This window comes from Providencia sp. PROV_01 (assembly GCF_053098325.1).
In genome coordinates this window covers 1653222-1710892 of record NZ_JBRFKD010000002.1, presented here as the reverse complement: position 1 = coordinate 1710892, position 57671 = coordinate 1653222, and the positions used below count along the sequence as shown (strand labels likewise).

Here is a 57671-nt window from a genome sequence, read left to right as displayed (position 1 = left end):
GGTGCAACAACAATCAATATTCCAGATACTGTAGGTTATACAACACCTTACCAGTTTGGCGGAATTATCACTGATTTGTATAACCGTGTGCCAAATATCGATAAGGCTGTTATTTCTGTGCATTGCCATGATGATTTAGGGATGTCAGTTGCTAACTCAATCAGTGCTGTGCAAGCCGGTGCCCGCCAAGTTGAAGGTACCATCAATGGCTTAGGCGAACGCGCTGGCAACACGGCATTGGAAGAAGTGATTATGGCCATTAAACTGCGCGAACAAATGTTGAATGTGCATACCAATATTAATCACAAAGAAATTTACCGTACCAGCCAATTAGTTAGCCAATTATGTAATACACCAATTCCAGCTAATAAAGCCGTTGTAGGTAGTAACGCATTTGCTCACTCATCAGGTATTCACCAAGACGGTGTGTTGAAAAATCGTGAAACCTACGAAATCATGACACCAGAGTCTATCGGCTTAAAAGAACAACAATTAAATTTAACCTCACGTTCAGGCCGTGCCGCTGTTAAACACCGTATGGAGGAAATGGGGTATCACGAAGGTAAAGACTTCAAATTGGATGAATTGTATACTGCATTTTTGAATTTAGCTGATAAAAAAGGTCAAGTCTTTGACTATGACTTAGAAGCCTTAGCTTTCTTTACGAAACAACAAGATGAAACTGACCACTTCGTGATGGACTATTTCAGTACACAATCAGGCTCTAGTATTGTTGCAACAGCAACAGTCAAAATGCAGTGTGGCGATGAAGTGAAGTCTGAAGCGGCGACCGGTAATGGCCCCGTTGATGCCATCTACCAAGCCATCAGCAACATCACACAATTCCCTATGAAATTAGTCTCGTACCAGTTATCTGCTAAGGGCCATGGTGAAAATGCGTTAGGCCAAGTGGATATCGTGGTTGAATGCCATAACCGTAAGTTCCACGGGATGGGATTAGCAACAGATATCGTCGAATCTTCAGCGAAAGCCATGGTGCATGTATTAAATAGCATTTGGCGCTCTGAACAAGTTGAAAAAGAAAAACAAAAAATAAATCAAGAATCACAATCAAACACAAAGGAAGCAGTTTAACAATGTCTAACTATAAAATTGCCGTATTACCGGGAGATGGCATCGGTCCAGAAGTGATGGCGCAAGCTCACAAGGTTTTAGCCGCTATCAGTAAACGTTTTGCAATAACAATTAACACCACTGAATACGATGTTGGCGGCGCGGCAATCGACAAACACGGTGAACCGTTACCGCAGGCTACAGTAACAGGTTGTGAGGAAGCTGATGCGGTATTATTTGGCTCTGTCGGTGGGCCTAAATGGGAACACTTACCACCTGATAGCCAGCCTGAACGCGGTGCATTATTACCTTTACGTAAGCATTTTAAATTATTCAGTAATTTACGCCCTGCTCGCTTATATCAAGCATTAGAAGCATTTTGCCCATTACGTGCAGACATCGCAGCTCAAGGTTTCGATATTCTTTGTGTCCGTGAATTAACCGGTGGAATTTACTTCGGTCAACCGAAAGGCCGCAAAGGTGAAGGCCAAGAAGAATATGCATTTGATACTGAAGTTTATCACCGCTATGAAATCGAGCGTATCGCGCGTATTGCTTTTGAATCGGCTCGCAAACGTAATAACAAAGTCGCATCAATCGATAAAGCAAACGTGTTGCAAAGTTCAGTATTATGGCGTGAAGTGGTCAACCAAATTGCTCAAGAATATCCAGATGTTGAAGTCAGCCATATGTATATCGATAACGCAGCAATGCAAATGATCAAAGCCCCATCTCAATTTGATGTGGTGTTATGTTCTAACTTGTTCGGCGATATCATTTCTGATGAATGTGCGATGATCACCGGTTCTATGGGCATGTTACCTTCTGCAAGCTTGAATGAAGCTGGATTTGGTTTATATGAACCTGCAGGCGGCTCTGCACCAGATATTGCAGGAAAAAATATTGCCAACCCAATTGCACAAATTTTATCTGCTTCCATGCTGTTAAGATTTAGCTTAGACCAAACGGATGCGGCAGATGCCATCGAGCGTGCAGTCAATAAAGCCTTAGAAGAAGGTTATAGAACATCAGACTTAGCAGGTGCAGGTCAGTCAATAAGTACCAGTGAAATGGGCGATATTATTGCTCGTTATATTGCAGAAGGGGTTTAACATGGCCAAGACTTTATATCAAAAATTGTATGATGCCCACGTTGTCCGTGAGGTCGAAAATGAAATCCCTTTGATTTATATCGATCGTCACTTGGTACATGAAGTTACATCACCTCAAGCATTTGATGGTTTGAGAACTAAAAAACGCCCATTGCATCAACCAAGTAAAACATTTGCCACCATGGATCACAACGTATCGACGCAAACCAAAGATATTAATGCTTGTGGCGATATGGCTCGTATTCAAATGCAAGAGTTAATGAAAAACTGTAAAGAGTTTGGCGTAACTTTATATGATTTGAATCACCCATACCAAGGTATTGTCCATGTGATGGGGCCTGAGCAAGGTATCACTTTACCCGGTATGACCATTGTATGTGGAGACTCCCACACCGCAACACACGGTGCATTTGGCTCATTAGCCTTTGGTATCGGGACGTCAGAAGTTGAGCACGTGATGGCGACTCAAACACTGAAACAAGCACGCGCTAAAACAATGAAAATTGAAGTCGTCGGCAAAGCTCCTGCTGGCATTACCGCAAAAGATATCGTTTTAGCGATTATCGGTACAACTGGTAGCGCAGGCGGTACTGGCTATATTGTTGAGTTTTGCGGTGAAGCCATCGAAAACTTGAGCATGGAAGGCCGTATGACGGTATGCAACATGGCTATTGAATTAGGTGCGAAAGCGGGGATTATCGCACCAGATGAAACCACCTTTGCCTATATGAAAGGTCGCCAATTTGCACCTAAAGGCCAACAGTGGGACGACGCGGTTGCGTATTGGAAAACGTTAAAAACTGATGATGATGCACAATTTGATAAAGTCATTACTATTCAAGCAAGTGGCATCGCACCACAAGTCACATGGGGAACTAACCCGGGGCAAGTAATTGCCATTAACCAACCGATACCTGCCCCAGAATCATTTGCAGACCCTGTTGAGCGTGCTTCTGCGGAGAAAGCATTAGCTTACATGGGGTTAGAGTCCGGTATTAAATTATCTGATGTAAAAATTGATAAAGTATTTATTGGTTCATGTACTAATTCGCGTATTGAAGATTTACGTGCAGCAGCTGCAATTGCTAAAGGAAAAAAAGTTGCCAATGGCGTGCAAGCCATCGTTGTTCCGGGATCTGGCCCTGTTAAAGCCCAAGCGGAACAAGAAGGTTTAGATAAAATTTTCATTGAAGCGGGCTTTGAATGGCGTTTGCCAGGATGCTCTATGTGCTTAGCGATGAATAACGACCGTTTAAACCCTGGCGAACGCTGTGCATCAACCAGTAACCGTAACTTTGAAGGTCGCCAAGGTCGAGCAGGCCGTACTCACTTAGTTAGCCCAGCAATGGCGGCTGCAGCAGCGATTAATGGCCATTTTGCTGATGTACGTGATATTCAAATCTAAGGAGAAAATGATGGAAAAGTTTATTACACACGTCGGGATTGTTGCTCCTTTAGATGCAGCCAATGTGGATACTGATGCCATTATCCCTAAACAATTTTTGCAAAAAGTGACTCGCACTGGTTTTGGCCAACACTTGTTTAATGACTGGCGTTTTTTAGATGAGAACGGGCAACAACCTAACCCTGATTTCGTCTTAAATAAGCCAGTTTTCAAAGGGGCAAGTATTTTATTAGCTCGTGAAAACTTTGGTTGCGGTTCATCCCGTGAGCACGCACCTTGGGCATTGACTGACTTTGGTATTCAAGTGGTTATCGCCCCAAGTTTTGCTGATATTTTTTATGGCAACTCGTTCAACAACCAATTATTACCAATTAAATTAAGTGAAACCGAAGTAGATGAGCTATTTAACTATGTTAATGGCCATGAAGGTTGCCAGTTTACGGTAGACTTAGAAGCTCAAACAGTTACTGCGGGTGATAAAACCTATCATTTTGAAATTGATAGCTTCCGTCGCCACTGCATGATGAATGGTTTGGATAGTATTGGTTTGACGTTGCAACATGTCGACCAGATCACCGATTTTGAAAGCAAGATTCCATCCTTTATGCAGTAAATCCTTTTCTACGCCTACTTTGGTGGGCGTAGTTCCTCTTTTAGCTCTAATTATCCAACTAAACCGCCTACTTCGCACCAAAAATGCGGAATTCATCCATCATTAAAAATTTACAATCCAAAATCACTTCCCCGTTAATATCTTCCTGTATAATTAACCTAAATATTTTGCCCATCACAAAATTTACTTTTACTTTTACTTTTACTTTTACTTTTACTTTTACTTTTACTTAACGATTTTTTCTAAATAGTTTGTGTTGTGGCAAGGCGGAAAAATGAAGATATCCCTAGGAGCATACACCGGTATGTGACTAGGGTAGCGGAGTGAAGCCAACACAGCCACGGCGCAAAATATGACGAAAAAAATAAAAAAAAGCCGGTAAAAACCGGCTCGGTGAGAAACACCATTACTCTAAATGGGGGAGTCGGCCTGCAACTGCAGACCAAACGAGCTACTTACTACCTTCTATTATCGTGAGAATTTAGGAAATTAAAATTGATGTATTTTTTGCCGGAGTTCCTCTTTTATGTCTAATTCGCGATTACAAACCCAATTCATTCGTCTCTGGCAACATTTTCAGGGTCAAGACAGTGAAACAACACTACAAGACATCGCTGATACGCTGTTTTGCTCTCGCCGTCATGTCCGTACTCTGCTTAATAATATGCAGTCACAAGGTTGGCTTAGTTGGCAAGCAGAGTCTGGTCGAGGAAAACGCTCTACCCTTATTTTTCATGTTAATGGCTTGGAGCTACAGCAGGCACAGGCTGAACAACTACTCAAAGAAGAAAGTATTGAAAAACTTGTCGCCCTAGTGGGTGATAAGGAAACCATTCGTCAAATGGTATTGTCTGAACTGGAACGCAGTTATCGACAAGGTAAGAATTTATTACGAATTATTTATTATCGAGATTTCCCGACATTGCTTCCTGGTGCGCCAATGCGCCGCTCAGAAATTCACTTGATGAGCCAAATATTTAATGGCCTTACCCATATAAATGAGGAAAAAGGGGAAGTAGAAGATGGCCTTGCCCACCATTGGCAATCCACCAGCGATACCCAATGGCGTTTTTATTTACGCCCCGCTATTTATTTCCATCATGGGCGAGAAATGGTTACCGACGATATTATTTATTCCCTTTTACGCTTAAAAACCTGTTGGCCGCTATTCTCACATATTCAATCCGTTAGCTCACCGCAGCCTTATGTCATTGATATCACGTTAAGTGAGCCTGATAAACAACTACCTTGGTTATTAGGTAGCCACCATGCCGCCATTTTACCGAAAGAGTGGGAGAGCCTCGAAAACTTTAGCCGTTGCCCAATCGGCACTGGCCCTTATCAAGTAGAAAAAAACTTGCCACAAAAGCTGACCATTACGGCTTTCGACCGCTATTTTGGCTATCGTGCGCTACTCGATGAAGTGACCATTTGGGTGGTTCCTGAACTCTCTGAGCAAATGGTCTGTACAACATTAAAAATGGATGGTGATAAGCACCATAATGGCTCGCTCGAAAGTCGTATGGAAGAAGGCTGTTATTTCCTGTTAATGGATCAGCGTTCACCGATAGCTCAGCGTGAAGATGTTCGTAAGTGGTTATGTAGCTTTTTAACCCCTGTCAACCTACTTGCACATTGCGAACCTTTTTATCAGCGCCATTGGGCACCTGCTTATGGCCTGTTACTCCATTGGCATCACAGTAAAATGCTAACCTTGTTTCCCAAGCCTGAAGATTTAACTGAGCTTACTGTCACTTTTTATCGCCACCACCATGAGTTCTACGCAATTAGCCAAATTATGAAACGGGTTTTACAGATGCAAGGTGTGGAACTTAAGATCAATATCATTGATTACGATGATTGGTTTAATGGCAATGGAGAAAGTGATATTTGGTTAGCAACAGCTAACTTTTTTAAACCTCTCGAATTTTCCATCTTTGCAACCTTGTACGAAATGCCATTGCTACGACAATGCCTTAATAACCCTCTCAGCAATGAACTTAATCTGTGGCGTAATAACCAATTAGATGTCGAAGCTTGGTGTGAAAGCTTAGTTGACTCACAAATCTTTCACCCCGTTTTTCATCATTGGCTTGAATTGCAAGGCCAAAAAACCATGCGCGGTGTACGAATGAATACCTTTGGCTGGTTTGATTTTAAATCTGCGTGGTTTAAACCGTCTGAGGATAACCTAGAAAAATATTGATAGTTATAAACAGATGAAATGAATAATAAGGATGTTATTCACTTTTTCTGTGGATATCCATGTGAACAACCTCATGGTAATCAGGGTATATCCCCAAGTCGCTTTTTTATCAAAAAAAAGCACAGTTGAATAATCACTGATAAATCAAACAAATAAATAGCAAAATAGCCTTTCATCCACTGACTACTTTTTTAACTAACATGCTTAGGACTTTAACTGAGCAAAGATCAAACAACATTGTATTTATCCACAAGATATGTGCTTAACTTACTCATATTTTGTGATTTGCGTCATAAAAACCGTTTCGTCAAGGCTGTAAATACACACAGTAATCTCTATTTTTCACAGTTATCCAGAAATCCTGTGGATAACCTAGTGCATGATCCTGTGATTATCTTGGGATGAACTTGAATAACCTCTGTAATAATTTATAACTTGGATGAATAAATGATATTATACCCCTATATATCAGATAGTTAAAAATACCAAAGAAAAAGTGTTATACTTCTTGAGTTATATGTATTTTCACTGGCTACTTTTTATACATTACTATTCAAACCATGACCCCATTTATTGCACCACCACCACCTGATAACGAAGCGACCTTAATGAGCCGAGCGCAAGCTCTTGCTGGCTACACGCTTGGTGAGCTCGCCCAACACGCAGCTATCCCTATTCCTCAGGATCTCAAGCGCGATAAAGGCTGGGTTGGTATGCTATTGGAATATTATTTAGGCGCGAATGCGGGAAGTAAGGCAGAGCAAGATTTCGCCCATATTGGAATTGAATTAAAAACCATTCCGATTGACCGGTATGGTGTTCCACTTGAAACCACTTTTGTTTCTGTTGCACCGTTAACAGGAAACAGTGGTTTAACATGGGAAAATAGCCATGTTCGCCGCAAGCTGTCCCGTATTTTATGGTTTCCTATTGAAGGGGAAAGGCAAATCCCACTCTCACAACGTAGAGTTGCAAACCCATTAATTTGGAGCCCGTCCCCGTTTGAAGAACAGTTGCTACGGCAAGATTGGGAAGAGTTAATGGACCTCATTGTGTTAGGCAAAGTGGAAAGTATTACTGCACGTCATGGGCAGGTATTACAAATTCGCCCTAAGGCCGCAAACAATAAAGCACTAACGGAAGCTATTGGTGAGTTTGGTCAGCCTATTATGACGCTACCACGTGGTTTTTATCTTAAAAAAGATTTTACCGCGCCCTTACTAGCACGGCATTTTAGTTTAAGTTAGTCGCTAACCATCGCCTGTACCAAAGCAGACGATAAATTATTATCACTGTTTAATTCGTTAATTAGAAGGTACCAAGATGTTTGAGTGGATACTGGATCCCAATGCCTGGATGGCACTCGCTACATTAACCATATTAGAAATTGTCCTAGGCATCGATAATATTATTTTCCTCAGTATTGTGGTGAGCAAACTTCCTAGTCACCAACAAAATAGTGCCAGACGGACTGGGCTTATTGCAGCAATGGTGATGCGTCTTGCATTATTGGCTTCTATTGCGTGGTTATCACGCCTTACCACCCCACTTTTTACTGTCGCTGACCATGTGGTATCCGCTCGCGATCTCATATTATGTGCAGGTGGGATCTTCCTTATTTGGAAAGCAAGCCAAGAAATTTTTGATACGATTGAAGGAGAAGGTGAAAATAGCCTAGCAAATAAAAAAGTGAGCTCATTTTGGGGGGCTATCGTTCAAATTGCTTTGTTAGACATTATCTTCAGTTTAGATTCCGTGATCACGGCTGTGGGGCTATCAGACCACTTATTTATCATGATGGCTGCGGTCGTCATCGCTGTGCTCATTATGATGCTTGCAGCCAAACCCATTGGCGACTTTGTTGAGCGCTACCCTTCTGTAAAAATCTTAGCCTTATCATTTTTGATTCTTGTTGGTTTCACCTTACTACTTGAAAGTGTTCAAGTTCATGTATCAAAAGGCTATATCTACTTTGCGATGTTCTTTTCCATGGCAGTACAAGTTCTCAATATCTTGCGTAGTAAGAAATGGAAAACGAGAAACCAAACTGATTAAGATGGCAATCTAACCGCTTGTTTAGCTGCTAAAATAGCCCCTTCTACCGCTTTTTTCGCTTGTGGGCTATTTTTCCAGCAACTTGAGCCTGTTAATGCGGCCCCATAAATTAAAATTTCATCGTAGGAAGCTTCACTTAATTGTGCGAGTGAACTAAACCCCATTTGTTCTAAACGGCTAATCACTGTGGGCCCGACCCCTTTAACTGCCAACAAAATCTGTTTTTCTGATTCAGAAAATGCCATTTTACTCTTCTCATTGTTAATGAATTGATATTTATTAAGCTAATATTTTGCATTTTACCTATTTAATACTTTAAAATTGCAACTATAACAATGCCAGTTTTAATAATTATTAGCTGACCTATCTTATCACCCAATCTGTACCTGCTCTGTGTTAGGAATTCACCATGTATAACGCACCACTGACCAACACACATCAACACACGATGAAATTACCTGATAACCGCCAATTTTGCTGGTTTGAATCAGGCCCTAAAACAGGTTTTCCTGTTATTTTTTGTACAGGAGCAGGGATGAGTGGTTCATTAGGGTTTGGTTTGGATTTACTCGAACAACTGAACATTCGTTTGATTGTTCCTGAACGTGCGGGCCTTGGTGAATCCACTTTTCACCCTGAAAAATCATTGAAAAGCTTTGCTATGGATGTGCAAGCACTGCTAAATGAGCAATCCATTACCCGATTTTCTGTCGTTGGTTTTTCTCAAGGTGCTGTTTTTGCGATGGCTATCGCCCACTATTGCCAGCCTATTTCACTGTCTATTGTGTCTGGGCAAGACCAATTTGAATACCCTGCAACTCGCGCGATACTCCGCACGGATGTCGTGAACATGCAAGAACAAGCTCTTAACACCCCTGAAGCCCTGTCAGATTGGCTATTAAAGAATGTCACTGGTGAGTGGCTGTTGGCATTTATTCTTAATTGCAGCGCAGATATTGACCAACAACTTTATAATGAAGAACAATTCCTTGATGCCTATACTGCGTGTATTCGACGCGCTTTTGCACAAGGTAATCAAGGTTATGTACAGGATTTAATCCTCTCTTTACAGCCTTGGGGATTCACCCCTGAAGATATTCAATGCCCGACATCCTTATGGTATGGCGAATTAGATATGAGCACCGTGCACTCCCCCGATTTTGGTAAAATTTTGTCCGGTCGCTTACTAAACTGCAACCACCATTTACATTCGCAAGAAGGCGGCTCTTTGCTTTGGACTCAAGCAGACAATATCTTAGTTGATATTCAGAAATACGCCGCATAAACAAAAACCGCGATGAGTTATTCATCGCGGCTATTATTGCATCCTAGATTCATATTAATGAATTAACGATACACAATCCCGCCATCAGTCAAAATAGATTGGCCAGTAATATAGTCAGAGTCATCGCTCGCTAAAAATGCAACCAAACCTGCCACATCATCTGGCGTTTGTGCACGACCTAATGCGATGCCTTCGACATATTTTTTATAGGTTTCACCTTTTGGCGTACCTGTGATTTCAGAGAAGCGCTCATCAATCTCTACCCACATATCTGTCCCAACAATACCTGGGCAATAAGCATTCACAGTGATACCTGAACTGGCGTATTCTTTTGCCGCGGCTTGCGTTAATGCGCGTACGGCAAATTTTGTGGCAGAGTAAACGCCTAACATTGCAAAACCATCATGTCCTGCAATAGAGGATGCATTGATGATTTTTCCTTTGTGTTTACGTTCTTGGAATTTTTCACTAGCAGCTTGAATGCCCCACATGGTTCCATCTACGTTGATTTTGAAGATTAAATCCATATCTTCTTGGCGAACATCAGCGATTGGCTTAACTTGTGCAATCCCCGCGTTATTAATCATTACATCAAAACCACCCAATTCAGCTTCTGCATGAGCCACCGCAGCAAAAACTTGGTCACGTTGACTGATATCTGCGGCAAATGTTGTTACTTTACGGCCTAACGCTTCAATTTCTTTGGCAACATCTTGGAGCTTGTCTTTTTTCAAATCCACCAGTGCGATATCAGCGCCTTCTTTCGCTAAACGCAATGCGATACCACGACCAATACCTTGAGCTGCACCAGTAACTAAGATAACTTTATTATTTAACGCCATACTTTTCTCCTACTGAATAATAGCCAAATTGACTAGTTCACCTTTAATATTAAGTTAGCAACAATAACAATAAGTTACAAAGTATTAATTTTAGCCTAATATTTGTTATTTATAAAAAATATTTCACTATTTACAAGGTTAATATGTTTTTTTTACCGTAGAAAAATACATATATACGTAAATTATAAGATTATTGTTAATAAAAATCATTCTCAATTTAATAAACAAAAAATGCGATTTATTGATTTTTAGTATAATTGATAACCACTTATATAAAATATGGACATAAAAAAGCCACCAATCGGTGGCTTAATGATGCAATTGAAAATAAATGACTTATTTTTTAGCGGCTTGGATATACAGCATCTCTAATGCGATAGATGCTGCGGCTAATGCCGTGATTTCAGATTGGTCATAAGCCGGAGCGACTTCCACTAAATCCATACCCACGATATTTAATGACTGTATTCCACGCAATAATTTCAATGCACGATCTGACGTTAAACCACCAATAACAGGGGTTCCTGTGCCCGGTGCAAATGCAGGGTCAAGGCAGTCTATATCGAAAGTCAGGTAAACAGGTAGGTCACCGACAATCTCTTTGATCTGCGCGACCATATCATCCACACTGCGATCATTCACCTGACCTGCATCCAATACAGTAAAGCCATTATCGCTGTCATGTTCGGTACGAATACCAATTTGTACTGAATGATTTGGGTCGATCAGACCTTCTTTTGGTGCATGATAGAACATGGTTCCGTGGTCAAATTTGCTGCCATTGCCATAGGTGTCAGTGTGCGCATCGAAATGAACCAAGGCCATTTTACCGAAGTGTTTTGCATGAGCGCGCAGCAATGGCAGTGTAACGAAATGGTCACCACCAAAGGTCAAGCAGCGTTTACCTGATTCAAGTAGTTTTTCAGTATGTGCTTGCAGTTTATCACTCATGTCTTGCGCATCACCGAAAGCAAACACCACATCACCACAATCGACGACATTTAAACGTTCGGTTAGTTTAAAGTTCCACGGCCAACGGTGACTTTCCCATGCAAGGTTAGTAGACACTTGGCGAATAGCGGCTGGCCCATGACGGCTACCTGCACGGCCTGAGGTTGCCATATCGAAGGGCACACCCGTGATCACCCACTCAGCGTCTGAGCTGTAAGGCTGAAAATTCAGCGGAAAACGTAAGAAACCAAATGCGTTAGAAACCAGTGAATTATCAACTTGATTGCCTAAAGTACTATTAATCATTTTTCTTCCTCAAATAGGCCAGCCCGTTAGCAAGCCCTTTTTATATTTGGTTCGAATAGTTTTACCTAATTAACTTCGTACAGTATAAATAATAAACAAATCATGTTATTTGCACAAAGTTATTATCTGTTCACTATCTTAATGCCCTATGAGTCATTTAATGCGCTAAATAGTTTATGTTGTGGCTAGGCGGCAAAATGAGCCAATCCCTAGGAGCATACACAAGTATGTAACCCGAATAACTGAGCGTTGCCACACCACCACCACTTGAAGCATAACGAACATTGAATATATTAATCTCATATATTAATGCGCTAAATAGTTCGTGCTGTCGCTAGGCGGCAAAATGAGCCAATCCCTAGGAGCATACACAAGTATGTGACTAGGGTTGGCAAATGCAGCCAACAACGCGACGGTGCGAAATATAACGCGCATTGAGCATTTATTCGTCTTCTAAATAAGTATACCCATATAGGCCATTCTCGAACTCTTCCACAAAGTCTTTTTGAAGTTGCTCACTTAAACCGGTGCCTTTTACTTGCTCTGTAAAGCTTTCTAGTAGGACTTCCGGTACTAATTTGACGTATTGCAGCATATCTGCCACAGAATCGCCCTCTTCACTTTGCAAGTAACGCAAGTTGCCTTGGCTATCAACCCAGACATCTATCGCGGCAGTATCACCAAATAGGTTATGCATGTTACCTAAAATTTCTTGGTATGCCCCAATCATAAAGAAACCTATCATTGGTGGGTTTTCTGGGTCATATGCAGGCATTGGCATTGTGGTTTCAACGCCATCACCATCCACATAATGGTCAATAATACCGTCTGAGTCACAGGTGATATCTAACAGTACCGCGCGACGGTCTAATGGTTTATCTAACCCTTCAATCGGTAATACTGGGAACACTTGGTCGATTCCCCAAGAGTCTGGTAGCGATTGGAATAAGGAAAAATTCACATAAAACTTATCAGCCATGCGCTCTTGGAGTTCGTCGATTATCGGACGATGAGCACGATTACTTGGATCTAAATCCTGTTGAATACGGCGGCAAATATTTAGATATAACTCTTCTGCCCATGCTCGTTGCGTTAAATCTAGTACGCCGTGTGCATACTGAGTGTGCGCTTCTTGTAAGTCGAACTGGCTATCATGCAGCCATTCACGTAATGAACGGCTATTACCTTGATGCTGCATTGACTCCCACGTTTCCCATAAGGAAATCAATGAACGTGGTGCATCTTCATGAGGTGGTGTTGTTTTGGTAAATTCATTACGCTCAACACCAATTACATTGGAGACTAAAACGGTATGATGAGCAGTAAGAGCTCGGCCAGACTCTGTGATTACGGTTGGGTGCGGTAAATCGAATTCTTCACACGCATCCCCAATTGCCCAAATCACGTTGTTAGCGTATTCATTTAAACCATAGTTGACCGAGCAATCGGATTGAGAACGAGTACCTTCATAGTCAACACCAAGGCCACCGCCCACATCAAAGCACTGAATGTTAACGCCTAGGCGATGTAATTCCACATAGAAACGCGCTGATTCACGGACACCCGTAGCGATGTCGCGAATATTGGCCATCTGAGAGCCTAAATGGAAATGAAGCAACTGTAAGCTGTCTAGGCGATTCGCATTGCGTAAAATTTCCACTAATTGCAGTACTTGAGTTGCAGCCAAACCAAATTTAGATTTTTCACCGCCACTTGCCTGCCATTTACCTGAGCCTTGGGAAGCCAAACGGGCACGAACCCCTAAGCGTGGTGTGACATTTAAGCTTTCCGCTTCTGCCAATACCATCTCAATTTCAGACATTTTTTCGATAACAAGATAAACCTTGTGACCTAATTTTTCCCCAATTAACGCTAATCGGATATATTCACGGTCTTTATACCCATTACAGACGATAACAGTCTGTGTTTTACCTGCGTTGGCTAAAACAGCCATTAATTCAGCTTTTGAACCCGCTTCAAGGCCGAGCGGCTCGCCAGAATTAACCAGCGATTCAATGACTCGGCGTTGCTGGTTAACTTTTATGGGATAAACCAGAAAGTAATCGCCTTTATAGCCATAAGACTCACGTGCGCGTCTAAATGCCGCGTTTATTGAACGTAAACGATGCTGTAAGATTTGCGGGAAACAAAACAATGCAGGTAAGCGTAAATGCTCCTGCTCTTCTTTAACCTGATTAACGAGGTCAGCTAAATCAACAAAGGTGTCAGGGTTCTCAGGATTCGGGCAAACACAGACATTTCCGCGCTCATTCACCTGATAGTAACCACCACCCCAATACGCGATGTTGTACGTCTGACGCATTTTGCGAGCGATATTATCATTCATAATAAACTCCTTTTATGGAGGGGTGAGTGACGCGTTCTCCTTCCTGATGCATGTCAGTGAGGACATAACACTGCAAGGCAGTTATGTCGGGGAAACGGCAATACTCAGATTTTAATAAAAAGTGCTTAGAACTTCTAAACAGTGACAATATACGACCTTAAGCTGACAGATTAATGACTCAGCCTCGAAGGTGTATTAAAGATGTGACGGTAACTTCGTGATGAAGTAAAGAATGACAGGAAAGTAAATGCCAAAGTCACGCGGCGATCCGCATATGACGGTTGGATACTGTTATTCAGTAGATTATGGATCATTACCCATTAACCCCCAATATAACTGTTTACCCCTTTAAAATTTCAATGTGGTAGCACTATTTTGGCAGTTTGACCTGTTGATTTAAGCTATATCACCTTATTTTTTATTGAAATTCAAAAGTTTATAAACATTCCTGATAGATAGCAGAAGTTTTATATCATTCTGCTGGTATATAACGGGAAACAACAACCATCCGTTACGGTCGCAGTTTATACATCTATTGCGCTCAAAAAGCAAAACCAAAATGACTAAATTGCGATAAAACTTTACCCATTGCTGTTTTATGGTTCTATTCCTTTTTTGTATAAATACAGGTAGAAATTTTTACCGTATGGGACTAAAATAGCCGTCTAGATGTTAAAACATCCAATTATAAATTTGCGAATTCTTAAGGTATTAATCTCATGGCTACACATCTCTTTACTTCTGAGTCTGTATCAGAAGGGCATCCAGATAAAATTGCTGATCAAATCTCTGACGCAGTACTTGATGCTATTCTGGAACAAGACCCGAAAGCTCGCGTTGCCTGCGAAACCTACGTCAAAACAGGTATGGTAATGGTCGGGGGAGAAATCACCACCAGTGCTTGGGTTGATATTGAAGAAATCACGCGCAAAACTGTTCGCGAAATTGGCTACACCAGTTCCGAAATGGGCTTCGATGCCAATTCATGTGCTGTTTTAAGTGCAATTGGTAAACAGTCGCCTGATATCAACCAAGGTGTTGACCGTGTTGACCCATCAGAACAAGGCGCGGGTGACCAAGGCCTAATGTTTGGTTATGCAACCAACGAAACTGATGTATTAATGCCTGCTCCTATTACTTATGCACACCGCTTAGTTCAGCGCCAAGCGGATGTTCGTAAAAATGGCACGTTGCCATGGTTACGCCCAGATGCGAAAAGTCAGGTAACATTCCAATACGACAATAACAAAATTGTAGGTATTGATGCCGTTGTTTTATCTACTCAGCATTCTGAAGATATTCAACAAAAAGACCTGCATGAAGCGGTGATGGAAGAGATCATCAAGCCAGTTCTACCAGCAGAGTGGTTATCAAAAGATACCAAGTACTTTATTAACCCAACGGGTCGTTTTGTTATCGGTGGGCCGATGGGTGACTGTGGCTTAACAGGCCGTAAAATCATTGTAGATACCTACGGCGGTATGGCTCGCCATGGCGGTGGGGCATTCTCTGGTAAAGACCCATCAAAAGTTGACCGTTCAGCAGCCTATGCAGCACGTTACGTGGCAAAAAATATTGTCGCCGCGGGCCTCGCAGACCGTTGTGAAATTCAAGTTTCTTACGCTATCGGCGTGGCAGAACCGACATCGATTATGGTAGAAACCTTTGGAACAGGTAAAGTTGATGAGTCATTATTAATTCAATTAGTTCGTGAATTCTTTGACTTACGTCCTTACGGCTTAATCAAGATGCTTGACTTATTACACCCAATTTACCAACAAACTGCTTCATACGGCCACTTTGGTCGTTCACAGTTCCCATGGGAAAAAACTGACAAAGCTGAAGCATTGCGTGCCGCCGCAGGCTTGTAATTACGTCGGTAAATAAACCACATACAACCAAACCCATCTAATGATGGGTTTGAGGTTGTTGACAAAGCGGGATAAAAGCGTGGTTTTTCCCGCTTTGTGTTATCAGCCGAAATCAATAAATTGATTTTCCTCGTTTATTTTCAAAACCGATTAGACTTGCGCTGAATTAACGGTTAATTTTTTTGCGTAAACTGGAAAATAGCCATTCCAGCAACCATCGCTAATGTAAATATTATCCCTTGTGTTAATCCCATTCCCGTTAACAATAATGCAGGTCCTGGGCAAATCCCTGCTAGCCCCCATCCCACACCAAATAACACACTTCCGGTGACTAGTTTTTTATCTATCGTTTGATTGGTCGGAATTTGCAATGGGCAATTTAGTACACTAACAGAACGTTTTTTAACCCCTAAGAAAGCAATACCACTGATTACCATTCCAACTGCCATCGTAATTAATAAAGAGGGATCCCACGTTCCAGTAATATCTAAAAACGCTAAAATCTTTGCTGGATTTCCCATTCCGGCAATGACCAATCCTAAACCAAACAATATCCCTGAAATTAATGCGATAAGAATAGGCATTGGTTTATCTCCCTATCCCATAATGGTTAGCTAATGCGACTGTTACAAAAGCAACAATCATAAAGACCAATACAGCAACAATTGAACGACGAGATAACCTTGCCATGCCACAAATCCCATGGCCGCTAGTACAACCACTTCCAAGCCGTGAGCCAAAACCAACAAACAGCCCAGCTAAAACTAAAATAGGTGTACTGGTTGCAATGCTAACTTCTGGTGTAAACGCCAACCAAGTAAATAGTGCTGGGGCGCTCATCAGACCAATAATAAAAGCGACTTTCCACGCAGTATCTCCCTTCGTTAGTTTTAGCAACCCACCTAAAATACCGCTAATACCCGCAATACGGCCGTTAAAAACTAATAAAATTGCAGCGGCTAACCCAATCAATACACCGCCAATTGCAGCAGACAGTGGTGTAAAATTAGCCCAATCGATTGTCATTTCATATCTCCTTCACAGGGCAATAAAGCTGGTATAATGTATTGAGTAACGTAAATAATTTCGCATCTGCAATCGCATAGTAAATGCGCTTTCCTTCACGACGCGTCATCACTAAGCCTTCATTACGCAATACCGTTAATTGTTGAGAGAGTGTCGGTTGTAATATTCCTAACTGCTCTTCTAACTCACTCACGCAGGCTTCACCCTGTGTTAATTGGCATAATAAAATTAAACGATCAGGATTCCCTAGTGTTTTCAATAATGAAGCTGTTTCTGACGCGGCCTGCTTCATCGCTAATAGTTGCTGTTCAGATGGATTATTGTGCATATGTTCTTGCTGTTTTATATTATATAAAAATAAAATATATATTTTGGTATAATATATGTCAATTATTGCTTGTTTATGCCCATTGCCTTCACGTATCCTTTACTCCATGAAAACAATCCGTGTTCCACTTTTTCTACAACAACAAGTTATGCGCATATTGCGAGAAAAGCTCGCACTTGCAGAGCATAAACTCGAACAGTCATTTCCAGAACCAACGGTTAATTACAAACAACGGGGAACAACTGCGGGTAGTGCTTACTTAAAAGAATGGGAAATTCGCCTCAACCCCAGTTTACTCATCGAAAATACAGAACAATTTATTGATGAGGTTGTGCCTCATGAATTAGCGCATTTGTTGGTTTTTCATATATTTGGCCGTAAAAATATCGCACCACATGGCAAAGAATGGAAATGGATGATGCAACACGTACTGGAAGTCACAGCGAAACGTACACACAACTTTGCGGTTACGACAGTAAAAAGTAAAACTTTTCGCTACCATTGTGCCTGTGAAATGACTCATGAATTAACCATACGCCGTCATAACAAAGTGCTACGAGGTGAAAACCAATATTTATGTCGAAAATGTGGGGAAGTGTTAAAACAAGAAGAGGTTTTTGTCGCTGCGGCAGAAAATTAACCTTTCTGCCGCATCAAGTTTGAGGTGTGCGCTTAGGCAAACTCTGTCATCACTAATTTTGCGATTTCAAAGTAAATAATTAAGCCAGTTCCATCAATAAAAGTTGCAATGAACGGTGCAGAAACGACTGCTGGGTCCACTTTCAGTTTTTTCAATACCATTGGAATAATCGAAGAAACAACCGCGCTCCACATTGTAATCGCAACGATGGTTAAGCTAACCACAATAGTCACTTCGTGGCCAACACCTAAAATCCATGCACGGATTAATGCCGCACCACCGATAGTCACCGCAACTAAAAATGAGGTAGAGACCTCTTTCTTTAGTACTGTGCCGAGATTACGTAAACTCACCTCGCCCAATGCCATTGCACGGACTAATGTTGATGTAATTTGTGTTCCACTATTACCGCCTGTACCAATCAACAGCGGAATGAAAAACGCTAACGAAATTGCGGCTTCGAGTTGTTCTTCAAATGCTTTTAATACAGTTCCTGTATACGCTTCGGCCACAAATAGCATCAACAACCAAACGACACGTTTACGCCATAAAGTTATAGGGCTTGTCGTTAAGTAGGGCTCATCTAATGGGGTGGTAGCGCCTTGTAGCTGCGCATCAAGTGTATTCTCATCTTCAATCAGTTCGGCGATATCTTGCGGACGCAAAACACCCATTAATTTGCCAAATTGCACCACAGGTATCATATCTAAACCGCTATGATTAATCAGGTCATAAACATCATGACGTGATTGTTCTGGGGCAACAGAAAAATAATTGTGTCTCATGATATCAGACACTAATAAATTTTCAGGTGAAGCTAATAATGATTTAACTGAAAGAATACCATTTAAATAATTGTCGTTATCGACAACAAATAAATAGGTTGGGATTTGCTCGCCATCAAGGTGCTCAATAAGATTTTGTTTCACACAAGCTATTGAGTCTGCGACAGAAACTGGCAAATATGATTGACTCATATAAGCGCTGACTGTTGCATCATCAACTTTTGGTGACGGTGTATTATTGTCTTTGAGGCGCGCGCCTTTCATTGCGGATTGAGCAATAGCAACTGCTCCCGCTTTGTTCTGGGTAGTGAATGTCATTTTTTTAGTCCCTATTACTGTTGGTTACTCAAACAGTACTCACATAGGGGCGAAACCAGATGAGAGAATGCGAAAGCTATCTCTTCGTCTCGGTTTTAGCACTATACAACGTATCCTGATTTAGCAGGAAGTTACATGGGGATATACCTTCGGTCGATATATCCTGTCCTAATCTTGGGCGTCTCTCGACGTCGTCAGATCAGTAACCTATGTTTGTATAGGAGCCTCGCCTAACGAGATACTGCACTTTGGATGCGGCGCGAATTATACCCATTGGTGAATTAATTGCCACCCTATATCTACGGTTTTTTACGCATGAGAAACTTATTGTTTAGGTTTCGTTTAAGTTTATATTAAATAAATCTTCACAAAGTAACAGAATGTAACTAATAATAAAATTAAATATTCAAATTAAAATAAATATATTTAGTTACTTATCAATAACCAACCCTTAGATAAATCTAAATAATATTTGTAATATTATTTAGTAAATCTTATCGATAATTAATCAAAACTTACCTGTCGATTTACCTTATAATACAAAAAAACAATATAAAGGAGTTAGCCTAATTAAATATAACTGAAACGCTTTATTAGAGTATATACAATCACTAATATTAATCACCTATTGGTTTTTTATATTAAAAATAATCAAACAAGTAAATTATGATATAAGAAAATACACTTATATCACTATTTAATTCGACATTATCATTAAAAACTATTCTTTTAAATTGTTAATATTTAATTTCAGACATCAATACAGTATTAAATATCACAAGAATTATCTTAGAATATTTTTTATTTTATTTAACAGTGAAAGTTTTATTATGGATAAAGTAATTGTTGGAATGTTAACAAACTTAACATTTCGCGTAAATGATGAAATCAAAATTGCTGCCATTTCTGCTTTAGGAGATTTCAAAGCAACGATTGAGTATAATGATGCCATCATAAGAATCATAGACTTATGTCAAGACCCAAATAAAGAGGTTGCTGTGTCAGCGATTAATACACTCAGCAAATTATCTATTTATTTTTTACGTAGTTCACTACCGGAACATTAATTACACTCTCAATTCGAGTATTGTAAATAATTACTATGATTTATTTTATAATACTGTCCCATTAATAATCTAATGAGACAGTTTGCATATATTAAATAATTTTACGCTATTTCAGTGTCGCCCTGCAATTGGCAACTACACGCTAAAACATAACCTTCCGCTATTTCTGCTTCGGTTAATGTCATTGTACTTGTGGTTGTATAATTTCCTGACAGCACTTTTGTTTTACAACTTCCGCAAACACCCGCTCGGCAAGCCGCAATAACAGGTTGTTTATTTTGCTCCAGTGCAGATAATAAAGACGTCCCCACTGGGACTTTAAAATCGACCAATCGTTGACGAATTTTTAACGTAAGAATATCTTCACTATCAACAACTTCTGGTTCAGTAGAAAAACGCTCCATAAAGAAATGTTCAGCAGGAACACCTAAATTTGCAGCAAATTGCTGTGCATTTTTCATATAAGGTACAGGCCCACACGTCATCACAATTCGTGAATTAATATCGGGTACTAACGCTTTCAATTTGTCTTCGGTTAAACGCCCTTGAGCAATATCGCCATTATCTGGTGTTTCCGCCATGACACACAATTGCAACCGTTCTGGATATAACCGGACGAGCTTTTGCCATTCCTCAGCAAAAATAACTTGCTTATCATCGCGAACATTGAATAGCACTTTTACATGGGAATTTGGGCGATTCACCATCAGCCAACGTGTCATTGACATAATCGGTGTCACCCCACACCCAGCAGCTAACATCAAATACTGCGAGTTTTGTAGATTGGCACAGGTGAATTCCCCTTGTGCTTCTGAAAGCCAAAGGTAGTCACCTTCTTTAACTGAGCGTGTTAGCCAATTTGACCCTTCTCCATCGTCTAACCGCCTGACAGTAATGGAAATAAAACGACTTTGTCCCGGTGATGATGAAAGAGTGTAAGCACGCATGACATCATCACTATTTTTAATACTGACCAAGGCATATTGACCGGGTGAATATGTATAAAAATCATGATTGATAAGGTTGATTGTCCAGACATCTGATGTTTCTTGAATAATAGAATGAACTTGCATTCTATTTGGACATAAACTACTTGGCATGGTCATCGCGCTACTCCTTTAAAGGGGGTCGCTGCCCCCATCTTTCACATCGTTTTTAAGCTTTTTCTATCGGTTTATTGATCATGCAGGTAAAATTTCTGCCAGATCTTGCTCAACTGTTGTAATACTTCGCATGCCAAATTTCTCATTTAACACATTCAATAAGTTTTCAGTTAAGAAACCAGGCGCTGTTGGGCCGGTATAAATATTTTTCACACCCAACGCTAATAATGTTAAGAGGATAACAATTGCTTTTTGCTCAAACCAAGACAGAATCAAACTCAATGGTAAGTCATTAATACCACAACCAAGTTTCTCTGATAGATTCACCGCAAGCATAATGGCAGAGTACGCATCGTTACATTGGCCCACATCCAATAAACGCGGAAGCCCTTCTAACGTACCAAAATCTAATTTATTAAAACGATATTTACCACAAGCGAGTGTAAGGATTAAGCAATCTTCGGGTACACTACGCGCAAAGTCCGTGTAGTAGCTACGCTCACCGCGGCTACCATCGCATCCACCAACGAGGAATACGTGACGTAATTTTTTCTGTGAAACTAAATCAATCACCGCATCTGCCGCACCGAGTAATGTTTGACGACCGAAGCCAACTGTAATTTTGTGTTCGATTTCGGTATACGGGAAACCAGCTAGCGACTGAGCTTGAGCAATCATTGCAGAAAAATCATCGCCCACTAAATGTTTTGCACCCGGCCAACCCACAATACTACGCGTCCAGATACGGTCTTTATAATCACCGACATCAGGGTCAATAATACAGTTAGAGGTCATCAAGATAGACCCTGGGAACTTAGCAAATTCCACCTGCTGGTTTTGCCAACCGCTACCATAGTTACCGACTAAATGCGCATATTTTTTCAGCTCTGGATAACCATGTGCTGGCAGCATTTCACCGTGGGTATAAACATTGATACCCGTACCTTCAGTTTGTTCTAACAACATTTTTAAGTCTTTCAGGTCATGACCTGAAATTAAAATACACTTCCCTGCGACTGGACGAACGTTAACTTCCGTTGGTGTTGGATGACCAAATTCGCTCGTTTCACCTGCATCCAAAATTTCCATGATCTTGAAATTCATCAGACCAATAGCCATCGCATTATCAAGCAGCTCATTCATATCTGATGGCAATGTTCCAAGCCAAGCCATAATTTCATGGTATTGGCCATAAACCTCATTATCATACTGACCTAAAACATGGGCGTGTTCCATATAGGCTGCCGCCCCTTTTAGGCCATATAGGCATAACATACGTAAACCGTGAATGTCTTCGCCGACATCAGCTTTATCAATATCTAATGAAAATTGAGCCGCTTGTGCCTGTAGGGTTGGAATGTCAGTCCCATTTAATTGCAAATTAATTAATGGATGATTGAAAGCCACAACACTATTCACAGATTGACAATGTTTGATTAATTTATCACGCAAATAAATAGCTTCACGGGCATAACCGATAATACGTTCTGAATCAAAGTTGACGTTAGTTAAAGTAGAGAAAAATGCGCGCGGAGCAAAACTATCAATATCATGGTCAATAATACCCAGCGAGCGAGCAGTGACTGCGCTTGCAGATAAGCTTTGCAATACAGCAACTAATAAATCTTGAAGGTCAGATGTTTCTGCTGTTTTACCGCACATACCCTGCGCGTATGCACAGCCATTTCCAGCTGGAGTTCTAATTGTTTGTTCACATTGCACACAGTACATGTTGTTAGCCTCTTAAAGTTGCATTTCAAATACAACATTAAGACTACGCTCTTTATTAGAATAAAAAAGTGGAATTATTCATTATCTAATGGTTTATTGATCTATATTAATATTCATTGCAAATGAGAACTATTCACAGTAATGAAAGTATGCTATTCGTGCTGCTGTTTTTTGTATTTCAGCTGCCTTGCTTAAATACACTATTTTGCATTTTATTTTTTTCCTGATACCGTTCTTACGGTAACTCTTGTTATACTTACCTATAAGTGTTTGTTATTCCATCGTATAAAGAGAATCCAATAAAGATGAGCCAGGTAAATTCAGCAAGTAAATCTATGATAAAAAGCCGGTTACGGATTTTTAAACGGTTAAAAGAATCAGATAAAACACCTGTAAAAATCTTACTACTCGCGGCACTCATTGGTGCTGCGGTCGGTCTTATCGGTTCTCTATTTGAAATAGGAACAACTTGGATTAGCAACTATCGCGTTCAATCAGTGAGTGAATGGGTTGCTCCAAAATGGCTGATGGTTGTTGGGATGTTTTTTATCTCGGCACTTCTTGCCATGTTAGGCTATTACCTAGTTAAACGGTTCTCCCCTGAATCGGGTGGGTCTGGGATCCCCGAAATTGAAGGTGCATTACAAGATTTGCGCCCCGTAAGATGGTGGAGAGTCATCCCAGTTAAGTTTATTGGTGGATTAGGGACATTGGGTTCAGGCATGGTGTTAGGGCGCGAAGGGCCAACTGTACAGCTTGGTGCGAACCTTAGCCAAATGTTTTATGATTTATTTCGTTTAAAAGATAATGAGTCGCGCCATACCTTACTTGCCTCTGGTGCTGCTGCTGGTTTATCTACAGCATTTAATGCCCCTTTAGCTGGCATTTTATTTATTATTGAAGAAATGCGCCCGCAATTTAAATATAGTTTAATTTCAATTAAAGCGGTATTTATCGGTGTTGTTACCTCCACCATTGTCTATCGGTTAATTAATGGGGAAGCTATTATATTAAATATCGGTCAATTCTCCTCTGCACCGATGAATACTTTATGGCTTTATTTAATTTTAGGATTAATGTTTGGTGTCATCGGTATCTGTTTTAATGGTTTTTTATTGTACCTACAAAGTAAATTTTTAGCATTTTACCAAAATAAAATTTCTCGCTTTGTATTGATGGGCGGGCTAATTGGTGGGGCTTGTGGTGCAATTGGCGTTTATCTACCTGAAATTGTTGGTGGCGGCTATTCAGTGATCCACCAGATGGTTGCAGGGCAATTTACCATCACTTTATTATTCATATTTTTTGCTTTACGGTTTTTAACTTCGACGATTAGCTTTAGCTCTGGCGCTCCAGGGGGTATTTTCTCCCCTTTACTCGCCCTTGGTACCTTATTTGGTGGTGTTTTCGGCTACGCTGCCCTCGAAATATTCCCTAATTACCAAATTGAAGTGGGGACTTTCGCTATAGCAGGCATGGGAGCATTATTTGCCGCAACCGTCAGAGCACCATTAACTGGGATAGTTTTAGTTTTAGAAATGACAAATAACTACCAGTTAATCTTACCGATGATTATTACCTGTATTGGTGCCACAATGATAGCCCAATTTTTAGGTGGTAAACCGCTATATTCTGTCTTGCTCGAAAAGACTTTAGCCCGAAGCGAAAAAGAAACCGCTAATTCCGCCGCTAGCAAACCTTAACGATTAGAAATAAAAAAGAGTTGCCACCCACGGCAACTCTTTTACTAAGATAACCTATGCAAGTCTCTTACTTACTTTTTCCGTGCAATGAGTGTTGCAAAATTTAATTTAATACGATTACCTTGTGAATCAGTGCGGTGTAAATGACCAGGGTTTTCGTTATATTTTAAAATATCCCAATCCTTATAATACCCTTCTAGCTCCCCTGGTTTTAAGAAGCATTTAAATGGCACTAAATCCAGCGGTGCATCTGGCGTTTCAACGGCACACACAATAACGTTAACTCCCCCTGGCAGGGTATGTTCTTGCATATTAGTAATAACATTGGCGATTTTTTCTCGCTGCAAGAACATTAGCACGACAGTGGAAATGATAAGTTCGTAGTTCTCTTGTATTTGGTGACTATTAATATCATAAACAGCCGTATGAATATTCTCTACCCCAGCTTGTTTTTTAACGAAGTCAATTGCTTGGATATGCTGAGGGTTGATATCTACCGAGGTTACGTCATAACCCTGTAAGGCAAGATAAAAGCTATTTCGGCCTCTTCCCGAACCTAAATCTAATGTTTTACATGGCTTACTAAGGTGGTTCTCACACAGGTAACGCACTTCTGAATGTGGAGTCGTTAACCCGTGTTCTTTATAAAATTTCAGTTCTGGTTTGCATAAAAAAGCCAATTGGCATTCCATGTCATCACTACAAGCAGAAATACGATGCCAAACTTGAGGTTCGATAATAGGCGGCTGGTTATGAATATCAAAAGTAAAATGTTGTTCGCTGCCATCCTCATTAAAAATGATAAAATCTAAAGAGCCTTTTAGCACTTTCAACTGTGCATATGTATCTTCTTTTGTATTATGACGCTCTTGGAACATTAACGGTAAAGACGCTTTATTCCAAACCGGCATGGTTTTGTAACACACGAGATTATTCATATCATCACCAATAAGTTGCATTTTAAATACATCTTATACCGTTCGTTTGCTATCTGCAAAACATTCATGGATAAATTATCGAGGACTTGATTCATATCAACCCCCTATAGATAAAGAGGGCTGATACGCGCTATAGGATAAGTTAGTAACCTAACTGTTTCGCACTTAACCCTAAGAATTCAAAAGGTTTTGTAACCACATATTTATTGGTCGCATCCCCCGAATAAATATGGCTCTGCTCTTCACCCAGATCCAACTTTTTCACTTGTCCAGTTTCTGCTGAAAAATCAATTTTTGCCAAATCAGTCCAAAAAATATTTGGCGTCAATGCAGATTCAAAAAAATAGAGCTGACGTTTATGGTCAACTAATGTCCGCCAACGCGTTGACGATATTTCAGGTGAATTTTCGGACGTCAATCCGTAAGGAACAGACACATTACGTACGACACTGAAAACACTGGCGACCGCTTTATTAGGCGTTGTTTTCTGAGGAATTGCATTAATATAAAATTGCGCACGAGCAAATCTATCAGCGGAACGGTTTGTCCCCGGTAGCATGACAGTACCACCAATCCCTTGCCAATATTCCTGCATTGCTAATTGCTTCTCATAAGTAGGCGAATTAGTCATAACTTGATACTTGCGACTATGATGAATGACCTGCTTACCATCAATATATTCAATAATTGCGCTATCGCCACTCGCATCTGATAATGACAAATGTAAAGTCGCTAACCTATCTTGCCCAGGAACATTATCCGTTGCCACGACCAGTGGATTTTTTTCTAACGCTGCAACAGCCTCTTCCACTGTCGCATAATTATCTAGCACATATTGTGCCCATAGCGATATCGACAACGCAGGTTGCTTATTATCTACTTGAGGGTATTTTGATTCAGCAAGCCATAATAAATTGGCAACTAGACCTTCTTCGTTCACTCCATCAGTTGTTGAAATATCATAACCTGAGGCGATCACACTACCGTATTTTGATTTCCATTTTAAAGAGTTAGGTCCTGCAATGCCATCACGCTCCATGCCTCGAGGAAAGATCCATAGATTAGTGCCTATATCGTATTTCCAATCCATTGTTCTTCCGGTCATTATCTGTTCATTTTCACCTAAATAAACAACCCGAGTACAAGCTTGACTTACTGCAATTGGCATTGATATCGCAGCCGCAGCGGCAAGTGCGATGATACTTTTCTTAATAAATTGCATGCCATCTCCAAAATAGTTAAAAATAAATTTATATAATAAGCATACTACATAAATACGAACTATTTATGCTCAAATAATAATGCATTAAAAAAAGTGCGATTAACGCTATGAAATGTAATACTTAATGACACAAAATGGTACCAATATTAATCAGCACCATTTTGCTAAAAAGAATTAATTATTTACTGATGAAAATAAAGAACGTAACAATGCCGCTTTTTTCGGATTATCTGGAATAGATAATATTTCATCATAAAAACTAATAGAAATACGGCACGCTAGTGCAGGTGATTTCTTCCCTGCTTCTAAATTCCCAAGAATTGCAGTATCTTCACCATACTTTGCAGAAAGCCCACTAGCAAGTTGGGTTAATTCCTCAGAATATTCTGTCGGGGACATTAACGCCTGTTTTACACCCGCTTCACTTGAAATTAAAAGTTCATTGGTTGCCTGAATTTGTTTCAACAAAACAGCTTGGCTTTTTTGTGGTGGAATAATTTCTGCTGTTTCTCTCAAATGCGGAAATAGTGAATAAAAACACGTTTTTCCCGTTGGGTCTTCTTCCAATAAGATTTTTAGGTAATCATTAACTCTGCTAGTAAAGTTAATCACGGAGTCATCAGAGGCATATTCCATTCGCTCTAGTACTAACTTCATGACATTCCCGACTACTTGGTCAAACAGTTGACGGCGTAAATCTTCATTAGTTGGGTCGTATTGTGTAATTAGATGCTCAAAACTTTGATAGGTTTCAGGGCTTATTTTCTTAACCGTCGCGATAATCGGTAATTCTTTTTCAACTTGAGCAAGTGCCTCTGAATGAATTGCACTATTATTTTCTGTAGATAACACATTGTTATCTTTACTTAACCAATAAAAACCGAATGCAAATGCAATAAAAATAATGCTAACAATTAATGCGGTTTTACGTGAGTTATTTGTATTCAAAGTTACCCTGCCTTTTCTTGTAAAACGGTTCCCCACAAACACTTTCAAGCTACTTATATACTGTAGAACCAATTGCATATAATGCCATGGCATCTAAAACCGATAATATTCACGTATCTAAAGTGTTAATGCCACGAATTGAACGATAAAAAGTAATAATGCTTATTTTAGCTTGTATTAAAGTCGTCTAGCTATAGGAATAAGGGAAATTGCGAGGTTCAGACGGGGGAATTTGCCACAAAGAAACAATTTATAATACGCTGGATATAAAAAAACCTCCAGCACTCGAAAGCCTGAAGGTTTTTTATGATAAAAATCTTATTTAACTTGAACACCTTCAACTGAAATCAACAGTTGTGCTTCTTGAGATTTAGGACCCAAATCAGATTTGATGTTAAATTCTTTTAACTTAATATTACCTTCTGCTTCAAAACCTGCACGGTATCCACCCCAAGGATCTTTACCTTCGCCCATTAATTTAGCGTCTAATGTAATTGGCTTAGTGACACCATTTAAAGTGAAATCACCAGTGATTTTGTAGGCTTCACCGTCTTTCTTCACTTCTGTTGAAACGAATTTCGCTTCAGGGAATTTGGCTGCATTTAAGAAATCACCACTGCGTAAATGTTTGTCACGCTCTGCATGGTTAGTATCAATGCTACCTGTCTTAATAGTAACTTCGACTTTATCTTTTGATGGATCTTTTGCATCATAAGTAAAAGACCCATCAAAGTCTTTAAAACTACCATATACCCAGCTATAACCTAAATGCTGAATACGAAATTCAATAAACGCGTGTTGGCCTTGCTTATCAAATTGGTAAGTTTCTGCTAATGCTGAACCTGCCGTTAAAAAAAGTGCACCAGTAGCCAGACCAAGAACCGTTTTCTTCAACATAATTATCTCCACGTTACTTATCGGGGTTAAAACCCAACATTCTTTTTAATGTAATATCACGATCAAAAAAGTGATGTTTAAAAGCTGCAAAAGCATGCAACACTGATAATAGAACCACTGCCCAAGCTAAATATAAATGAACTTCACCTGCGGTATCTGCTTGTGTCGCAGCACCGGTAAATAGTGCAGGAACATCAAACCAACCAAACACACTAATAGGTTGTCCATCAGCGGTTGAGATTAAATAACCACTGATCAAAATACTGAATAAAATAATATAAATCAGAATTTGAACAATAATAGAGCTAGCTTTCGTTAATTTACTGTAGCTTGCTAATGGCTTCGGCGGCGGTGAAATAAATCGCCAAATCACACGAAATGCCATAACAATAAATAATAATATTCCTATACTTTTATGTATCTCAGGAGCTTGATGATACCAACTATCATAATAGCCTAGTGTCACCATCCATAAACCTAAAGCGAACATTCCATATACGACAATTGCGACTAGCCAATGTACGAGCAAAGAGATATGCCCATAGCGGCTTGCATTATTTTTCCATTGCATGATAAAAACCATTTAGAGAAGAAGGTAATATTTTATTAACTAAGCCGTAATAATCATAAGGTGAAATTAATTTTATTCCTATCCCAAAGTTAAACAAATATTTTGTTGAAGACATTCAAATACGATCAACATAATGAAAAATAGATTACTATTTGATTTTGTCTAGTTTTAATTATAAAAGTTGAATAAAGATTCTTCCACTTTTGTAAATGGTCGTAACTAAATACTTAGTTCATTTATTTATTAATTTCAATTAAATCTAGCTTATTCCTAATAGATATAAGCTATTTTCGATAAAATAACATTTGTAGGTCTGCCTTTTTCCCCATACATTGGTATTCGTCCTTTTAACATTGCGCGAACTGACTGATAGGTTAAATACTATGTATAAACTTTGGATAGCAAATAAAAACTACTCTTCATGGTCATTGCGCCCATGGGTTTTACTAAAGGTATTACAGATCCCGTTTGAAGAAAATTTGTGTTTATTTGAAAACGGTAAAAGCAGTCATGAGAAATTCAGTCGTTTTTCCCCTACCGGTTTAGTCCCTTGTTTAATCGATGAAAACCAAACAATATGGGATTCATTAGCCATTTGTGAATATATTGCAGAAGACTTCCCGCAAGTCTGGCCAAAAGATCGCAAAGCCAGAGCATGGGCTCGAAGTGCTAGCGCAGAAATGCACTCAGGTTTTAGTGCGTTACGCCAGCAGTGTCCGATGGATGGTGCTCATAATGCACCACTTAATAATATTTCAATTGAATTACAAACTGACTTAAACCGCTTGCAGAAACTATGGCAGGATGGGTTGAACCAATTTGGCGGCCCTTGGCTTGCGGGCAATGAATTTACGGCTGTAGATGCCTTCTTTGCACCCGTTGCCTTCCGAATCCGCAGTTATCATTTACCTGTAAGCCCAGCGGCTAAACAATGGGTTGACCGAGTTTTAGTTTTGCCTGCAATGAAAGAATGGCATGACGCAGGTTTACAAGAACCGAATATTGAGCATTAATAATAGGCGAATAGGGAGGCATTATGTGCCTCCGATTTTATTTGATTAGTAAAAAATCACCTGCTCGAACATCAAAATTAATATTTAATCAATTTGTCGGCTATTCAAGCTACAGTCGGTTATTTAACAGACAAACAGCAGCTATAATTTTTCATCCCATGGGTCTGCTGTCATAATATCGCCAAGTGGTGTGTGTAATGTAACCTGTTCATTTTTAAACCACTCTGCTAATGAAAACCCACCCTTCGGCGTTTCAACATGGATATCGATTGGGCAATAGGGTGTATTCGCCTTAATAGCAAACTCAGCAAAATCTTCTTTTTCTTGAGGGTTCGGACAGCGAATGACCACATCAAGGTCGCAGTCTGACAACATACTTTGGATATCTGTCGCTAAAGTGTAAGCACAGCTGCCTGTGACTCCCCATTGCCAAGGCCATTTAGTTTGCGAAATGATCCATAAAACCTGCACAGGTGGTAAAGCAATAAACATTGAACGTTGTAGTTCCACCGAATTTGCCACCAAGGATTCCACATTCATAATATGCGTGATTGCCGATTTTTCAATTTGTGTCGTGATGCGTTGGTGTGGCTTAATTCCTCGAATTGCGACAGTCAGTTTATTCTCATCCGCTTTATTTCGATATACCGTCAACGGTAATTTACTGTTCCATTGTGAGCCAACCCATTCAGGAAGCGATTCTATCGCGACATCATTATTACTGCTGACCCAAACAAAATCATGAGGATTGATTATTTGCATTTTATTACCTTTATGATTGCTACGACTGCTCTTCCCTATTATGCCTTTTTTGTCACATAAAAACAGAATATCAATACTAACAACGCCACTGATACCATTTAATGGTAACTTGTCATAAATACTGAGTGATTGCCTTGAAATTTCACACCGTATAATATTTAATTACGTTATTAATTAATGAGTTAAGCTTCTATTTACGAGCATCGAATTATGAGAACGTTTCCTGCTATTCATGATGGGATTATTTTTACCAGCTGTATGTTTTTTAGTGCCGCAACTGCTTTTGTGATTTTAGATGCGCAAGCAGCGATGTGGGCGACATTCTCAACACTGTATTCATTTAATTTATTCAATGCAGCAAAAGAATATAAAAACTATGCTTACACCGCTTGTTGTTTATTGATGATTTTAGTGGCTATTTTTATCGGTGATACCCTGCGGCTTGGTACGGCGTATTATATTTATCTCGCCATTTTTTCGTTCATTTATTACCAATTGTATGGCACAGATCCCGCAATGGATTTAACGATGAAGTTTATGATTATCATGTCGACAATTGGCACCATTTTACCTGATATATCAAGAAGTTTGGCGTTAGGTTTTATTATTGGCAGTGGAGTAACGCTAATCACGTATTATCTCCTTAGTCATAAAATGACACGCCATAGCGTTATTACGAGTGCTTTAGTTGAACAAAATTTGTTTACGTTGAGAAAAAATATTATTCCCCGTTCGATGATTTATGCTTTAGGGCTATTACTCGCACTTGCCATTCCACGCAGTATAGATCTAGGGCACTTTTATTGGACATTATTGACCTTTGTTTTTGTATTGCATCCAAAATCACAAAGCATCGTTAAAATTACTTTGCAGAGAGTCTTAGGCAGCCTTATTTCTGTTTTATTGCTGTATTTTTTATTCAACCTACCACTTATGCCATACATCGGTTTAATTGCAGTTGTGGTATTCGCCTTTTTAATGCCAATGAGTTTTCATCATGGATATACGTTTATGACATTTGTCGTGACAAGCTTAATTTTATCCATTCTTGAGCTCGTTATATATTGGCGTCACCCAACCTATGAATTATTGTTTGACCGCGTTCTTGAAACCGCCTTAGGAGGAACCATCGCCATCATGACGAGTATTATTTTAAAGTTATTTAGAGAAACAAAATAAAATTAAGCATATTCCCCAATAAGAACGTCTGTTCTATACTCAAAAAAGAACACATTGGGAAAAGAAGTCTTAGTCCTAAAGCCTAGCCCTATCAGTATCATTATTCTTGAGTGTGACATTCAAGCAAAGAGGAACTGAAGATGAAAATATCGATTATTGGCGCAACAGGTTTTGTTGGCAGAGCATTAGTTGCTGAAGCGCTACTTCGGCATCACCAAGTAACAGCGATTTCTCGTCATAGTAATCAACTATCTCAACACGCTCACTTAATCACCGCGGCTGGAGATATCACCGATATTCCATGGTTAACCTCTCGGCTAAAGGGGCAGGATGTTGTCATCAGTGCGTTTAATGGCGGTTGGCAGAACCCTAATTTGTATCAAGATACTGTTGCGGGTAACCTCGCAATTTTACATGCTGTACAAAAATCCATGGTCAAACGGTTCATTGTGGTGGGTGGTGCAGGAAGTCTAAAAACCACTGCAGGTATTGATTTAATTGACTCCCCTGATTTTCCTGCTGAAATAAAGCCTGGCGCCCAAGCAATGAGAGAATTTAAAAACCAATTACAATCCATTGATTCATTAGATTGGACCTACGTTTCTCCTGCCGCCATGCTTGAAGAAGGAGAAAGAACAGAAACCTTCCGGCTTGGCGGGAATCAATTATTAATGAATGGTAATACTCCCGCTAAAATTTCTGTTGAAGACTTTGCAGTTGCTATTCTTGATGAAGTGAATAATTCACAATTTATTCGCCAACAATTTACCGCAGCCTATTAAGTTTAAGCATAAAAAAGCCGGTAAATAGTTACCGGCAAAGATAGATAACAGAACTTAATTCATTCACATATTGCTGTTTTTAACTTACTTTTCACGATGTTTCGCTGCATAGATTTCGCTGTTCACCCAGTTATGGTCTTTTTCCCATGTAAATAACCATTTACGTGTTGGTCCCGCCATCACATTAAGGTAATAGTTATCATAGCCAGCCACTGTCGCCATTGGGTGATACCCTTTTGGTACCATAACAACATCTTTGTTATATACCGCCATGCACTCATCTAACTCGCGGTCGTCAGTGTAAACACGCTGCATACAAAAACCTTGAGATGGATTTAAACGATGATAATAGGTTTCTTCTAGATAAGTTTCATTGGGTTCATTATCGGTGTCATGTTTATGGCTTGGATAAGAGCTGGTGCAGCCTTCATCTGTAAAGACCTCCACGACTAATAAGCTATCAGCGGCTTTATCATCCGGTAAAATATTATGCACGTAGCGCTTGTTATAACCATGGCCACGTTGCTCTGCACCAATATCATCTGGACCAATTAAACGTGTTGGATAGGTGCCCTTTCCTTTAGCACTGCAAACGGCCAATTCAAGATCGGTATCTGCGATGACCTCAGCAAACTCTTGGGCTGTCACATACACAGCATAGGGTTTTTTACGTTCGAAAGGATCCATTCGGTCGCCAATGTTTTCAAACGTTTGATTAGTTGTTTTAATCGTCGCTTTACCTGCTACTAAGACTAAGCACATTTCATTTTCAGAAGCAGGTAAGGAAATAGACTCACCTTGTTTTAATTCGTAAACATCAAAGTGAACATAACCCCAGTTAGCGATTTGTGGAGTGATATGCTGAGTACGCTTATGTGCATCTGGAGCATGGTATTTCGACAATAATTTTGACATAACTTTCCTCTGACACTTTTTAGATTCTAGATAGGCAATTCTTTTTAGTCACTAACCGTTTCATCAATCAAATAGTTCAGTTTGTGGCTAGGCGGCTAGCGCACCAATCCCTAGGAGCATACACAAGTATGTGACTAGGGGGGGTAAGCGAAGCCAACAACGCCACAGACTGAAATATGACGACGATTTAGATTAAACCCGCATCCTTAGCAAACTTAGACAAATTGTTGTAACCCAATGTGGCATAAGTTAATGGATGCGCAATCGCAGGGTCTTGCTCTGCTTCAACCACCAGCCAGCCATTTTCATATTGGCTATTTTTCAATACCTTAAACACGTCAGGATAGTTAACGCAACCATCACCCGGTACCGTGAACACACCGGCTAATACGGCATCTAAGAAGCTGGTTTTACGGTTTTTAACATCTTTTAGGACATCTGCACGGACATCTTTGCAATGTACGTGATTGATCCGTTTTGCCCAACGTTTAGCCACTTCAACCGGGTCTGCGCCAGCAAAGGTTAAGTGGCCAGTATCTAGCAATAAACCGACCTCATCGCCCGTGTGCTTCATTAGGTTATCAACATCTTCTGCTGACTCAATCACGGTTCCCATATGGTGGTGATAGGCGATTTTCACGCCTTGAGATAAGGTATATTTCGCGAATTCGGTCAGTTTCTTACCGTATTCTTCCCATTTATCGGCTGGGAACAATGGACGCATATGAACAGGTTTGTTTTGGTCGCCATGAATACAGTTGGTCACTTCTGCAAACACCATCACTTTAGCGCCTAAATCACGCAGTAACGCTAAGTGCCCTTGTACCGCTTCAATTTCTTCTTCCACGCTGCGAGATAATAGTTCTCCCGAATACCAGCCTGAAACCAGTTGTAAGTCATGCTGTTTTAAAATCGGCCCTAGAATCTCCGCTTTGCGTGGAAATTTATTACCTAATTCAAAACCAGCGAAACCTGCTTGACGGCCTTCAGTTAAACATGTTTCTAGAGATGTTTCTGCCCCTAAAGTGGGTAAATCATCATTCGTCCATGTCAACGGGTTAATACCAAGTTGGATTGCCATGATGAAGCTCCTGTGTAGGTAAAAGTAATATTATTTACGCTGACGCCATAGGGCTATCAGGTTTAAGTAATTAGTTTTGATTTTCTGAACCAGCTCATCGTCATTGATTTCACCTTTCATCCACTCCAACGAAGGCTTACCAAATAAGGTACGACCAACAGCAAATCCTTTGACGATGGATTTTCCAGCTGCGGCATTAAAACCCGCTTGTAACTCAGCTTGTGGCGCATCAAGCCCTAAGAGTACGACACCGCGGCAATATGGGTCACGCTCTTGAATTAATCGGTCAACCGCATCCCAATTTTCTGCTTGTAGTGGTGGTAATTTCCACCAATCAGGCTTGATACCTAAGTTATAGAAGCGTTTGATTGCGCGTAAATACAGCTCATCATTGCGTTCCATATCTGCGGGTAATATCACTTCAAGCAATAATTCATGCCCTGATTGGCAGCAAGCGCTGTAAACTTCTTGAACTGTTTTTTCTTGCTCTAAACGCAGGGGATGGTTGTCTTCTGGATGGAAAAATACCAAACATTTCACAATATGCTCTTTTGGCCAACTGATCAGCTGAGAACCGATATTGCCATGTTCTAAGCACAATGGTCTTGATGCCGGTAGCTCAATTGGACGGCCTATCCACCAACCACGACCAGTCACGTCATTCAATACGTCTTGGCCAAAGGTACTGTCGCAAAGTAGCCCTGCTTTACCTTGTAAATTTGCTTCTTGCGCCACTTCACTACTGGCACGGAAAATCAATTTCTTCAGATAAGGAATACAAGAAATATCAGCACCAGCATTACGAGCCATATCAACAAATTGGATGCGATGGTCGAATGCCATAACACAGAGCTCATTCCACTGTGTGCGACGTGAAGTCACTCGATGTAAATGGTTGAGTATAGGATCGAGATCTGGACGTGGTACTGCCGCAGCACGTTCAAGGTAATTATCTAACTCGATTTTTGTTGGCATTGCAGGCGCACAGCCATGGCGAGAAACCACTAAAGCCCCACAAGCGTTCGCATAAGCACAGGCTTTTTCCCAACCATCACCGTTTAAATAACCGCGTAGTAGACCAGACATAAATGCATCGCCAGCACCTAATACGTTAAGTACTTCAACTCTGACACCATGAACAGTGATCCCTTCGTCCAAGGTTTCGGGGATTGCACCGCTAAATACGGAGCAGCCAAGAGAGCCACGCTTGCATACTAGTTCTGCATCCGTTAATTGACGGATATTTTTAAGGGCTTGAACGGTATCCGTTGTGCCACCAGCAATGTGGAACTCTTCTTCGGTACCTACAATCAGGTCAAACTGCGATAATACTTCTTGTAGCTGCGCAGTCACGCTATCAGACGCAATAAAACGCGTTTCACCATCACCGAGAGACGTTAACCCCCATAAGACTGGGCGATAATCGATATCAATGGCTGTTTTGACGTTATTATGTTTAGCATATTCCAACGCTTTCAATACCGCCGCGCGGGTTTTCGGATTAGATAAATGCGTTCCTGTAATTGCCAAGCAACGCGCGGATGCAATATATTCTTCCGTAAAATCATTTGGCGTAATCGCCATATCTGCACAGTTATCACGATAGAAAATTAATGGGAAAGTATCCTGATCTTTGATCCCTAAGATAACTAATGCCGTTAATCTGTCTTTGTCTGTAATAAGATGGCTGGTATCACAGCCTACCCGCTGTAATTCCTCACGTAAAAAGCGTCCCATGTGCTCATCCCCCACACGGGCAAGCATTGACGATTTTAATCCTTGTATTGCAGTGCCGAATGCCACGTTTCCAGAAGAGCCGCCTAAATATTTGGCAAACGAACTCACATCTTCTAAACGAGAACCTATCTGTTGTCCGTACAGGTCAACGGCAATACGGCCCATACAGATAACATCTAACTTCTTCTGCTTATCCATTAATTACCCCTTAACTACAACAGAATTAATTGATTTCTTTAACGTTAACCCAACGTTGTTCATCATATGAACGTGCTATCGCGTCTAATATTCGTGATACTTTCCAGCCCTCTTCAAAATCAGGCCACATTGGCTGCCCTGTTGCAACGCCATCAATTAAATCACGCACTTCAACTGTTTTTTGGTCATTAAAGCCAATACCATGGCCTGCACCATTACAAAATGGCGCATAATCCGGGTGCTCTGGCCCCACAAAAATGGTTTTAAAACCTTGACGATTGCTAGGTTCATCATGACGATAGAGCTTTAGCTCTGCCATTCTTTCTTGGGTGAAAGACAGTGTTCCTTTGGTGCCAGTCACCACATAAGTTAGCCCCATTTTACGGCCAGCTGCGATTCGTGAAGTTTCTATGACACCCATTGCGCCACCAGCAAAACGCACCATGGCATGCGCCTGATCTTCATTTTCAACCGTAACCATAACGGCTGACCCCGCTTTTTCTGGACGCTGTTTAATGACAATTTCCATATCACCACAAACGGTTTCAATATCCCCTACGAGGAATTGCGCCATATTAATAATATGTGCAGATAAATCACCCAGGGCACCTAGGCCAGCTTTTTCTTTAAAACAATGCCAGTGAATCGGCGCGCTAGGGTCAGCCATATAATCTTCATTATGGGTGCCATAAAAATGGATAACTTCTCCAATTTCGCCATTTGCAATGATTTCTTTGGCTAGCTGAGAGGTAGGGTTTTTCATATAATTGAACCCCACTAACGTTAAGACTCCCGCCTTTTTAGCCGCTTCGACCATTTCTTTGGCATCTTCAGAATTGAGCGCTAATGGTTTTTCGCAATAAACGTGTTTACCGTGCTTAATTGCCTCCATTGCCATTTCTTTGTGCAGGAAATTAGGCGAACAGATATCCACCACGTCAATATTTGGATCTGCAACTAATTTTCGCCAGTCATCGGTTGCACGATTAAATCCCATTTCCTGAGCTCGGGTCTGTGCTAACTCAGGGGTAATTTCTGCTATCATTTCACGAACCAATTTTCCCTGTAATGGAAAAACGGTTGCTGCTTGTGCATAAGCAATGGCATGAGCTCGTCCTATATAGCCAGTACCTATCATCCCGATACGGATCTCTTTCATCTGTTCTACCTCTCGCTCATTTTTTGTAACACAATGGCTGGCCTAATACTTGTTCCAGATTTTTATTTCAATAATCATGTTATACGGAACATTCGTTTCATTATCAATATTATTGAGAATATTAATTTCATTATGTGATCCAACGTTAACTTTTAATGTAATTAGCTAATATATAAGAAAATAATTATTAATTTCAGAGAGGATGAAAACAATAAAGAGGTAATAACCTGGAATGAAATGAAATAGAATAACCAAAGATGAAATTTATTGAGTATGGGATCAGGTAAAGATCCCATACTCGCTTCAAAACCCAAAGCTAGCGATGAAGAATGCTTAAAAATTCTTCTTTACTTGACGTCAAAGACAATGCATTGGCAATAAACTCATCACTGAAAATCAGTGCAATTTCCCTAAGTACATCAATGTGTTCCCTTGATTTTGCAATCACACCTATTGCGATAAACATCACATTGGTTCGGTCCCATATCACCCCGTCAGGAAATTGAAAAATTTCAACACCGGTATGCAAGATAATATCATTGGCGGACTTAGGTAGATGAGGCAAGGTAATGCCATTCCCCAAGAATGTTGATATTTGTTGTTCCCTTTCCGTTAAGAAATGCACACAATCCCTATCAACATAACCTTTATTTTTAAATTCCGTACCCACCATTTTGAGTACTTCAGCTTTATTTCTTGCCTGACAACCTAAATGCAAATTACTTGTGGTTAGTTGTTCTATCATATCCAACCCTCGATTAAGTTAATTAGGTATATTCACACCACCAATAAGTAATAATTACATTGATGAGAGCTCTTCTTCTAATTGCTCTAATGATTTGTTTGATGTTTCTGGTAATAACTTCACCACAAAAACGATAGCTAAGTAGTTTATTACCGCAAAAATTAAGAATACTGGACCTAAACCAAGTTCTGCTTGTAATACAGGGAATAAATAACTCACAATCGCATTCATAATCCACATAAAGAAGACTGAGATCCCCATAGATAACCCGCGGATTTTAAGTGGAAATAGCTCTGCAAGTACTACCCAAGTTAAAAAGCCCATTGTTCCTTGCATAACCCCAACAAACACCGCGCCAAGTAACCAAATTAATGTTGCTTTAACATCCCCGGTTAAGAAGTAGTCTGTTGCTGCAATTAATAAGTGTAACGATGCCATTAGAGCAAAACCACCAACAATCAGTGTCTTACGTTTAAATCGGTCAACAAGGAATAGTACCCCTATCACCATACCACCAACAGAAAACACACCATTTAATACGTTGAAAACTAAAGAAGTTTGCTCAGAAAAACCCGCTGTTTTGAGAATTTCTGTACCATAATACATAATAACGTTAACCCCAGTCGTTTGCTGTAATGCCGCCCACACCATCCCAATTAATACCAATTTAAAAATCCAAGGCGTATTAAAAATTAACGCTAAATTTTGTTTATTGGCATTCGGATGACGTTTAGCTTCCGCAGCTTCAACATCTAATAAGGTCACGATATCTTCATATTCTTGAATAGCACGTTTTTCAGGGCGAATTTGCTTTAAAATTTTCAGCGCTTCTTCACGACGGTTTTTACTCATTAGCCAGCGTGGGCTTTCAGGCGCTTTCCACATACCAAATAATAGGCACAATGCAGGTACCGCCTGCACTAACAACATATAACGCCAGACATCCGGTAGATGACCCCAAATAGAACCGATAATCGCATTGATAGCAAATGCCGCTAACTGCCCGATAACAATAGCAACTTCATTGAGTCCGGTAAGTTTTCCCCGCATTTCAGTCGGGGCCACTTCCGAAATAAATGTCGGTGCTGTCACTGAAGCCCCGCCCACCGCAAACCCCAATATAAACCGAGCAATAAGAAGAACTTCAATGTTTGGAGCCGCCGCAGATAAAAATGCCCCAAATAAAAACAGAAATGAGAGGTAAAGCAAATAAGTACGGCGCCCGACAAAGTCTGCTACACGTCCACCACAAACACTGCCTAATGCCGCGCCCACTAATAGGACACTCATTACCAGCCCTTCCGTGGTTGGCGTTAATCCCATGTTTTCTTTCAGTGATGAAAATGCACCGTTAATGACACCAGTATCATAACCAAATAGTAATCCACCAAAGGTTGCAACCAAGGTTATTTGGTGCAACCTTTTTCTCTGTTGTTGATTGAGATTCATGATTAATGACATATTATTACCTTATTATTTGAATCATTATGTCTTACCAAAAAAACAATTTTTCAATATTTAAATAAATGTTTAATGTTAAATGTTAAATAATGAAATAAGTTTCTGGCACTCTGGTTTGAATCGCTACTTTGCTAGCTTTAGGCCTGATCGATAAACTCTTTGAAAATAGTTTTCGCGAATTTAAAACGATAAATACATCAGTTAAATTAAAGAAAGTAAGATTATAAAAAGCCTCAATTAATCTCAGAATATTGAAAGCCTAAAGAGTATTAAATAAAAGTAAGGTCAGTATTTTATATACTCATTGATAAATGAATATATTTGCTATTGCGGCTAAAAATACATTTTTAACCGCAAGTCTATAATTAAGTTAAATAGTATTACCGTATTAATTACAATTTAACTTCTTTACCTGTTTTTAATGATTCCAGCGCTTTGTCTGCAAGATATAAAGCCAATTCACCATCGGTACCTGTCGTTTCAGATTCCGCACGGCCTGCTAAGATATCAACAAAATGCTGCCACTCTGCTTGGTATGCTTCATGGTAACGTTGTAAGAAGAAATACTCTGGCTTGGCGGATAAACATCCAACTTCACTTAACAGCGCAACACTATTCTCTTTAATATTACCTGCCGTTAATAAGCCTTTTTCACCATGTAACTCAATGCGTTGGTCATAACCGTAACCTGAACGACGGCTGTTAGAGATGGTCGCCATTGCGCCTGATGGAAATTTTAAGATAATAAATGCAGTATCAATATCACCTGCTTGGCCGATAGCAGGGTCAACAACATTGCTGCCTTGTGCGTAGACAGAGCAAGGCTCTTCGCCAATCATAAAGCGCGCCATATCAAAGTCATGAATCGTCATATCTCTGAACATACCACCGGAGACTTTGACGTATTCCGCAGGTGGTGGTGACGGATCACGAGACGTGATAATTAAAGATTCTGCTTTACCAATAGCGCCTTGTTGGAATAAATTTTTCAAGTGGCGAAATTGAGGGTCATAACGACGATTAAAACCAATAAACAGTGGAACATCATGTTCTTTCACGCTTTTTAAACACTGTTTCACACGCTCAAGATCGAGATGAACAGGCTTTTCACAGAAGATCACTTTTTTATGTTTGGCTGCGAGTTCGATTAAATCAGCGTGAGTATCTGTGGCTGAAGCGATTAAAACCCCTTGTATATTAGGGTCTTGCATTGCTTCTTCTGTCGTCTGTACTTTTGCTTGGTATTTTTCAGCCAAGGCAACCGCATTCGGTTGATAAGGGTCGATGACAGAATAAAGTTTGGTTTCTTTATGGCCGGCAATATTAACAGCATGAACCTGTCCGATACGTCCTGCGCCGAATAGTGCTATATTGAACATTCAAATGCTCCTTGATACCTTAAATCCACTATTTGGATATTACGGAATATACCAAATAAAACGTTCATTTCAATTTATAATTTTTTGAAAATTATATTTTTGGGCTCTAGATAACAAATGTTATATTAAAGTGTATTTTTAGTGTTATTCAGATCACAAATTGACAATGCAAGCGAATAGCATTTAACAATAAAGTCTGTGTTTGTTGGCATATTAAATTTCCATAACTTCTTTTTTTGTTCTTTCCCTGCCTCGCAATAAAACATATATTTCAATAAATAAATTTTTAAACTATAAAAACCATAAAAAAACCCAGCCAAAGCTGGGTATATAATCCAAAATGATTCGAGTTGTGTTGGCGATGAGCGTAACGCTATCCCCATTTAACTTGAAGTATGACGAATATAGAACGGCAAGTGATAACCACTATGCAAATAAAAACCAAAGCAATCCCTGCTAAGTTTCCAGTAACTACCCTACTTAGTTACACATCTGACTCATTAAGAAAACGAAAAACATTCCTCGACGGTAAAACACCGTCGAGTTATTTTGACACTATAAGGCACTAGCGCAATATGTTGATTAATAAAGACGAACTTTATGTTCAACCATCTCTTTAATTTTTTCAGCGGAAGCAACTATTTGAGGCTTTTTAGAAACTTGAGCTGTTCCTGTGCGCCACCAAGCTTCATAACCATCGGTCATTGTTTTCGGAAGTACTTTAATATCAATCAATACACAGCCCGAATGGGACTTCGCGTCTTTCAGTGCAGCAATCAATTGTTCCTCATCATGTACCCGATAACTTTTACAGCCATAGCTTTCTGCGTTTTTAGCAAAATCGACCTTCACTAACGGCCCATCCATCAACCCCGTCTGTGGGTTTCGATGCCGGTTCTCTGTACCAAAACTTCCCATGCCTTGGCTCATCTGCAGATTATTAATACAGCCGAATCCCGCGTTATCAAACAATAAGATGGTGATCTTAATATTCTCCTGAATCGCAGTTTGCAGCTCACTGTGTAGCATTAAATAAGAGCCATCTCCGACCATCGCATAAACAGGTTGTTTTGGCGCAGCAATTTTAGCCCCAACAGCAGCGGCAATTTCGTACCCCATGCATGAATAGCCATATTCAAGGTGGTATGTATCCCGTTGTTTTGGTAGCCAAATACGTTGTAAATCACCCGGTAATGAACCTGCAGCCCCGACAATAATGGCATCGTCTTCCATGTATTGCTGCATCAAGCCTAGCACCCGTGTTTGCGCCAATTCTGTACCAAGCGTTTTACGGTACTCTTCAAGCTTGTCATCAAGATGGCCTGCAATTTCAGGGACAAAATCTAATGGCCGATACTGTATACTAAACAAGCGCTCCAGCTCATTTTTCCACTGTTGTTTAGCCTGCTGAATTTCATCCCCCCACTGAGCTTCATAGTGAGAATCTTTCAATTTTACACTCAGTGCTTGTAACGCTTCTTTGGCATCTGCGACCACTTTCAATGCATCTAACTTACTTGCATCAAACTCCGCAACATTGATATTTAAGAACATCACATTCGGATGACTAAATAACGACTTAGAGGCGGTGGTAAAATCCGTAAAGCGAGTCCCCACACCAATCACTAAGTCGGTTTCTTTAGCCAACAAATTTGCCGCTAACCCACCTGTTGTACCAATTCCGCCCATATTCAAGGGATGACTAGCAACGATGGCACTTTTACCTGCTTGAGTTTCGCCAAATGGAATACGGTAATCTTCCGCAAATTGCAAAAATGCGTCGTGAGCTTCGGAATAACGTACCCCACCACCACAGATGAGCAATGGTTTTTTCTTGCCACGAATTAAATTTACGGCTTCTTCGATACTCACCGTTGTCGGTGGTCTACGTTCAATACGATGGATGCGTTTTTGGAAAAAATAATCGGGGTAATCCCACGCCTCACCTTGAACATCTTGAGGTAGGCAAATGGTTACCGCGCCAGTATCCGCAGGGTCAGTTAACACTCGCATGGCATTAACCATCGCCGCCATCAGTTGTTCAGGCCGTGAAACCCTATCCCAATAACGTGAAACCGGGCGAAAACAATCATTAGTACTGATAGTCCCATCACCGTATTGTTCGACTTGCTGCAATACTGGGTCGGGCTGACGAGTCGCAAAGGTATCCCCTGGCAACAATAATAATGGAATACGATTGGCAGTTGCCGTTGCTGCTGCGGTAATCATATTTGCGGCACCGGGGCCGACTGAAGATGTCACAGCAAAAATTTGTTTACGTTTTTTTTGTTTAGCAAAACCCGTCGCAATGTGCGCCATACCTTGCTCATTACATCCTTGATAAACGCGTAGATGACCAGGCGCTTCTTCAAGCGCCTGACCTAAACCCACAACATTACCATGGCCAAAAATCGTAAATACTCCCTGAATAAACGGATATTGCTCACCATCAACATCAACGTATTGTTGGTTTAAAAATTTAACCAACGCCTGAGCGGTCGTCATTTTCTGCTTATTCATACGGGTCTCCGTTTATTCCATGGTTGGCATTGTGAAACTACTTTCATGGTGCTCTAAGCGAACACTGGCAGGCCAACGGCTAGTGACTGTTTTCATGCGAGTATAGAAACGAACACCGTCATTTCCATGTACATTTAATGGACCAAAAATAGACCGTTTCCAACCACCAAAACTGTGGAATGCCATCGGTACTGGAATAGGTATGTTAATTCCGACCATTCCCGCTTGAACATTTTCTTGGAATTCGCGCGCTGTTTCACCATCACGGGTGAAAATAGCCGTTCCATTACCATATTCATGTTGGTTAATCAGTTTCAAACCCGTTTCAAAGTCTGGAACTCGCACTACGGCTAATACAGGCCCAAAAATTTCTTCTTGATAAATGTCCATTTCAGGCGTGACATTATCAAATAATGTTGGCCCTACAAAATAACCATTTTCGAAGCCTTTCACTTTAAAGTCACGGCCATCGACCAATAACGTCGCACCTTGTTTTTCGCCACTGGTAATATAGTCACAGATTTTGGCTTTATGTTGCGTGGAAATCACAGGTCCCATGTCATTTTATTTACCGTCAGTAATACCAGGACCCACGGACATTTTGGCAATTTGGCCTTTCAGGTTAGCAATGAGCGCATCTGCCGTTTCATCACCGACAGCTAAGACGACGGATAATGCCATGCAACGTTCACCTGCAGCACCAAACGCAGCGCCCATAATAGCATTAGCTGCCTGCCCCATGTCTGCATCAGGCATTAAGATACAATGGTTTTTCGCTCCACCGAGTGCTTGGCAACGCTTACCATGAGCGGATGCCGTCGTGTAAATATATTCAGCAATAGGCGTTGAGCCAACAAAACTAACGGCTTGAACTTCTGGTGCAGTTAAGAGCACATCAACGGATTCTTTGTCCCCTTGAACAACATTAAATACGCCATCAGGTAAGCCAGCTTCTTTTAATAATCTAGCTAATGCTAATGCTAATGAAGGATCTTTTTCTGATGGTTTTAAAACAAAGGTATTACCTGTTGCAATAGCTACTGGGAACATCCACATCGGTACCATTGCTGGAAAATTAAATGGCGTGATCCCCGCACAAACACCCAAAGGCTGCATTAATGAGTGGCTATCAACACCTGTAGCAACATTGGCTGAGTGCTCACCTTTTTGTAAGTGAGGAATACCGCATGCAAATTCAACGACTTCCAAACCTCGGGTTAATTCACCTACCGCATCAGAAAAAACTTTACCGTGTTCTCTTGAAATTAAACGCGCCAGCTCATCCATATTCTCTTCAAGTAAAGCTTTAAATTTGAATAAAACCCGAGAACGTTTTAGGGGAGATAGTTTTGACCATTTAGGGAATGCTTTATTCGCAATCTCAATGGCTTTTTTTGTTTCATCGGCACTGCTGAGTACAACTTGAGCAATTTGCTCCCCCGTTGCCGGGTTGAATACAGGCGCAAAACGCCCACTTTTGCTGGATACTATTTCACCACCAATGAAATTATGAATCTGTTCCATGTTGCCTCTCTTTAGCTGACAGAGTTACCTTGTTACTCAATGTATATGAAATATTTGTTTCATTTACAACTAAATTTGAAATAACATTCAATTTATGTGATCTAGACAAAGTTTTTGTGAAATTTTAATCGCGACTAAAAAAATACCAATCCTAAACTTATGTCCATCACCTATTTATTGGCTATTTTGCCGTTGTATTGAGCTAAACATGGCCTTCTTTCAATCAAGAAAATAAGAGAGCAAATTGATGTAAGCTGTTCAATTTATTATCCCAAATTCAAATTATTTCACGATCCTAAAAAAAGAAAATTTTTAAATATGAACTAAGTGTTTCAAAAAGATTCGACTAACGCTGTAAAACAACTACAATTAGAGCCAAATTCTGGAGGTTATATGTCAAGTGCATCAAATTTAAATGAGTTTCAAGAGCAAGTTCGCTCACGATATGACGAACTAAGTAAACGGTTACAGCAAGTGGCACGCTATGTATTAGATAATACGAATAGTGTGGCATTTGATACCGTTGCCGTCATTGCAAAGGAAGCTAAGGTTCCGCCTTCGACGCTGATCCGCTTTGCAAATGCTTTTAATTTCAGTGGGTTTAATGAAATGAAACAATTGTTTCGTATGAACCTTGTGGAAGAAACGGCCAGCTACACAGATAGAGCCCGTATGTTTCGTGAAATGGATGGTTCCCAAGAACTGAGTGATGACCCCTCACAAATTTTGAAGGAGTTCGCTCATTCTAACGCCCAAGCGTTACAACAAATGGCAACCAGAACCCCTGCTGAAGATATTGAAAAAGCCGTATCACTTTTAGCGAATGCACAGAATATCTACATTATCGGTTTGCGTCGTTCATTCAGCGTTGCAACATATTTAAGTTACGCACTTAGCCATTTGGAATGCCGCCCTGTCCTTATTGATGGGCTTGGTGGAATGTTCAAAGAGCAGATCAGTCGGATCAGTGAAAACGACGTTGTAATTTCAATCAGTTTCACACCTTACGCCTCGGAAACTGTCATGGTAAGTGAGAAAGCGGCTCAAGCGGGTGCACAGCAAATCGTGATTACTGATAGTCAAATCAGCCCATTGGCAAGTTTCAGTGATGTTTGTTTTGTTATCAAAGAAGCCCAAGTAGATGCATTTCGTTCGCAGTCAGCCACCTTATGTTTAGCACAATCACTAACCGTTGCATTAGCCTATCGTCAAGGCAGCAGCTTAGTCTAGTTATACGGCTCTGTAATTAAACACCTCCATTAATTCAGAGCCCCTTCCTACCTTTTCCCTGATTAACATAAACGTCATTATTGAATACTAATTAAGTTTCATCTTTTTCTTTAATTTGTGAATCCCATCAGAAAATACAAATTCTAAAATAACAATAAAATGAAATTATTATTTCACCCTGTTATGTTGGAATTATATCGCGTGTTAGATAAACCAAGAATAAGGGCTAAGCATGTTAAATACACACTTTCTTTATTTACTCGGCCACCTGCGTTTACTTGAAGAACAGCATTCTGTCACGTCAATTAATCGTTCTGGTATTGGTTTAATCGGCACTGCACCTTATAACCAACTTTATATAAATGCGATAAAATGCTGCACCCATCATAGTGAGCTAAAGTCAATTTGCCATTTGTCCCCATCTCTTCCTTCTATGACTGACTTCATGTGCCAAAAGAAAAAAATAGAAGCGCTAATCAACAATGATGACGTTGATTGCATCATAGTGACATCCACTTGTAGTGATGAATTACTAAAGTTTGCTATTCAGACAGCGGTAACTGCTGGAAAAGATGTTCTATTGAATGATATCCCTAACTTTAGTGAAAGCGAACTGAATGAAGTATTAAAGCAAGCCATGCGTCATGACGTATTTATTGACTACAACCAACCTTTGAGCTCTGATAACCAGTTCAATCAAATAAAAGCATCTTTAATGCCTAAACATGGTAGCGAAACAGGGTTATTACGTATCACAACACACCGAATAGTAGAGCCAGAAAACCAACTACCATTCAATATATTACGAAACACCATCACAAAGAACATAGAATTATTGTTATCACTAATGCCTGATTTTGTCCTTTCACTTCCTTCTATTCAGTTCTCGCATCCCTTCAATCAAAGAGCCGATGGCGACGTCTTAATAATTAATTTACGCCAAGAAAACGGTTTATTGGTTTCATTTGAAATCTTTTTTAATACAGGAAAGATCTCAGACAAACTATCATTGAAGCAGTGCAATAACCGCTATGAGGTAGAGAAAAAACTTTCTTTTAATGAAAAATATCAAGAGGTTAATCAAGATAATTTCATTGTAAAGCAACTTGACCAATTTGTTTTAAGGCTCAGTAGTAATACAAAATTAGCTAAGATTAATCAATGGAGCCGCGCTAATGAGCTAACAGATAAAGTAATAAAACAGTTAAATATCTATGGATATATTTGATTACCATAAAATATAAAGATTATTCTGATAGAAACAGAACACATTATTATATTAGTGGGTTATATAATAATACTCTAAAATTTAATGTAACATAATCAAATTACTTATAATCAGTGTATTAACCTACACGTTCCACTATTTACATTGACAATCCCATATAAAAAAGAAGCCGGGTCAACATTGAAGAGGTATGCAAATTGGAATAATGAATCAACATCAATACAACTCTCTCCTGTCTCAAATCGATTCATTTCTTCTTCTGTTACACCGATTAAACTCGCCATTCTTTCTATCGATATTTTATGGTTTTCTCGTTGTTTTCGGATTTTTATCCCTAGCATTTTAGCAATACTTTCTTTCCCCATAATAACCTCTACTAAATATTAAAATTAATATAATTAACCGGCGCGTAAATTATCACCAACCATAAATTTATAAATTGACTTAAAATAATAAAACCCTAATTAAATAAGTCATTTAAAGACCATTCATTTATGATTTAAAAAACCAAAAAATTAGCTAACTTACTGATATAAAAAGGCTAGATGATTTTCATCATTACATTTAACTCGTGAAGCTGGTCACATTATTTAATCTCACTATCAATAGTTAAATTTACATTATTATCAGTCGACGACTAAAAGTTGTATTTTCAAGTTAACTAAAATTTTAGCTTAGCTCTTCAGTTAGATAAAACTATCTTGCTTGATTTAATGTTATAACCTTAAGAAATTAGTGACAATTTGTATTCATGCGTATCAATAAGTTTCCAGAAGATAATTATAATAAATTGAATTTTTTCACATCATAAAAAAAGACGTTTTTTTTTATTTATTAGTCGGAATTACAACATTAAATTTAGACGATAAAGCAAAATATTTCATATTATGCTTATAATACTAAATGACCTTTTCAGATTAATGGTTTACATTACACACCTCTTATATTGAGCCTCCAAAATAGATTACTTCAACAGGCTGTTTTCGATAAAAATAAAATTACTTCACCCTATTTATGCCATGTTCATTACTTTCAGTCCATACTGCAATATGTAAAAATTAGATAAATTACACAAACTCTAAATAGGTGTATTTAGGTAATATTCCTACTTTTTTACTCCCCAAAACTTACTTAACTTCACATCTTTTTAATAAAATTGTCAGTTGGCGTGGTATCATATTACGAGCACCTATGAATACTTACCTGTCATAACCTTGATGTATTTTATGGCTTATTTTTTTTTGGTAAGTAAAAGAGACCTGAAAGGAAAATCATGCTACAAGAAAGTGTTATCAGGGAAATCATTCTCTGGATAGAACAAAATTTAGAATCTCGCCTATCCCTAGATACTGTTGCCGATAAATCAGGATACACCAAATGGCACTTTCAGCGCCTGTTTAAGAACCAAACAGGGCTCGCGCTTGGTTCCTATATCCGAGCAAGACGCCTTTCTTGTTCTGCTGTCGCATTACGACTAACAAATGACAGCATAATGGATATTTCTCTGAGGTACCGTTTTGACTCACAACAAACTTTTTGCCGCGCGTTTAAAAAGCAATTTAATCTCACGCCTTCTGAATATCGAAAACGCGAAGGTTGGAAGATTGAAGGGTTCTGTTTACCTCTACGAGAAAGTAAAGAGTTAAATGTTCGAGTTAAATTGACTCAATTACCAGCCATTAATTTACTCGGCACTAAACATCGTTACACTAAAGATATTAATGAGTGGAACCTAAAAACGGATGAGCTACGCCGATACTATTGGAAAGCTTTTTTCGATAAAAACCCTTATGTCACTCAGCATTTATATGCAATTCATGGTGTAGACCAAAGTGCGAATGCAGAAGGCCATTTCCTATATACCACGGCTCTAGATGAACAAGATGTAGAGATTGCACTTCCCCAGACAACCCATTTACAATTACCTGCAGGTAATTATTTAGAAATCAAGATAACCAGTAGCCTTCATGGTATTGATTACAATGATATTATTTATACTGCTTATGGGAAGGTACTTGCTGAAATGGACATCGTCCGTGGCGAAGGACCAGATGTAGAACAATATGTCCTGAAATCGAAGCCCTCTTATGAAGCGTTCGTGAATGACTCACGAAATTTTATTCAAGAGCTAAATTACTATATTCCTGTTATTATTTAATAAATAGCAAACAACCCATACGGAAACTGTACGGGTTGTTTACCTAATAATTAAAATGTCACATTAATTTTTGCCCAGAAATTTCTTCCTGGTTCATTTACTGGCACATTGGATGAATAACCAAAACCGCTATTTCCAGCTAAGTTAAGGTGCTCACTGTAGGTTTTGTCGAACAGGTTATCAACGCCTGCGCTTAACTTCATGTTTTCATTAATTGTATATGCTGTATTTAATGAAAAAATCGTAAAACCTGCACTTTTACTAAAGTCTTTACCCACCACATTGCCATCGTTTATAGCAACGCGATTTTGGCGGCTAACAACGCGTACTAAACCTGTCGTGGTCCAATCGCCTTTTTCCCATGATAAGCCAAAACGGCTTTCCAACGGTGGCATCTGCGGTAATGCCTTTCCATCTGTGCGATTTTCTCCCCACGAATAAGCCAAGCTTGCATCTGCTTTCCATTCATCACTGAGTTTTTGTGCTACACCGAGCTCGCCCCCCATGATTAACGCATTCACATTTTCAACCTGACTCATTCTTGGGTTTGTTGCGCTATAGCGGAAAAGAATAAAGTCATCAACATGCCCCACATAAGCAGAAACCCAGGCATTGGTATCTTCATGACTATATTTAGCACCAATATCTAACTGAGTCGTTTTTTCTGTTTTTAGCTTATCAAACACATTATTGCTACCACCTGGGCCAAGTTTAGGCGAGAACAGCTCCCAATAATCCGGAAAGCGTTCGGTATAGCCGACACCTGCATATAGCATAATAGGCGTGCCAGATAATGAATGCTCATAACGCGCAAAGCCCGCTGGCATCAGCGTATTACGCCCTGAAGAACCTACTTCTGTATTATTTTCAACTATCACGCGATCTAAACGAGCTCCACTGACCACTTTGCCTTGTTCAGTCGCATGCCAAGTTAATTCACTAAAAACACCATAGTCTTGGAATTGTGCATCTTTTTTCCAGCTATTATTATTGTTTTTACGGTGTTTATTGGTCTGCATGTCAGCCCCTGCACGCAGTTCATAATCTTTCCACAACCATGTTCCCATGGTACGGCCACCCATGGTTTCGCGATCAACACGCATTTTCATTGGCATATTCATCATACCGTGGCCTCCATGCCCCATATGGCCACCGCTCATTCCACCGCCTGATGGAGAGCGAAGCGAGTAGTTATCCATAATATGGTCGGCATAATTGTAGTAAATATTAGCCTCAATTTTATCAAACACCTCGCCGATATTACTCTTTTCAAAGCGCAAGCCTAAGCTTTCGCGTTTAAATTGAGACCCATCCATTCCTCTCCCCGCATAGCGAGCTTCCCCATCACCTTTACCGGCGGTCAGTTCTAATAATGTGTATTCATCAGGCGTCCAGCCAACAGCAATATCTGCATTCCACTTATCCCACTTCGAAGGAACCTTATCACCATTGCCATCTTTATAATCATTTGAACGTGATTTATTACCAATGACACGAATATACCCCGTTTCATTACCTAAACTGATATCTGCATTGCCATCCCAACGCTCATTAGATGCTGTTAAGGCACTTGCGTTGCCTTTAATACCCGCTTCAGTAAATAGCGGCTTTTCGCGCTCAAAACGGATTGTTCCAGCAGAATTTCCTGGCCCCCATAAAACAGTTTGCGGGCCTTTAATCATATTCAGTACATCAAAGTTTTCAGGTGAAATATAAGAAGTCGGCGCATCCATACGAGAAGGACACGCACCTAACATTTCACTATCATTGGTTAAAATACGCAAACGAGAGCCGAACATGCCACGAAAAACCGGATCACCGTTAGTTCCACCATTACGTATTTGTGAAAAACCAGGAATGGTTTTGAGGTAATCAGAACCATCACTTGCAGGGACTGGCTGCCTTGGTGTCTTTGGCGACGTGGTGATTGTTAATGGCGAATCAACAGGCGCCGTCACAATCATTACTGAGTTTTCAGAAATAGGGCTTTGATTAACTTCATTTTTCGCTAATGTTGATGCCGTAAAAATCGCACTAATTACCAGTGTCGCAATAGGAGCCACTTTAAAAACGTGTGTATTCATTTTTCACCTGTTTCTTAGAAAAGGAAGATGCTACCTTCATCTTTTAGGCTGCAAACACATTTCAGCTCCCACAGATAAATTGCTTAATAAGCAAAGAAATTCAAGGCGAGCGAACGCGTTTTGCCCAGTGAAGGAAAAATAGCAATAAATTGATTTGTAATATTTACAATGCTAAGACATCAGGAAATAGGCGGGGCTCGAGCAAGGTGTAATGACCATGGTCTAAATAACCAAATGTGAACACTACGTTCAAAAGGAATAAATAGTGCCAGTGTCGCTAATTGCCGAATAACTACGGCAATAAATAAGATAAGAAATGGGAAGTGGATCAATAATTGGCAGTAACCACATGCAATGTCTTCCATCGGAGATTGCCCAATCCCCGTCATTAACATGTGATTCATTGGTGCAGAAACGTCACAATTTTCAGGCATCAGCATACCTTGATGCGAATGCATCGAATGGCCTGCCATTGATGAATGCTCAATTGTACTATTAGGGTTAGTGCTCACGCAGTGTTCCATCAGCCTCATCGATTTAGAGAACAATGGAGCGATAAACAGCATAACCACAGCCAATAGTGCAAGATAGGCAGCAAATTGTCTGATTGAAGTGCGCAGGTGCAACGTTTTTCCGTCATCTGAGTACGAATTTATAGCGCAGAATTGTATCTTATTTAGATACCCATTGTTATTGATATTTACCGAAAATGTTAATTTAAGATGAACTTTATTGATAAAATTGATTATCTATCATCAATACAAACCCATTGAAAAATCAATCAATTGACTGATTTATAGTATTAGGTACATTTCTCTAAGTCAGCAAACTGTTTTAAAGGCGCCATAAAAAAGTAGCAACCACAAGTGATTGCTACTAATTTTCCATCCAAAGAATTCTAAAAATAACAAAGGGTATTCTATGCTAATAAGTTTGCAGGGTTATCAATACAAAGGCGGTTAATCATCGATTTATCCACCCCTTTTTTGGCCAATAACGAGAGAAAAACATTGGGTACAAATCCCCAGCCATTACCCCCATTTTTTGCCCACATTTGTTTGAGAAAAACATCATGACTCAACACGATTTGTGCCCCATACCCCATCTCAATCAGTTTACAAACCGCATCCGCAGTTTCTGTTACTGTTGGTGCAACACCTTCTTTTGGAAATGAAATATCTAGACCAATCATGTCAAACTCAAGCCAAACACCTCTATCAAGCATACGGCGTTGATAGTCAAAATCTTTACCTGACGGGTCTGAGTGTGCCAATGAAATTTTAGCGGGATTAACACCCATTTCTTTGATTAAAATATCGAGAACCTCATCTCCTCGACGTTGCCAACCAGGCATATGAATATTCATTGAAACATGGTCATTAGCCAGTTGCGCTACTGATGCCGCTCTTAGGCTATTCTTTTCACCATCAGTAAAAAAAGGAGATACCCCGATTTCACCAATCATTCCTGCACAAATATCCGTTCCATCAATGCCTACATTGAGCTCATCATCAATCATTTTAGCCATAGCATCGATATCATTGACTAACCGGTCACCTTCAAACTTTTCAATATACAGGCCAGAAGAAGCAACCACATTAATACCCGTTTTAATGGCAACTTCGCGCAATTGATGTACATCACGGCCAATCGCTTTGGAACCTGTAGCATCTACCAATGTTTTACCACCAAGTTCCTTAAAATTATTGACTTCATAAATCACATCTTCGATTGGCTTTTTATCCATATTGTCACAGCAGCAATATGGGTCGTGCTTCAGTCCCCATTGAATATCGGCACTGACTTTTTTATCAACCAACACATGTGAGAAGTCATAAAATGGCTCATCGACAACCGTTGATAAATCATTAAACAGATGTTCATGTGGTAATGTCAGTCCCATATCTTCTTTTTTAACGGGCCCTGTCACCGTTTGGATATAACCTTTCATTTTATACTCCTGCGGCTTTTGTCGCTTTGGCTTCTCTAAACTCAGGAATGGTCGTAATAATTGCGCCGACTAAAGCAAATACTGTTCCAATAATAGTCACTAAGTACACGGTATTGCCCAAAGACGGTAGCAATAAGTCAATCAGTACCGAACCCAATAACTGCCCTGCCGTTGAAGCAACACCGAGCATCAACAAACCTAAGCCGCGGACTAAGATTGCCATTAATGCAATGGACATTAAACCTAACGGGCCACCTAGGTACATCCACCAAACACCCGGTAAATCTAAAGTGAGATGACCTAATGCCATACGGATCACGAGAGCTATCGTCAGTACGGTAAAACCAACAATAAAGTTCCACGTAATAGAAACCATCATTGAACCTGTTGCTTCTGCAACTTTTGAGTTACCTGCGGGTTGCCACCCTGCTAACAAACCAGCTAAAAAAGGCAAAATAGCTAAATAAATGGCAGAACTTGAATGCCACTGTGGTGAAACCACAAACAACGTCGCGACAACCGCAAAAATGGCACCTAATACACGAAAGGTAGTGAATGGTTTTTTCTCATCGATACCAATACCAAAACGGTCACACAGCAAGCCTGATAATAATAGTGCAGAAATCAATGCAGTTTGGAAAGTTGCGATACCTAATGCACTCGCGGATGCGCCTTCAGAAAACACCACCATCGCACCGCACAGGCCTGCAAACCAATTCCACAATGGAATTTTTTTATTTTTAATTAAGCTAGGAATTGCTGCAAATTGTTGTCTGGTTTGTTTCTTCGCAATAATGATAAAAAACATCACCACCAAACCACTGGCAAATGAAATAACGGCGCTCGCATTTCCATCTTTTAATACATCACCCAGCTGCCCATTCACTGCGGATTGCATTGGCGATAACATACCGGCTAATACCGTCGCTATCATTAAAAAAGGGGTAGAATAACTTTTAACACTCATAAAATATTCCTTTTGGATTTTTGACTATGAGTCATTATTTTTTGTAATCGGCTTACAAGGTGCTGAATTAACTCAGCACCCATTTTCTTTATTTTGATTTTTTACTTTTAAAGAATTAATTAACGAGCGATTTGCTTAAGAATATTTACCCACATATCTGAATAATGCTCCCAAGCCATAAACTCACGACTTCCCCAGTGTGGCGAGCAGTCACTCATAAAACAGCCTGTTTTTCCTTTGTCATATTCACCGAATACCAATAATGGGTCTTCACCAATATTTAAAACAACTTGTGTATTTTCTTTAGCAGCAACTTTGTTATAACCTAAAAACATTGGCCAATTACCAAAGTTTTTAATTGATTCATGGCCTGTATTAGCGGGTGTTGCAAAAACTCCCTCAGGGGTTTCAACGCGGTCGTCACCATCTAACATTTCAACCGGTAATACATCGGCTAATAATGTATTTTTATAATTAGCTTTGGCTTCAATTCCCATAAATGACAAGTAACCACCGATCATTAATAAACCACCACCTTGGCTAACATATTGTTTAATTAATCCAAGTGCGTTAGGTAATACTTTCATATTATAGAAAGTGTCATTTTGTAATAAGAAAGTATTGGCACCGATATCGCTAATAACGACAACATCGTACTTTTCTAATTCCTCTACGGTTTTAGGGAATGCCATTTGCACGGTATGTGCAGGCATATAATCAATTTCAACGCCTTTATTTCTTAAACATTCTAATAAGAAAGTTGCACCTTCTTCATATTTACTTGAAGTAAAGCTGTCATAACCTTTAGTGTGGATCATATGGATATGCCATGATTCACCAATAAATAGAATTTTCATTTTTTTCCTCTTTTCAGAATATTAATTTATTCAGGGGATTGAGTCACAACCTGAGAATAGGTTGTTTGATTAATACGATGCATAACATTTATATCTTCAGGCATTTCTGAAGCATTACTTGTTTCAACAGCAAGGGATGAAAACGCCGATGCATAGCGCAAGGCGTAAGAAAACTGTTTACCTTTCGCCAAAGATGCAGCAAGAGCCCCATTGAATGCATCGCCGGCACCCGCCGTATTCTTAACAACAGCAGTGTAAGCCGGGGAATAAATGAACTTATTACCATCAAATGCAATAGAGCCTTTGCTTCCGAGTGTAATAACTACTTTTTTTACACCTTTGTGATAGATAACTTCAGCCGCTTTTTTAGCACTTTCTAAATCAATAACATTAATATTAGAAAGCAGACTTGCTTCAGTTTCGTTAGGGGTTAAAATATCAATCTTTTCAATTAATTCATTAACGATGTCGTTATACGGCGCAGGATTTAAAATAATTGGAATTTTATATTCATTACCAATCTCAATAATTTCCTTTAACGCTTCAATATTCGTTTCTAACTGAAGAAGAATAATATTTGAGTTTACAATTTTATCTTTTTGAATCTTCACTTCGTCAGCAGTAATATCCATATTAGAACCTGGATATATTGAAATAATATTTTCTCCACTATTTTCAGATACAAATATAGATGCTGTACCCGTTTGATATTTTTCAGTTTGGTATATGGTCGAAGTTTTAATTTTAGATGACGATATGAAGTTTATTGCATATTCACTAAATTGATCTGTTCCTATCTTCGTAATAAAGTGGACAGGTGAATCTGAATAACTCGCTGCTAATGCTTGGTTACACCCTTTACCACCAGGAGAAAAAATAAATTTATTTGATAATAATGATTCGCCTGCCTCTGGTAACCGAGGTAAGTAACTAATCATATCTACGTTAAATGAACCTAATACACATACTTTACCTAACACGGCATCATCCTTATCTGTTCTTTCATTAAAACTTTCATTGCACTCAAGAAATTGAATTATTTCTTTTTTAGCAACTTTATCTAGTGTTTCAAATTCGATGTATGCGCCACCATGGCAACGGCTAATAATTCCTTTTTTTGCTAAAGAGTTTAAATCTGCTCTAATGGTTTCTTTAGTGACATTAAGTTCTTTCGATAAAACAGAAACTTTGGCTGATCCAGTATTTTTTAAAATATTAATTATTTTCTTATGTCGTTCTGCTTTCATGCCATTTTACCTCATGGCATTTACTCTAATTTATACCTTGTTACATTAATGTGATTGTACTCATAGGTTCTCCCTGCAAAGCAAAAAAAAGCAAAAAGCATAAAAGTAAAAACAAAAAAAACCAAAAAAGAATAACTAAAGGTAAATCTT

Annotated in this window: 49 protein-coding genes, 1 pseudogene and 1 riboswitch (1 of these 51 only partly in view); of the genes and pseudogenes, 18 read left to right on the top strand and 32 right to left on the bottom strand. The window is 39.7% G+C overall.

Features of this window, described 5'->3' with window-relative positions:
• The 7 genes from leuA to ACU696_RS08290 all read left to right on the top strand — a co-directional run.
• A protein-coding gene (gene leuA, locus ACU696_RS08320) for a 2-isopropylmalate synthase (protein WP_004262054.1) crosses the window boundary here: on the top strand, positions 1 to 1095 show its 3' portion. Its footprint begins 483 nt before the window's first position; only the last 1095 of its 1578 coding nucleotides appear in the window; the start codon falls outside the window, past its left edge; its stop codon occupies positions 1093 to 1095.
• A gap of 2 nt (positions 1096 to 1097) precedes the next feature.
• Positions 1098 to 2186, top strand: a complete 1089-nt coding sequence (gene leuB / locus ACU696_RS08315) for a 3-isopropylmalate dehydrogenase (protein WP_209101932.1) — start codon at positions 1098 to 1100, stop codon at positions 2184 to 2186.
• Position 2187: 1 nt separating this feature from the next.
• The gene (gene leuC / locus ACU696_RS08310) at positions 2188 to 3591 is read left to right on the top strand and encodes a 3-isopropylmalate dehydratase large subunit (RefSeq protein ID WP_209101930.1); all 1404 of its coding nucleotides are present in this window, start codon (positions 2188 to 2190) and stop codon (positions 3589 to 3591) included.
• A 7-nt stretch (positions 3592 to 3598) separates the two neighbouring features.
• Positions 3599 to 4204, top strand: coding sequence for a 3-isopropylmalate dehydratase small subunit (gene leuD, locus ACU696_RS08305; protein ID WP_117162798.1), 606 nt, complete (start codon positions 3599 to 3601; stop codon positions 4202 to 4204).
• Positions 4205 to 4730: 526 nt separating this feature from the next.
• Positions 4731 to 6410, top strand: a complete 1680-nt coding sequence (gene sgrR / locus ACU696_RS08300; protein ID WP_004913225.1) for an HTH-type transcriptional regulator SgrR — start codon at positions 4731 to 4733, stop codon at positions 6408 to 6410.
• Between the two features lie 560 nt (positions 6411 to 6970).
• On the top strand, positions 6971 to 7657 hold the full coding sequence (mutH, locus tag ACU696_RS08295) for a DNA mismatch repair endonuclease MutH (protein ID WP_004913228.1): 687 nt from the start codon (positions 6971 to 6973) through the stop codon (positions 7655 to 7657).
• A gap of 76 nt (positions 7658 to 7733) precedes the next feature.
• The gene (locus ACU696_RS08290; RefSeq protein WP_004913230.1) at positions 7734 to 8465 is read left to right on the top strand and encodes a TerC family protein; all 732 of its coding nucleotides are present in this window, start codon (positions 7734 to 7736) and stop codon (positions 8463 to 8465) included.
• Here the strand turns inward: ACU696_RS08290 and ACU696_RS08285 are convergent.
• Positions 8462 to 8710, bottom strand: a complete 249-nt coding sequence (locus tag ACU696_RS08285) for a helix-hairpin-helix domain-containing protein (RefSeq protein ID WP_110732106.1) — start codon at positions 8708 to 8710, stop codon at positions 8462 to 8464. The two genes, ACU696_RS08290 and ACU696_RS08285, sit on opposite strands and share 4 nt — an antisense overlap.
• 164 nt (positions 8711 to 8874) lie before the next feature.
• Here ACU696_RS08285 and ACU696_RS08280 point away from each other — a divergent pair, with 164 nt between their 5' ends.
• Complete coding sequence (locus ACU696_RS08280; protein WP_109912700.1) at positions 8875 to 9750, top strand: alpha/beta fold hydrolase; 876 nt, start codon at positions 8875 to 8877, stop codon at positions 9748 to 9750.
• Positions 9751 to 9812: 62 nt separating this feature from the next.
• Here the strand turns inward: ACU696_RS08280 and ACU696_RS08275 are convergent, their stop codons facing one another.
• From ACU696_RS08275 to speA, 3 genes are all read right to left on the bottom strand, one after another.
• The gene (locus tag ACU696_RS08275) at positions 9813 to 10592 is read right to left on the bottom strand and encodes an acetoin reductase (protein WP_004913238.1); all 780 of its coding nucleotides are present in this window, start codon (positions 10590 to 10592) and stop codon (positions 9813 to 9815) included.
• A 336-nt stretch (positions 10593 to 10928) separates the two neighbouring features.
• The gene (gene speB, locus ACU696_RS08270) at positions 10929 to 11849 is read right to left on the bottom strand and encodes an agmatinase (RefSeq protein WP_109912701.1); all 921 of its coding nucleotides are present in this window, start codon (positions 11847 to 11849) and stop codon (positions 10929 to 10931) included.
• Between the two features lie 442 nt (positions 11850 to 12291).
• Positions 12292 to 14196, bottom strand: coding sequence for a biosynthetic arginine decarboxylase (gene speA / locus ACU696_RS08265; RefSeq protein ID WP_004262076.1), 1905 nt, complete (start codon positions 14194 to 14196; stop codon positions 12292 to 12294).
• 719 nt (positions 14197 to 14915) lie between these two features.
• On the opposite strand from speA, the gene metK reads away from it, so the two are divergent.
• Positions 14916 to 16067 (top strand): methionine adenosyltransferase, encoded by a 1152-nt coding sequence (metK, locus tag ACU696_RS08260; protein WP_004262078.1) that lies wholly within the window; start codon positions 14916 to 14918, stop codon positions 16065 to 16067.
• Positions 16068 to 16240: 173 nt separating this feature from the next.
• Here metK and ACU696_RS08255 read toward each other — a convergent pair whose 3' ends face one another.
• The 3 genes from ACU696_RS08255 to ACU696_RS08245 are packed head-to-tail and all read right to left on the bottom strand — an operon-like array spanning position 16241 to position 17421.
• Positions 16241 to 16651 carry a DUF6691 family protein gene (locus ACU696_RS08255; RefSeq protein WP_004262080.1) on the bottom strand — a complete coding sequence of 137 codons (411 nt, stop codon included), beginning with the start codon at positions 16649 to 16651 and terminating at the stop codon, positions 16241 to 16243.
• 4 nt (positions 16652 to 16655) lie between these two features.
• A complete protein-coding gene (locus ACU696_RS08250; protein ID WP_164528540.1) occupies positions 16656 to 17093 on the bottom strand; it encodes a YeeE/YedE family protein in 438 nt (145 codons plus the stop codon).
• 1 nt (position 17094) lies between these two features.
• Entirely contained in the window at positions 17095 to 17421 is a 327-nt protein-coding gene (locus tag ACU696_RS08245; RefSeq protein ID WP_110732107.1) for an ArsR/SmtB family transcription factor, read from the bottom strand.
• Positions 17422 to 17527: 106 nt separating this feature from the next.
• Here ACU696_RS08245 and ACU696_RS08240 point away from each other — a divergent pair, with 106 nt between their 5' ends.
• The gene (locus ACU696_RS08240; RefSeq protein WP_147318185.1) at positions 17528 to 18061 is read left to right on the top strand and encodes a SprT family zinc-dependent metalloprotease; all 534 of its coding nucleotides are present in this window, start codon (positions 17528 to 17530) and stop codon (positions 18059 to 18061) included.
• Positions 18062 to 18093: 32 nt separating this feature from the next.
• On the opposite strand, the gene ACU696_RS08235 is transcribed toward ACU696_RS08240, so the two are convergent.
• Positions 18094 to 19164 (bottom strand): magnesium transporter, encoded by a 1071-nt coding sequence (locus tag ACU696_RS08235; protein ID WP_004913251.1) that lies wholly within the window; start codon positions 19162 to 19164, stop codon positions 18094 to 18096.
• 73 nt (positions 19165 to 19237) lie between these two features.
• Positions 19238 to 19409, bottom strand: a riboswitch (M-box (ykoK) riboswitch).
• 585 nt (positions 19410 to 19994) lie between these two features.
• Between ACU696_RS08235 and ACU696_RS08230 the strand changes: the two genes are divergently transcribed.
• Positions 19995 to 20231, top strand: a complete 237-nt coding sequence (locus ACU696_RS08230; protein ID WP_004913253.1) for a HEAT repeat domain-containing protein — start codon at positions 19995 to 19997, stop codon at positions 20229 to 20231.
• 101 nt (positions 20232 to 20332) lie between these two features.
• Here the strand turns inward: ACU696_RS08230 and hcr are convergent, their stop codons facing one another.
• Positions 20333 to 21337: an NADH oxidoreductase gene (hcr, locus tag ACU696_RS08225; protein ID WP_110732108.1), complete on the bottom strand. Its 1005-nt coding sequence runs from the start codon at positions 21335 to 21337 to the stop codon at positions 20333 to 20335.
• Positions 21338 to 21412: 75 nt separating this feature from the next.
• On the bottom strand, positions 21413 to 23065 hold the full coding sequence (gene hcp, locus ACU696_RS08220; RefSeq protein WP_004913261.1) for a hydroxylamine reductase: 1653 nt from the start codon (positions 23063 to 23065) through the stop codon (positions 21413 to 21415).
• 305 nt (positions 23066 to 23370) lie between these two features.
• Between hcp and clcA the strand changes: the two genes are divergently transcribed.
• Positions 23371 to 24768 (top strand): H(+)/Cl(-) exchange transporter ClcA, encoded by a 1398-nt coding sequence (gene clcA, locus ACU696_RS08215; RefSeq protein WP_004913264.1) that lies wholly within the window; start codon positions 23371 to 23373, stop codon positions 24766 to 24768.
• 71 nt (positions 24769 to 24839) lie between these two features.
• Here the strand turns inward: clcA and tehB are convergent, their stop codons facing one another.
• The 5 genes from tehB to ACU696_RS08190 all read right to left on the bottom strand — a co-directional run bounded on the left by tehB (position 24840) and on the right by ACU696_RS08190 (position 29344).
• Positions 24840 to 25727 (bottom strand): SAM-dependent methyltransferase TehB, encoded by an 888-nt coding sequence (gene tehB / locus ACU696_RS08210; RefSeq protein WP_004913269.1) that lies wholly within the window; start codon positions 25725 to 25727, stop codon positions 24840 to 24842.
• 121 nt (positions 25728 to 25848) lie between these two features.
• The gene (locus ACU696_RS08205; RefSeq protein ID WP_109912705.1) at positions 25849 to 26928 is read right to left on the bottom strand and encodes a linear amide C-N hydrolase; all 1080 of its coding nucleotides are present in this window, start codon (positions 26926 to 26928) and stop codon (positions 25849 to 25851) included.
• Positions 26929 to 27102: 174 nt separating this feature from the next.
• Complete coding sequence (locus ACU696_RS08200; RefSeq protein ID WP_004913275.1) at positions 27103 to 27876, bottom strand: hypothetical protein; 774 nt, start codon at positions 27874 to 27876, stop codon at positions 27103 to 27105.
• Positions 27877 to 28194: 318 nt separating this feature from the next.
• Positions 28195 to 28773 carry a YceI family protein gene (locus tag ACU696_RS08195; protein ID WP_042851639.1) on the bottom strand — a complete coding sequence of 193 codons (579 nt, stop codon included), beginning with the start codon at positions 28771 to 28773 and terminating at the stop codon, positions 28195 to 28197.
• A gap of 13 nt (positions 28774 to 28786) precedes the next feature.
• The gene (locus ACU696_RS08190; protein ID WP_004913280.1) at positions 28787 to 29344 is read right to left on the bottom strand and encodes a cytochrome b; all 558 of its coding nucleotides are present in this window, start codon (positions 29342 to 29344) and stop codon (positions 28787 to 28789) included.
• A gap of 383 nt (positions 29345 to 29727) precedes the next feature.
• Here ACU696_RS08190 and ACU696_RS08185 point away from each other — a divergent pair, with 383 nt between their 5' ends.
• Complete coding sequence (locus ACU696_RS08185; RefSeq protein WP_109912706.1) at positions 29728 to 30357, top strand: glutathione S-transferase family protein; 630 nt, start codon at positions 29728 to 29730, stop codon at positions 30355 to 30357.
• 141 nt (positions 30358 to 30498) lie between these two features.
• Here ACU696_RS08185 and ACU696_RS08180 read toward each other — a convergent pair whose 3' ends face one another.
• Complete coding sequence (locus tag ACU696_RS08180; protein WP_004913285.1) at positions 30499 to 31119, bottom strand: malonate decarboxylase holo-ACP synthase; 621 nt, start codon at positions 31117 to 31119, stop codon at positions 30499 to 30501.
• Between the two features lie 210 nt (positions 31120 to 31329).
• On the opposite strand from ACU696_RS08180, the gene ACU696_RS08175 reads away from it, so the two are divergent.
• Together ACU696_RS08175 and ACU696_RS08170 are read left to right on the top strand one after the other, a co-directional pair.
• Positions 31330 to 32298, top strand: a complete 969-nt coding sequence (locus ACU696_RS08175; protein ID WP_004913289.1) for an FUSC family protein — start codon at positions 31330 to 31332, stop codon at positions 32296 to 32298.
• A 140-nt stretch (positions 32299 to 32438) separates the two neighbouring features.
• Positions 32439 to 33080 (top strand): NAD(P)-dependent oxidoreductase, encoded by a 642-nt coding sequence (locus tag ACU696_RS08170; RefSeq protein WP_004913290.1) that lies wholly within the window; start codon positions 32439 to 32441, stop codon positions 33078 to 33080.
• Positions 33081 to 33164: 84 nt separating this feature from the next.
• On the opposite strand, the gene iolB is transcribed toward ACU696_RS08170, so the two are convergent.
• The 9 genes and pseudogenes from iolB to ACU696_RS08125 all read right to left on the bottom strand — a co-directional run bounded on the left by iolB (position 33165) and on the right by ACU696_RS08125 (position 45799).
• Entirely contained in the window at positions 33165 to 33995 is an 831-nt protein-coding gene (gene iolB / locus ACU696_RS08165) for a 5-deoxy-glucuronate isomerase (protein ID WP_004913292.1), read from the bottom strand.
• Between the two features lie 187 nt (positions 33996 to 34182).
• Positions 34183 to 35076: a myo-inosose-2 dehydratase gene (gene iolE, locus ACU696_RS08160; protein ID WP_004913294.1), complete on the bottom strand. Its 894-nt coding sequence runs from the start codon at positions 35074 to 35076 to the stop codon at positions 34183 to 34185.
• A gap of 30 nt (positions 35077 to 35106) precedes the next feature.
• Positions 35107 to 37011: a bifunctional 5-dehydro-2-deoxygluconokinase/5-dehydro-2-deoxyphosphogluconate aldolase gene (locus tag ACU696_RS08155; protein WP_109912707.1), complete on the bottom strand. Its 1905-nt coding sequence runs from the start codon at positions 37009 to 37011 to the stop codon at positions 35107 to 35109.
• A gap of 25 nt (positions 37012 to 37036) precedes the next feature.
• Entirely contained in the window at positions 37037 to 38170 is a 1134-nt protein-coding gene (locus ACU696_RS08150) for a Gfo/Idh/MocA family protein (RefSeq protein ID WP_004913299.1), read from the bottom strand.
• Between the two features lie 316 nt (positions 38171 to 38486).
• On the bottom strand, positions 38487 to 38915 hold the full coding sequence (locus ACU696_RS08145) for a PTS sugar transporter subunit IIA (RefSeq protein WP_004262128.1): 429 nt from the start codon (positions 38913 to 38915) through the stop codon (positions 38487 to 38489).
• 54 nt (positions 38916 to 38969) lie between these two features.
• Complete coding sequence (locus ACU696_RS08140; protein ID WP_004913304.1) at positions 38970 to 40376, bottom strand: sugar porter family MFS transporter; 1407 nt, start codon at positions 40374 to 40376, stop codon at positions 38970 to 38972.
• A gap of 392 nt (positions 40377 to 40768) precedes the next feature.
• Positions 40769 to 41755 (bottom strand): inositol 2-dehydrogenase, encoded by a 987-nt coding sequence (gene iolG, locus ACU696_RS08135; RefSeq protein WP_004913306.1) that lies wholly within the window; start codon positions 41753 to 41755, stop codon positions 40769 to 40771.
• 582 nt (positions 41756 to 42337) lie between these two features.
• Positions 42338 to 44275, bottom strand: coding sequence for a 3D-(3,5/4)-trihydroxycyclohexane-1,2-dione acylhydrolase (decyclizing) (gene iolD, locus ACU696_RS08130; protein ID WP_110732113.1), 1938 nt, complete (start codon positions 44273 to 44275; stop codon positions 42338 to 42340).
• Positions 44276 to 44287: 12 nt separating this feature from the next.
• A pseudogene (locus ACU696_RS08125) lies at positions 44288 to 45799 on the bottom strand (CoA-acylating methylmalonate-semialdehyde dehydrogenase).
• Positions 45800 to 46192: 393 nt separating this feature from the next.
• Between ACU696_RS08125 and ACU696_RS08120 the strand changes: the two are divergent.
• Both ACU696_RS08120 and ACU696_RS08115 read left to right on the top strand, forming a co-directional pair.
• Entirely contained in the window at positions 46193 to 47029 is an 837-nt protein-coding gene (locus ACU696_RS08120) for a MurR/RpiR family transcriptional regulator (protein WP_209101926.1), read from the top strand.
• Between the two features lie 232 nt (positions 47030 to 47261).
• Positions 47262 to 48257 (top strand): hypothetical protein, encoded by a 996-nt coding sequence (locus tag ACU696_RS08115; protein ID WP_227024204.1) that lies wholly within the window; start codon positions 47262 to 47264, stop codon positions 48255 to 48257.
• Positions 48258 to 48367: 110 nt separating this feature from the next.
• On the opposite strand, the gene ACU696_RS08110 is transcribed toward ACU696_RS08115, so the two are convergent.
• Complete coding sequence (locus tag ACU696_RS08110) at positions 48368 to 48622, bottom strand: helix-turn-helix domain-containing protein (RefSeq protein ID WP_004913320.1); 255 nt, start codon at positions 48620 to 48622, stop codon at positions 48368 to 48370.
• A 908-nt stretch (positions 48623 to 49530) separates the two neighbouring features.
• Between ACU696_RS08110 and ACU696_RS08105 the strand changes: the two genes are divergently transcribed.
• A complete protein-coding gene (locus ACU696_RS08105) occupies positions 49531 to 50415 on the top strand; it encodes a helix-turn-helix domain-containing protein (protein ID WP_004913323.1) in 885 nt (294 codons plus the stop codon).
• 50 nt (positions 50416 to 50465) lie between these two features.
• Here ACU696_RS08105 and ACU696_RS08100 read toward each other — a convergent pair whose 3' ends face one another.
• From ACU696_RS08100 to ACU696_RS08075, 6 genes are all read right to left on the bottom strand, one after another.
• The gene (locus tag ACU696_RS08100; RefSeq protein WP_209101924.1) at positions 50466 to 52499 is read right to left on the bottom strand and encodes a TonB-dependent copper receptor; all 2034 of its coding nucleotides are present in this window, start codon (positions 52497 to 52499) and stop codon (positions 50466 to 50468) included.
• A gap of 179 nt (positions 52500 to 52678) precedes the next feature.
• Positions 52679 to 53011, bottom strand: coding sequence for a DUF2946 domain-containing protein (locus ACU696_RS08095; RefSeq protein ID WP_371021336.1), 333 nt, complete (start codon positions 53009 to 53011; stop codon positions 52679 to 52681).
• Between the two features lie 407 nt (positions 53012 to 53418).
• Positions 53419 to 54450, bottom strand: coding sequence for a phosphotriesterase family protein (locus ACU696_RS08090; RefSeq protein WP_004913332.1), 1032 nt, complete (start codon positions 54448 to 54450; stop codon positions 53419 to 53421).
• Between the two features lies 1 nt (position 54451).
• Positions 54452 to 55417 (bottom strand): DMT family transporter, encoded by a 966-nt coding sequence (locus ACU696_RS08085; RefSeq protein ID WP_004913337.1) that lies wholly within the window; start codon positions 55415 to 55417, stop codon positions 54452 to 54454.
• A gap of 119 nt (positions 55418 to 55536) precedes the next feature.
• On the bottom strand, positions 55537 to 56274 hold the full coding sequence (locus ACU696_RS08080; RefSeq protein ID WP_109912712.1) for a glutamine amidotransferase: 738 nt from the start codon (positions 56272 to 56274) through the stop codon (positions 55537 to 55539).
• Between the two features lie 26 nt (positions 56275 to 56300).
• The gene (locus tag ACU696_RS08075; protein WP_109912713.1) at positions 56301 to 57521 is read right to left on the bottom strand and encodes a PfkB family carbohydrate kinase; all 1221 of its coding nucleotides are present in this window, start codon (positions 57519 to 57521) and stop codon (positions 56301 to 56303) included.
• Positions 57522 to 57671 lie beyond the last annotated feature (150 nt).

What these genes read in the sequence shown, in the direction of transcription:
- iolE (WP_004913294.1), bottom strand. Translation starts at nt 35,076, where the DNA reads ATGGCAATCCAACTTGGTATTAACCCGTTGACATGGACGAATGATGAT.
- ACU696_RS08280 (WP_109912700.1), top strand. Translation starts at nt 8,875, where the DNA reads ATGTATAACGCACCACTGACCAACACACATCAACACACGATGAAATTA.
- ACU696_RS08155 (WP_109912707.1), bottom strand. Translation starts at nt 37,011, where the DNA reads ATGGATAAGCAGAAGAAGTTAGATGTTATCTGTATGGGCCGTATTGCC.
- iolD (WP_110732113.1), bottom strand. Translation starts at nt 44,275, where the DNA reads ATGAATAAGCAGAAAATGACGACCGCTCAGGCGTTGGTTAAATTTTTA.
- ACU696_RS08090 (WP_004913332.1), bottom strand. Translation starts at nt 54,450, where the DNA reads ATGAAAGGTTATATCCAAACGGTGACAGGGCCCGTTAAAAAAGAAGAT.
- tehB (WP_004913269.1), bottom strand. Translation starts at nt 25,727, where the DNA reads ATGCAACTTATTGGTGATGATATGAATAATCTCGTGTGTTACAAAACC.
- ACU696_RS08235 (WP_004913251.1), bottom strand. Translation starts at nt 19,164, where the DNA reads ATGACATTCACTACCCAGAACAAAGCGGGAGCAGTTGCTATTGCTCAA.
- ACU696_RS08245 (WP_110732107.1), bottom strand. Translation starts at nt 17,421, where the DNA reads ATGCACAATAATCCATCTGAACAGCAACTATTAGCGATGAAGCAGGCC.
- metK (WP_004262078.1), top strand. Translation starts at nt 14,916, where the DNA reads ATGGCTACACATCTCTTTACTTCTGAGTCTGTATCAGAAGGGCATCCA.
- ACU696_RS08255 (WP_004262080.1), bottom strand. Translation starts at nt 16,651, where the DNA reads ATGCCTATTCTTATCGCATTAATTTCAGGGATATTGTTTGGTTTAGGA.
- leuD (WP_117162798.1), top strand. Translation starts at nt 3,599, where the DNA reads ATGATGGAAAAGTTTATTACACACGTCGGGATTGTTGCTCCTTTAGAT.
- ACU696_RS08075 (WP_109912713.1), bottom strand. Translation starts at nt 57,521, where the DNA reads ATGAAAGCAGAACGACATAAGAAAATAATTAATATTTTAAAAAATACT.
- ACU696_RS08150 (WP_004913299.1), bottom strand. Translation starts at nt 38,170, where the DNA reads ATGAAAGAGATCCGTATCGGGATGATAGGTACTGGCTATATAGGACGA.
- ACU696_RS08170 (WP_004913290.1), top strand. Translation starts at nt 32,439, where the DNA reads ATGAAAATATCGATTATTGGCGCAACAGGTTTTGTTGGCAGAGCATTA.
- ACU696_RS08275 (WP_004913238.1), bottom strand. Translation starts at nt 10,592, where the DNA reads ATGGCGTTAAATAATAAAGTTATCTTAGTTACTGGTGCAGCTCAAGGT.
- ACU696_RS08190 (WP_004913280.1), bottom strand. Translation starts at nt 29,344, where the DNA reads ATGCAATGGAAAAATAATGCAAGCCGCTATGGGCATATCTCTTTGCTC.
- ACU696_RS08080 (WP_109912712.1), bottom strand. Translation starts at nt 56,274, where the DNA reads ATGAAAATTCTATTTATTGGTGAATCATGGCATATCCATATGATCCAC.
- leuC (WP_209101930.1), top strand. Translation starts at nt 2,188, where the DNA reads ATGGCCAAGACTTTATATCAAAAATTGTATGATGCCCACGTTGTCCGT.
- ACU696_RS08180 (WP_004913285.1), bottom strand. Translation starts at nt 31,119, where the DNA reads ATGCAAATAATCAATCCTCATGATTTTGTTTGGGTCAGCAGTAATAAT.
- ACU696_RS08250 (WP_164528540.1), bottom strand. Translation starts at nt 17,093, where the DNA reads ATGACAATCGATTGGGCTAATTTTACACCACTGTCTGCTGCAATTGGC.
- mutH (WP_004913228.1), top strand. Translation starts at nt 6,971, where the DNA reads ATGACCCCATTTATTGCACCACCACCACCTGATAACGAAGCGACCTTA.
- ACU696_RS08110 (WP_004913320.1), bottom strand. Translation starts at nt 48,622, where the DNA reads ATGGGGAAAGAAAGTATTGCTAAAATGCTAGGGATAAAAATCCGAAAA.
- clcA (WP_004913264.1), top strand. Translation starts at nt 23,371, where the DNA reads ATGAGCCAGGTAAATTCAGCAAGTAAATCTATGATAAAAAGCCGGTTA.
- ACU696_RS08205 (WP_109912705.1), bottom strand. Translation starts at nt 26,928, where the DNA reads ATGCAATTTATTAAGAAAAGTATCATCGCACTTGCCGCTGCGGCTGCG.
- ACU696_RS08290 (WP_004913230.1), top strand. Translation starts at nt 7,734, where the DNA reads ATGTTTGAGTGGATACTGGATCCCAATGCCTGGATGGCACTCGCTACA.
- ACU696_RS08140 (WP_004913304.1), bottom strand. Translation starts at nt 40,376, where the DNA reads ATGTCATTAATCATGAATCTCAATCAACAACAGAGAAAAAGGTTGCAC.
- sgrR (WP_004913225.1), top strand. Translation starts at nt 4,731, where the DNA reads ATGTCTAATTCGCGATTACAAACCCAATTCATTCGTCTCTGGCAACAT.
- ACU696_RS08175 (WP_004913289.1), top strand. Translation starts at nt 31,330, where the DNA reads ATGAGAACGTTTCCTGCTATTCATGATGGGATTATTTTTACCAGCTGT.
- ACU696_RS08105 (WP_004913323.1), top strand. Translation starts at nt 49,531, where the DNA reads ATGCTACAAGAAAGTGTTATCAGGGAAATCATTCTCTGGATAGAACAA.
- ACU696_RS08195 (WP_042851639.1), bottom strand. Translation starts at nt 28,773, where the DNA reads ATGTTGAAGAAAACGGTTCTTGGTCTGGCTACTGGTGCACTTTTTTTA.
- iolG (WP_004913306.1), bottom strand. Translation starts at nt 41,755, where the DNA reads ATGTTCAATATAGCACTATTCGGCGCAGGACGTATCGGACAGGTTCAT.
- ACU696_RS08120 (WP_209101926.1), top strand. Translation starts at nt 46,193, where the DNA reads ATGTCAAGTGCATCAAATTTAAATGAGTTTCAAGAGCAAGTTCGCTCA.
- ACU696_RS08240 (WP_147318185.1), top strand. Translation starts at nt 17,528, where the DNA reads ATGAAAACAATCCGTGTTCCACTTTTTCTACAACAACAAGTTATGCGC.
- leuB (WP_209101932.1), top strand. Translation starts at nt 1,098, where the DNA reads ATGTCTAACTATAAAATTGCCGTATTACCGGGAGATGGCATCGGTCCA.
- ACU696_RS08185 (WP_109912706.1), top strand. Translation starts at nt 29,728, where the DNA reads ATGTATAAACTTTGGATAGCAAATAAAAACTACTCTTCATGGTCATTG.
- hcp (WP_004913261.1), bottom strand. Translation starts at nt 23,065, where the DNA reads ATGTACTGTGTGCAATGTGAACAAACAATTAGAACTCCAGCTGGAAAT.
- ACU696_RS08085 (WP_004913337.1), bottom strand. Translation starts at nt 55,417, where the DNA reads ATGAGTGTTAAAAGTTATTCTACCCCTTTTTTAATGATAGCGACGGTA.
- ACU696_RS08230 (WP_004913253.1), top strand. Translation starts at nt 19,995, where the DNA reads ATGGATAAAGTAATTGTTGGAATGTTAACAAACTTAACATTTCGCGTA.
- ACU696_RS08115 (WP_227024204.1), top strand. Translation starts at nt 47,262, where the DNA reads ATGTTAAATACACACTTTCTTTATTTACTCGGCCACCTGCGTTTACTT.
- speB (WP_109912701.1), bottom strand. Translation starts at nt 11,849, where the DNA reads ATGATTAATAGTACTTTAGGCAATCAAGTTGATAATTCACTGGTTTCT.
- ACU696_RS08285 (WP_110732106.1), bottom strand. Translation starts at nt 8,710, where the DNA reads ATGGCATTTTCTGAATCAGAAAAACAGATTTTGTTGGCAGTTAAAGGG.
- iolB (WP_004913292.1), bottom strand. Translation starts at nt 33,995, where the DNA reads ATGTCAAAATTATTGTCGAAATACCATGCTCCAGATGCACATAAGCGT.
- ACU696_RS08100 (WP_209101924.1), bottom strand. Translation starts at nt 52,499, where the DNA reads ATGAATACACACGTTTTTAAAGTGGCTCCTATTGCGACACTGGTAATT.
- ACU696_RS08145 (WP_004262128.1), bottom strand. Translation starts at nt 38,915, where the DNA reads ATGATAGAACAACTAACCACAAGTAATTTGCATTTAGGTTGTCAGGCA.
- hcr (WP_110732108.1), bottom strand. Translation starts at nt 21,337, where the DNA reads ATGACCATGCCAAGTAGTTTATGTCCAAATAGAATGCAAGTTCATTCT.
- speA (WP_004262076.1), bottom strand. Translation starts at nt 14,196, where the DNA reads ATGAATGATAATATCGCTCGCAAAATGCGTCAGACGTACAACATCGCG.